The sequence below is a fragment of the Lentzea roselyniae genome, from assembly GCF_039537795.1.
GTDB classification, from domain to species: Bacteria; Actinomycetota; Actinomycetes; order Mycobacteriales; family Pseudonocardiaceae; genus Lentzea; species Lentzea atacamensis.
The window spans coordinates 1-56,818 of the sequence record NZ_BAABBE010000026.1 but is presented as its reverse complement, the minus strand read 5'-3'; the positions used below and the strand labels follow the sequence as shown (position 1 = coordinate 56,818).

General features: G+C 68.3%; 53 protein-coding genes and 1 pseudogene (1 of these 54 cut by a window edge). 19 read left to right on the top strand and 35 right to left on the bottom strand.

Going from position 1 to position 56,818, the window contains the following annotated elements:
- The 9 genes from ABFX45_RS34640 to ABFX45_RS34600 all read right to left on the bottom strand — a co-directional run.
- Positions 1-140, bottom strand: partial view of a P-loop NTPase family protein gene (locus ABFX45_RS34640; protein WP_346134646.1) — the 5' portion only. 433 nt of this gene lie to the left of the window's left edge; 140 of the gene's 573 nt are visible here — the first part of the coding sequence; it begins with the start codon at positions 138-140; the stop codon falls past the left edge of the window.
- 83 nt (positions 141-223) lie between these two features.
- Positions 224-427 carry a cold-shock protein gene (locus tag ABFX45_RS34635; protein ID WP_086665400.1) on the bottom strand — a complete coding sequence of 68 codons (204 nt, stop codon included), beginning with the start codon at positions 425-427 and terminating at the stop codon, positions 224-226.
- A gap of 173 nt (positions 428-600) precedes the next feature.
- Positions 601-1,116: a hypothetical protein gene (locus tag ABFX45_RS34630; RefSeq protein ID WP_109641016.1), complete on the bottom strand. Its 516-nt coding sequence runs from the start codon at positions 1,114-1,116 to the stop codon at positions 601-603.
- Positions 1,117-1,153: 37 nt separating this feature from the next.
- Positions 1,154-2,209 (bottom strand): Gfo/Idh/MocA family protein, encoded by a 1,056-nt coding sequence (locus ABFX45_RS34625; RefSeq protein WP_346134643.1) that lies wholly within the window; start codon positions 2,207-2,209, stop codon positions 1,154-1,156.
- Positions 2,210-2,214: 5 nt separating this feature from the next.
- Positions 2,215-2,691 (bottom strand): hypothetical protein, encoded by a 477-nt coding sequence (locus ABFX45_RS34620; protein WP_109641018.1) that lies wholly within the window; start codon positions 2,689-2,691, stop codon positions 2,215-2,217.
- Positions 2,688-3,515 carry a carbohydrate ABC transporter permease gene (locus ABFX45_RS34615; RefSeq protein ID WP_109641019.1) on the bottom strand — a complete coding sequence of 276 codons (828 nt, stop codon included), beginning with the start codon at positions 3,513-3,515 and terminating at the stop codon, positions 2,688-2,690. Before ABFX45_RS34615 ends, ABFX45_RS34620 begins: the two co-directional genes overlap by 4 nt.
- Positions 3,512-4,354 carry a carbohydrate ABC transporter permease gene (locus tag ABFX45_RS34610; RefSeq protein ID WP_233440153.1) on the bottom strand — a complete coding sequence of 281 codons (843 nt, stop codon included), beginning with the start codon at positions 4,352-4,354 and terminating at the stop codon, positions 3,512-3,514. The genes ABFX45_RS34615 and ABFX45_RS34610 overlap by 4 nt, the downstream gene beginning before the upstream one ends.
- Before the next feature lie 2 nt (positions 4,355-4,356).
- Complete coding sequence (locus tag ABFX45_RS34605; protein ID WP_170155274.1) at positions 4,357-5,622, bottom strand: ABC transporter substrate-binding protein; 1,266 nt, start codon at positions 5,620-5,622, stop codon at positions 4,357-4,359.
- Between the two features lie 11 nt (positions 5,623-5,633).
- Positions 5,634-6,899, bottom strand: a complete 1,266-nt coding sequence (locus tag ABFX45_RS34600; protein ID WP_346134639.1) for a Gfo/Idh/MocA family protein — start codon at positions 6,897-6,899, stop codon at positions 5,634-5,636.
- A gap of 114 nt (positions 6,900-7,013) precedes the next feature.
- Here ABFX45_RS34600 and ABFX45_RS34595 point away from each other — a divergent pair, with 114 nt between their 5' ends.
- Both ABFX45_RS34595 and ABFX45_RS34590 read left to right on the top strand, forming a co-directional pair.
- Positions 7,014-7,919 (top strand): nucleoside hydrolase, encoded by a 906-nt coding sequence (locus tag ABFX45_RS34595; protein WP_109641022.1) that lies wholly within the window; start codon positions 7,014-7,016, stop codon positions 7,917-7,919.
- Positions 7,920-7,974: 55 nt separating this feature from the next.
- Positions 7,975-8,424, top strand: coding sequence for a hypothetical protein (locus ABFX45_RS34590; RefSeq protein ID WP_109641023.1), 450 nt, complete (start codon positions 7,975-7,977; stop codon positions 8,422-8,424).
- Between the two features lie 58 nt (positions 8,425-8,482).
- Here ABFX45_RS34590 and ABFX45_RS34585 read toward each other — a convergent pair whose 3' ends face one another.
- The 4 genes from ABFX45_RS34585 to ABFX45_RS34570 all read right to left on the bottom strand — a co-directional run bounded on the left by ABFX45_RS34585 (position 8,483) and on the right by ABFX45_RS34570 (position 11,249).
- Positions 8,483-9,952 carry a DUF8189 domain-containing protein gene (locus ABFX45_RS34585; RefSeq protein ID WP_146231824.1) on the bottom strand — a complete coding sequence of 490 codons (1,470 nt, stop codon included), beginning with the start codon at positions 9,950-9,952 and terminating at the stop codon, positions 8,483-8,485.
- Positions 9,953-10,082: 130 nt separating this feature from the next.
- Positions 10,083-10,223 carry a hypothetical protein gene (locus ABFX45_RS34580; RefSeq protein WP_170155275.1) on the bottom strand — a complete coding sequence of 47 codons (141 nt, stop codon included), beginning with the start codon at positions 10,221-10,223 and terminating at the stop codon, positions 10,083-10,085.
- 24 nt (positions 10,224-10,247) lie between these two features.
- A complete protein-coding gene (locus tag ABFX45_RS34575; RefSeq protein WP_346134636.1) occupies positions 10,248-10,712 on the bottom strand; it encodes an NlpC/P60 family protein in 465 nt (154 codons plus the stop codon).
- Between the two features lie 24 nt (positions 10,713-10,736).
- Positions 10,737-11,249: a GNAT family N-acetyltransferase gene (locus ABFX45_RS34570; protein WP_170155276.1), complete on the bottom strand. Its 513-nt coding sequence runs from the start codon at positions 11,247-11,249 to the stop codon at positions 10,737-10,739.
- A gap of 76 nt (positions 11,250-11,325) precedes the next feature.
- On the opposite strand from ABFX45_RS34570, the gene ABFX45_RS34565 reads away from it, so the two are divergent.
- Positions 11,326-11,772 carry a winged helix-turn-helix transcriptional regulator gene (locus ABFX45_RS34565; RefSeq protein ID WP_109641027.1) on the top strand — a complete coding sequence of 149 codons (447 nt, stop codon included), beginning with the start codon at positions 11,326-11,328 and terminating at the stop codon, positions 11,770-11,772.
- A 221-nt stretch (positions 11,773-11,993) separates the two neighbouring features.
- On the opposite strand, the gene ABFX45_RS34560 is transcribed toward ABFX45_RS34565, so the two are convergent.
- Positions 11,994-14,990, bottom strand: a complete 2,997-nt coding sequence (locus ABFX45_RS34560; RefSeq protein ID WP_346134633.1) for an AfsR/SARP family transcriptional regulator — start codon at positions 14,988-14,990, stop codon at positions 11,994-11,996.
- 42 nt (positions 14,991-15,032) lie between these two features.
- Positions 15,033-15,362 (bottom strand): hypothetical protein, encoded by a 330-nt coding sequence (locus ABFX45_RS34555; RefSeq protein ID WP_346134631.1) that lies wholly within the window; start codon positions 15,360-15,362, stop codon positions 15,033-15,035.
- Here ABFX45_RS34555 and ABFX45_RS34550 point away from each other — a divergent pair.
- Positions 15,361-16,575 carry an aminotransferase class V-fold PLP-dependent enzyme gene (locus ABFX45_RS34550; protein ID WP_109641030.1) on the top strand — a complete coding sequence of 405 codons (1,215 nt, stop codon included), beginning with the start codon at positions 15,361-15,363 and terminating at the stop codon, positions 16,573-16,575. The two genes, ABFX45_RS34555 and ABFX45_RS34550, sit on opposite strands and share 2 nt — an antisense overlap.
- 7 nt (positions 16,576-16,582) lie before the next feature.
- On the opposite strand, the gene ABFX45_RS34545 is transcribed toward ABFX45_RS34550, so the two are convergent.
- The 4 genes from ABFX45_RS34545 to polA all read right to left on the bottom strand — a co-directional run bounded on the left by ABFX45_RS34545 (position 16,583) and on the right by polA (position 22,857).
- Entirely contained in the window at positions 16,583-18,136 is a 1,554-nt protein-coding gene (locus ABFX45_RS34545) for a DUF2716 domain-containing protein (protein WP_346134737.1), read from the bottom strand.
- Positions 18,137-18,196: 60 nt separating this feature from the next.
- Positions 18,197-18,655, bottom strand: coding sequence for a hypothetical protein (locus tag ABFX45_RS34540; RefSeq protein WP_346134629.1), 459 nt, complete (start codon positions 18,653-18,655; stop codon positions 18,197-18,199).
- A 90-nt stretch (positions 18,656-18,745) separates the two neighbouring features.
- Positions 18,746-19,909 (bottom strand): glycosyltransferase, encoded by a 1,164-nt coding sequence (locus ABFX45_RS34535; protein WP_346134627.1) that lies wholly within the window; start codon positions 19,907-19,909, stop codon positions 18,746-18,748.
- Positions 19,910-20,073: 164 nt separating this feature from the next.
- Positions 20,074-22,857, bottom strand: a complete 2,784-nt coding sequence (gene polA / locus ABFX45_RS34530; RefSeq protein ID WP_428834271.1) for a DNA polymerase I — start codon at positions 22,855-22,857, stop codon at positions 20,074-20,076.
- On the opposite strand from polA, the gene ABFX45_RS34525 reads away from it, so the two are divergent.
- Positions 22,856-23,215: a hotdog fold thioesterase gene (locus ABFX45_RS34525; RefSeq protein ID WP_109641080.1), complete on the top strand. Its 360-nt coding sequence runs from the start codon at positions 22,856-22,858 to the stop codon at positions 23,213-23,215. The genes polA and ABFX45_RS34525 overlap by 2 nt on opposite strands.
- A gap of 77 nt (positions 23,216-23,292) precedes the next feature.
- Positions 23,293-24,462: an alpha/beta hydrolase gene (locus ABFX45_RS34520; protein WP_346134625.1), complete on the top strand. Its 1,170-nt coding sequence runs from the start codon at positions 23,293-23,295 to the stop codon at positions 24,460-24,462.
- A gap of 52 nt (positions 24,463-24,514) precedes the next feature.
- Here ABFX45_RS34520 and ABFX45_RS34515 read toward each other — a convergent pair whose 3' ends face one another.
- The 5 genes from ABFX45_RS34515 to ABFX45_RS34495 all read right to left on the bottom strand — a co-directional run bounded on the left by ABFX45_RS34515 (position 24,515) and on the right by ABFX45_RS34495 (position 29,972).
- A complete protein-coding gene (locus tag ABFX45_RS34515) occupies positions 24,515-25,231 on the bottom strand; it encodes an ABC transporter ATP-binding protein (protein ID WP_109641037.1) in 717 nt (238 codons plus the stop codon).
- Positions 25,228-26,037 (bottom strand): ABC transporter ATP-binding protein, encoded by an 810-nt coding sequence (locus ABFX45_RS34510; RefSeq protein WP_170155279.1) that lies wholly within the window; start codon positions 26,035-26,037, stop codon positions 25,228-25,230. The genes ABFX45_RS34515 and ABFX45_RS34510 overlap by 4 nt, the downstream gene beginning before the upstream one ends.
- The gene (locus ABFX45_RS34505) at positions 26,034-27,761 is read right to left on the bottom strand and encodes a branched-chain amino acid ABC transporter permease (RefSeq protein ID WP_109641038.1); all 1,728 of its coding nucleotides are present in this window, start codon (positions 27,759-27,761) and stop codon (positions 26,034-26,036) included. The genes ABFX45_RS34510 and ABFX45_RS34505 overlap by 4 nt, the downstream gene beginning before the upstream one ends.
- Positions 27,758-28,672 (bottom strand): branched-chain amino acid ABC transporter permease, encoded by a 915-nt coding sequence (locus tag ABFX45_RS34500; protein ID WP_109641039.1) that lies wholly within the window; start codon positions 28,670-28,672, stop codon positions 27,758-27,760. The genes ABFX45_RS34505 and ABFX45_RS34500 overlap by 4 nt, the downstream gene beginning before the upstream one ends.
- A gap of 76 nt (positions 28,673-28,748) precedes the next feature.
- Positions 28,749-29,972 (bottom strand): branched-chain amino acid ABC transporter substrate-binding protein, encoded by a 1,224-nt coding sequence (locus tag ABFX45_RS34495; protein WP_233440154.1) that lies wholly within the window; start codon positions 29,970-29,972, stop codon positions 28,749-28,751.
- Positions 29,973-30,409: 437 nt separating this feature from the next.
- Between ABFX45_RS34495 and ABFX45_RS34490 the strand changes: the two genes are divergently transcribed.
- Positions 30,410-31,831: a hypothetical protein gene (locus ABFX45_RS34490; RefSeq protein WP_346134620.1), complete on the top strand. Its 1,422-nt coding sequence runs from the start codon at positions 30,410-30,412 to the stop codon at positions 31,829-31,831.
- Here the strand turns inward: ABFX45_RS34490 and ABFX45_RS34485 are convergent.
- The 4 genes from ABFX45_RS34485 to ABFX45_RS34470 all read right to left on the bottom strand — a co-directional run bounded on the left by ABFX45_RS34485 (position 31,812) and on the right by ABFX45_RS34470 (position 34,439).
- Positions 31,812-32,423 carry an ANTAR domain-containing response regulator gene (locus tag ABFX45_RS34485; RefSeq protein ID WP_109641042.1) on the bottom strand — a complete coding sequence of 204 codons (612 nt, stop codon included), beginning with the start codon at positions 32,421-32,423 and terminating at the stop codon, positions 31,812-31,814. The genes ABFX45_RS34490 and ABFX45_RS34485 overlap by 20 nt on opposite strands.
- Positions 32,424-32,465: 42 nt before the next feature.
- The gene (locus ABFX45_RS34480) at positions 32,466-33,284 is read right to left on the bottom strand and encodes a hypothetical protein (protein WP_346134619.1); all 819 of its coding nucleotides are present in this window, start codon (positions 33,282-33,284) and stop codon (positions 32,466-32,468) included.
- Positions 33,285-33,483: 199 nt separating this feature from the next.
- Entirely contained in the window at positions 33,484-34,086 is a 603-nt protein-coding gene (locus tag ABFX45_RS34475; protein WP_109641044.1) for a signal protein, read from the bottom strand.
- Complete coding sequence (locus ABFX45_RS34470) at positions 34,083-34,439, bottom strand: PLDc N-terminal domain-containing protein (protein ID WP_109641082.1); 357 nt, start codon at positions 34,437-34,439, stop codon at positions 34,083-34,085. Before ABFX45_RS34470 ends, ABFX45_RS34475 begins: the two co-directional genes overlap by 4 nt.
- 532 nt (positions 34,440-34,971) lie before the next feature.
- Here ABFX45_RS34470 and ABFX45_RS34465 point away from each other — a divergent pair.
- From ABFX45_RS34465 to ABFX45_RS34440, 6 genes and pseudogenes are all read left to right on the top strand, one after another.
- Entirely contained in the window at positions 34,972-36,558 is a 1,587-nt protein-coding gene (locus ABFX45_RS34465) for a thiamine pyrophosphate-binding protein (RefSeq protein ID WP_346134616.1), read from the top strand.
- Between the two features lie 28 nt (positions 36,559-36,586).
- Complete coding sequence (locus ABFX45_RS34460; protein ID WP_346134614.1) at positions 36,587-37,969, top strand: ArnT family glycosyltransferase; 1,383 nt, start codon at positions 36,587-36,589, stop codon at positions 37,967-37,969.
- Between the two features lie 99 nt (positions 37,970-38,068).
- Positions 38,069-38,377, top strand: coding sequence for a helix-turn-helix domain-containing protein (locus ABFX45_RS34455; protein WP_346134612.1), 309 nt, complete (start codon positions 38,069-38,071; stop codon positions 38,375-38,377).
- Positions 38,378-38,389: 12 nt separating this feature from the next.
- A pseudogene (locus ABFX45_RS34450) lies at positions 38,390-38,902 on the top strand (DUF5753 domain-containing protein); the annotation flags it as partial.
- A gap of 10 nt (positions 38,903-38,912) precedes the next feature.
- A complete protein-coding gene (locus ABFX45_RS34445) occupies positions 38,913-39,083 on the top strand; it encodes a DUF397 domain-containing protein (RefSeq protein ID WP_109641048.1) in 171 nt (56 codons plus the stop codon).
- A complete protein-coding gene (locus ABFX45_RS34440; protein WP_346134608.1) occupies positions 39,080-39,565 on the top strand; it encodes a DinB family protein in 486 nt (161 codons plus the stop codon). Before ABFX45_RS34445 ends, ABFX45_RS34440 begins: the two co-directional genes overlap by 4 nt.
- Before the next feature lie 3 nt (positions 39,566-39,568).
- Here ABFX45_RS34440 and ABFX45_RS34435 read toward each other — a convergent pair whose 3' ends face one another.
- The 6 genes from ABFX45_RS34435 to ABFX45_RS34410 all read right to left on the bottom strand — a co-directional run bounded on the left by ABFX45_RS34435 (position 39,569) and on the right by ABFX45_RS34410 (position 49,029).
- Positions 39,569-39,754, bottom strand: a complete 186-nt coding sequence (locus ABFX45_RS34435; protein ID WP_346134606.1) for a hypothetical protein — start codon at positions 39,752-39,754, stop codon at positions 39,569-39,571.
- Between the two features lie 112 nt (positions 39,755-39,866).
- Positions 39,867-40,199 (bottom strand): hypothetical protein, encoded by a 333-nt coding sequence (locus ABFX45_RS34430; protein WP_346134604.1) that lies wholly within the window; start codon positions 40,197-40,199, stop codon positions 39,867-39,869.
- 27 nt (positions 40,200-40,226) lie between these two features.
- Complete coding sequence (locus ABFX45_RS34425) at positions 40,227-40,982, bottom strand: hypothetical protein (protein WP_146231825.1); 756 nt, start codon at positions 40,980-40,982, stop codon at positions 40,227-40,229.
- A gap of 84 nt (positions 40,983-41,066) precedes the next feature.
- Positions 41,067-47,216 (bottom strand): PA14 domain-containing protein, encoded by a 6,150-nt coding sequence (locus ABFX45_RS34420; RefSeq protein ID WP_346134602.1) that lies wholly within the window; start codon positions 47,214-47,216, stop codon positions 41,067-41,069.
- A gap of 159 nt (positions 47,217-47,375) precedes the next feature.
- Positions 47,376-48,104: a HEAT repeat domain-containing protein gene (locus ABFX45_RS34415; RefSeq protein WP_346134600.1), complete on the bottom strand. Its 729-nt coding sequence runs from the start codon at positions 48,102-48,104 to the stop codon at positions 47,376-47,378.
- Positions 48,105-48,111: 7 nt separating this feature from the next.
- Entirely contained in the window at positions 48,112-49,029 is a 918-nt protein-coding gene (locus tag ABFX45_RS34410) for a LysR family transcriptional regulator (RefSeq protein ID WP_346134598.1), read from the bottom strand.
- Positions 49,030-49,110: 81 nt separating this feature from the next.
- Here ABFX45_RS34410 and ABFX45_RS34405 point away from each other — a divergent pair, with 81 nt between their 5' ends.
- Genes ABFX45_RS34405 through ABFX45_RS34380 form a run of 6 tightly spaced genes read left to right on the top strand, consistent with a single transcriptional unit; the run spans position 49,111 to position 55,767 of the window.
- Positions 49,111-50,595: an aldehyde dehydrogenase family protein gene (locus tag ABFX45_RS34405; RefSeq protein WP_109641054.1), complete on the top strand. Its 1,485-nt coding sequence runs from the start codon at positions 49,111-49,113 to the stop codon at positions 50,593-50,595.
- 43 nt (positions 50,596-50,638) lie between these two features.
- Positions 50,639-51,736, top strand: a complete 1,098-nt coding sequence (locus tag ABFX45_RS34400; protein WP_428834270.1) for an NAD(P)/FAD-dependent oxidoreductase — start codon at positions 50,639-50,641, stop codon at positions 51,734-51,736.
- A 10-nt stretch (positions 51,737-51,746) separates the two neighbouring features.
- Entirely contained in the window at positions 51,747-52,877 is a 1,131-nt protein-coding gene (locus ABFX45_RS34395) for a Glu/Leu/Phe/Val family dehydrogenase (RefSeq protein WP_346134594.1), read from the top strand.
- The gene (locus tag ABFX45_RS34390; protein WP_346134592.1) at positions 52,874-53,959 is read left to right on the top strand and encodes a CaiB/BaiF CoA transferase family protein; all 1,086 of its coding nucleotides are present in this window, start codon (positions 52,874-52,876) and stop codon (positions 53,957-53,959) included. Before ABFX45_RS34395 ends, ABFX45_RS34390 begins: the two co-directional genes overlap by 4 nt.
- Position 53,960: 1 nt before the next feature.
- Positions 53,961-55,121 carry an acyl-CoA dehydrogenase family protein gene (locus tag ABFX45_RS34385; protein WP_346134590.1) on the top strand — a complete coding sequence of 387 codons (1,161 nt, stop codon included), beginning with the start codon at positions 53,961-53,963 and terminating at the stop codon, positions 55,119-55,121.
- A gap of 34 nt (positions 55,122-55,155) precedes the next feature.
- Positions 55,156-55,767 carry a TetR/AcrR family transcriptional regulator gene (locus tag ABFX45_RS34380; RefSeq protein ID WP_346134588.1) on the top strand — a complete coding sequence of 204 codons (612 nt, stop codon included), beginning with the start codon at positions 55,156-55,158 and terminating at the stop codon, positions 55,765-55,767.
- Positions 55,768-55,926: 159 nt separating this feature from the next.
- On the opposite strand, the gene ABFX45_RS34375 is transcribed toward ABFX45_RS34380, so the two are convergent.
- Positions 55,927-56,619, bottom strand: a complete 693-nt coding sequence (locus tag ABFX45_RS34375; RefSeq protein WP_112230331.1) for a peptidylprolyl isomerase — start codon at positions 56,617-56,619, stop codon at positions 55,927-55,929.
- Positions 56,620-56,818 lie beyond the last annotated feature (199 nt).

Here is a 56,818-nt window from a genome sequence, read left to right as displayed (position 1 = left end):
CTGTCCAGCTCCACTCGCCGCAGGTCGCGCTTCTCGGCGATGCGCAGGCAGAGCGTCGACTTGCCGGATCCGGCGTTGCCGGCGACGAGGATGCGCCGGGGCACGTGCGGCAGCGGATCGGCTGGTCCGAGCAACGGCATCGGGCCAGGGTAGGGGAAATCGACTGATCACAACACGAACGCAGGGCCCCCGGAACACCGGAGGCCCTGCGTTGTGAACGACGTCAGAGAGCGGTGACGTTCGTCGCCTGCGGGCCCTTCTGGCCCTGCGTGACGTCGAACGAGACCTTCTGGTTCTCCTCGAGGCTGCGGTAGCCGCCGCCGTTGAGGGCCGAGTAGTGGACGAAGACGTCAGCGCCGCCGTCCTCGGGGGCGATGAAGCCGAAGCCCTTTTCGGCGTTGAACCACTTGACGGTGCCGTTTGCCATGTACTGCTGCTCCTTCAATGCTGAAGAACGAACCGCACTGTGCGGCCGCTCCGTGGTTGGTCGTGAGCCGACCCGCCCCAACCGCTAAGAAGGAGAAGCGCTCGCAACTGAAGTTTGGCGAGCGTGAAATGACACGAACACAAAACTGCAACCGAAGAGTCAGTATAGCGTACTCAGCGACGTTTGCGCTGAGGTACCGCGAACCGGAGCTGCATCAGCGTCACCCGCAAGATCAGGAAGCACGCGAGACCGGCCGCCGCCACCGCGCACAACGTGGACAAAGTCGAAAACACCACGTAGACCGGGGTGTCGAGCAACAACGACTCGATCACGTCACAGAGCACCATCGCGAGGAACGCGTACTGCCACGGCTTGATCAACGGGCTGGCCACCCGCTCCTCGAACGGCACGTCGCGCTGGCCGGGGTCGCTGGCCTTCCAGATCTCCCCCATCATCCGCACGCCGTGCAGGGCGATCGCCTCGGCGTTGTGCGTGGCGTTGCGGAACCAGAGGATGAACGCCACCGCCCCGGGCACGAGCAGCACGATGGCGAGGAAGCTCCACGAGGACGAGCCGCCCCGCCAGTCGACGACCGTGCCCCAGACGGACGCGACGGCGACCAGCGCGATCAGACCCTGGCTGACGTACCCGGTCACCCGGACGTCCTTCAAGTCGATGTAGGTGTCCAACGCACAACTCCCGAACACTGGCGGACCCGGCGGGAGACTACCGCCCGAAACCGCAGCCCAGCTCGGCGAAAGTCGCGATCTTCTCCGCGGCGCGCACGACGACCTCGTCGATGCCGTCCAGCACCACGCGGTCACCGGTGCGGCGGGCGGGCACCAGCGGCACGTCCGCCTTCCCGCAGGCCTCGACGACCGACGTGAACGCCCGCGCGGCCGCCAGGGGCGCGACGAGGGGTTCGCCGGTCTGCCGGTGCCGGATCAGGTTCTCCAGGAGGTCGACGGTGGGCGGCACGGCCATCCGGTGGTCGTTCACGGTCAGCCGGTCGTCGTCGTACCACCACACGGCCTGGCCCAGCGAGCCGTGCACGAGCATCACCGGTGGCAACGATGTCGACGCACAGAGCGTGGACGCGACTACGACCGGTGGCGCGCCATCAGCCGTGACGCGCACGCACGACGTGTCGTCGGCGGTGATCGTGTCGCGGCACCGGAACAGCTCCAGCTCCACACCGATGTCCGTGCGCTCTTCCACGTCGGCCAGCAACAGGGCGTTCTGCAGGGCGTGCGCGAACGGGTTCACCAGCGTCCCGTCCTCGCCGTGCCGCCCAGCCCACGTGGCCCGCTCGTAGTAGGAGTCCGTGCGCACCCAGCGGCCGGCGGCGCCGATGCCCGAGATGTCCCCGAGCGCGCCGGAGCCGATCAGCGAGCAGAGCCGCCGGTACGAGCCGGTGCCCTGGGACTGGAACCCGACCTGGCACACCAGCCCGCGGTCGGCTGCGGCCGAGGAGATCTCGTCGAAGTCCGCCACCGAGAGCAACGCAGGCTTCTCCACCATCACGTCGCAGCCCAGCGCGAAGGCCGACAGCACCAGGTCCCGGTGCGTCGACGGCGGCGAGGAGATCACCGCGACCTCGGGGTGCAGCTCGGCGGCCAGCGACGGCAGATCCGGGTAGGACGGCACCGGCACCTCGACGTCGGTGACATCCGCCACATCGACGACACCGACGAAGGTGGCGACCCCGTCGTGACCGAGCCGGAGCAGGTTCTCCACGTGCCGCGCCCCGTGCCCACGCGCCCCGACCAGCGCAACACGCATCGTCCTCACCCTTCTCGGGTGGACTCCGCAGCCAGCGCCAGGGGTCCGGCGATCACCAGCGCCAGCGGAGGCAGGGCCCACACCAGCACACCGGCGACCACCAACGCGGCCATCAGCATCGGCTCAGGTGCCTCAAATATCAATCCGCCGCGCCAACCAAGACATGCATGCGACAGCGACCAGGCCCCGATCGCGGCAGAACCGGCCACAACGGCGAGCCGGACGGGCAGCGGCGCCGGCAGCACCGTGACCACGAGGATCACGTCCACCACCAGCACCGCCCACAGCACCGCGAACACGACACCCGGCACCCACTGGACGCGCAGCAACGACCAGAACCGTCCCGCCGGAAGACCGCCCCGCAGGACGGCACACCCCGCTCCGAACGCCGAGAACGCGGTCACCAGCGGGAGCGAGGCCACGAAGACGAACAGCCCGACCAGCAGGGCGTCGGCGAGAACCTCCACCCGCTCGCGCGTCATCCCTTCAGCCCCGTCGTGGCCACGCCGGCTACCAGGAACCGCTGGAACGCCAGGAAGAACAGCCCGATCGGCACCAGCGACAGCACGGACATCGCGAACATCGGCCCATAGGAGGACGACGACGTCTGGTCGATGAACAGCCGCAAGCCCATCGGGATCGTGTAGTTCTCGGTCGACGACAGGTAGATCAGCTGCGAGAAGAAGTCGTTCCAGGTCCAGATGAACGTGAAGATCGCGGTCGTCACCATCGCCGGGCGGGACAGCGGCAGCACCACGTACCGGTAGTTGCGGATGGGCCCGCACCCGTCGATCTTCGCCGCCTCGTCCAGCTCGCGGGGGATGCCGCGCATGAACTGCACCATCAGGAACACGAAGAACGCGTCGGTCGCCAGCAGCTTCGGCAGGATCAGCGGCACGAACGTGTCGATCATCTCCAGCCTCTGGAACACCACGTACTGCGGGATCAGCGTCACGTGCGCGGGCAGCATGATCGTGACCAGCGCGAACGCGAACAGCGGGCCGGAGAGCCGGAACCGCAGCCGCGCGAACGCGTAGGCCGCGAGCGAGCACGACACGACGTTGCCGATCACCGCACCCGACGCGACGATCGTGGAGTTGCCGAGGAACGTCCAGAACGACTCGCCGCCCGCACCCTCCAGCGCGCCCGCGTACCCGTCGATGGTCACGCGGCCGGGAAAGAGCGAGCGCAGGTTCGCGACGAGGTCCTCGACCGGCGTGAGCGACGCCGAGATCAACCACACGATCGGGTACAACACCAGCGCCAGCGCGGCCAGGCACAACAGGAAGACGGCGACCCGCTTCAACGTTCGTCTCCGTAGAACACCCAGTACCGCGAGGTCCGGAACAACACCGCGGTGATCACCGCGACCGCCACCAGCAGCACCCACGCCATCGCCGACGCGTAGCCCATGCGGAACTCCGTGAACCCGCGCTCGTACAGGTAGAGCGTGTAGAACAACGTCGAGTCGGCGGGCCCGCCGCGCCCTCCGCTCACCACGAAGGCCTGCGTGAACGCCTGGAACGCGTGGATCGTCTCCAGCACCAGGTTGAAGAACAGCACCGGCGACAGCATCGGCAGCGTGATCGACCACAGCCGCCGCCACCAGCCCGCGCCGTCGACCGCGGCCGCGTCGAACAGGTCGCGCGGGATCTGCTGCAGCCCGGCCAGGAAGATCACCATGGGCGCGCCGAACTGCCACGCGGACAGCAGCACGATGGTGATCAGCGCGTGGTCCGGCGTGTCGACCCAGGTGTCGAAGATCGCCCGCCACGCCAGTGCCAGCCCGACCGAGGCACCGAGCAGCGACGGCGCGTAGAAGGCCGAGCGGAAGAACGCCTGCCCCTTGCCGCGCAACGAGTTCAGCAGCAGCGCGACGGCCAGCGCCAGCACGAGCTTCAACGGCACCGACCACGCGACGTACCGCAGGGTCACGCCGACCGAGTGCAGGTAGCGCGGGTCGTCGCCGAACAGCTTGGCGTAGTTGCCGAAGCCGACCCACCGCGGCTCGTTGAACAGGTCGTAGTCGGTGAACGACAGGTACAGCGACACGACCATCGGCGCGACCGTGAGGCCGATCGCGCCGAGCAGCCACGGACCGAGGAACAGGTACGCGACGCTCTGCGAGCGCCGTTGAGCGAGCACCACTACTTCAGTGCTTCTTCTGCGTCGCGCCAGAACTCGTCCAGCGCCTGGTCGATCGTCTTCTTGCCGAAGACGACCTCCTCGTGCTTGCGCTGCATCAGCTTGTAGATCGTGCCGTCGCCCTTGGGCGGTGCGGCCGGGGCGTCGCCGAGCTTGGCGTCGACCGACTTCTGGTACTCGAAGATGACCTTGTTGGCGCCGCTGAGGTTCTGCGCCACGGCTTCGCGGATCTTCAGGTTCGCCGGCAGGCCGCGGTTCGCGCCGAGGATCTTGCCCGCGTCGGGGTCGTTGAGCAGGAAGTCGATCAGCTTGACCGCCGCGTCCTTGTGCCTCGTGCGGGCGGACGCGCTGATCAGCTGCGACGGCTTGCGGTAGGAGCCGAGGGTTTCCTTGCTGTCACTGGGGTACGGGCCCAGCTTGAGCTCGTCCGGGCGGACCGTGTTGTAGCCGCCGTAGAGGCTGTCGTAGCTGTGCTCGGACGCCGAGAGCCTCTTGCCCATCGGCGTCTGCTCGGCACCGGCGTTCAGCGTGGTCACCAGTTCCGCCGGGGTGGTGGCCCCCGCGTCGCGGAAGTCCTTGGACAGCTGCCAGAACGCCTTCAGGTCGTCCTTCGCGTAACCGAGCTTGCCCTCGTCGGTGTACAACGCCTTGCCGCGCTGCCGCAGCCAGGTCTCGAAGACGTCCTCGGTGCCGCCGAAGTCCGTGGAGCCCGCGACCTTGCCGCCGGTGCTCGCCTGGATCTTGGCCGCGACCTCCTTGTAGTCGGCCCAGGTCCAGCCGATCTCCGGCGGCTTGACGCCGGCCGCCCCGAACAGCTTCGGGTCGTACACGATCGTGGTGGAGTTCTGCGCCAGCGGCATCGCGACCTGCTTGCCCTTGAGCTTGCCGCTGCCGATGAAACCCTGGTCCCAGTCCGCGGTGCGGATCTCCTTGCCCACGTACGGGGTGAGGTCGAGCAGCACGTTGCGGCCCGCGTACTCGTTGAGGTAGCGGTAGTCCATCTGGATCACGTCCGGCGCGTTGCCGCCCGCGATCTCGGTGGAGAGCTTCTCGAAGTAGTTCTGGAAGTTCTGGAACGACGTCGAGACCTTGATGTTCGCGTTGCGGCTCTCGAAGAGCCGTACCGCCTCGTTGGTCACCTTGGCGCGGTCGTCGTTGCCCCACCAGATGAACCGGATCTCGGTCTGGCCGTTGCTCGCGCCGCCGCCACAGCCGGAAGCCACCAGTAATGCGCCCAGCGTCAAGCCCACAACCTTGTGCGCTTTCACGGATCTCCCTTTCAGCGGAGGTCGATGACGTCGACGACGTGCACCGGTTCCCCGGTCTCGAAGCTGCGGTTGGCGGCGAAACCAGTCAGCAGCGAGAGAGTGCCGTCGTAGTGCGTTGCCTTGCGTCCCAACGGGTCTTCCTGCCCGTCCGGCCCGTACAGCGCGTCGACCATGCGTTGGTCGGCGCCGCCGTGACCGTCCCGGTCGTACTCCAGCGGGATTTCCTCCCGCTGCTCGAACAGTCGTTGCACGGAGAGCTTCGCCCACCCCTCCTCCGGGTTGGCGTTCACGCCGTGCACGGCCGGGTTCTGGCTCGACACCCAGGAGTTCTCGACGACTTCGAGTTCGAGACGCCCCTTGCTGCCGTTGACCATCAGCCGGTAGCCCTCCCACGGCGAGTAGGCCGTGAGGTGGTAGGTCAGGTTCGCACCGCCGGCGTAGCGGACGATCACCGACATGTCGTCCTCAATGGACACACCGGGGTCGAACGGGTTCTGGTCGCGGCGGTAGCCGTCCTCGTGCCGTGCGTCGACGTAGAGCTTCTTCAGCCAGGCGTTCTGCTCCAGCTCGAGAGCGAACCGGTCGTCATGGGAGTAGCCGTGCCGCTTGCCGTTTTCCTCGCCGTAGAAGAACAACCGGCCGTGCGCGTACACGGTTTCCGGCACCGAGCCGACCCACCAGTTGAGCAGGTCGAAGTGATGCGTCGCCTTGTGCACCATCAGGCCGCCGGAGTTGGCCTTGTCACGGTGCCAGCGGCGGAAGTAGTCGGCACCGTGCCGGGTGTCGAGCAACCACTCGAAGTGGACCGACCCGATCTCGCCGACGGCGTCGCCCGCGAGCAGCTCGCGGACCTTCTCGTGGATCGGGTTGTAGCGGTAGTTGAACGTGACGGTGACGTTGCCGGCGTTGCGGTGCACCGCGTCCAGGATCTTTCGCGCCGACGGCACGTCCGTCGTCATCGGCTTCTCCGTCACGACATCGCGGCCGGCGTCCAACGCCTCCACGATGTACGTGACGTGGTGCCGGTCGACTGTGGTCACGACGACCACGTCGACCTGCTGTTCGTCGAGCATCTTCAGGAACTCGTCCGCGCCGTACGCAGGGACCGGCTCGACCCCCAGATCAGCGAGCCGGTCGTTGTGGACGTTCATCCGGGTGCGGTTCACGTCGGCGAACGCGACGAGCTGACAGGTGTCCGCGTGCTCGACCGCGATGGCGTGCACGTGCCGCTCGGCCCGCGCCCCCGTGCCGACCACCGCGTAACGCCTGCGGACCATGCAAACCTCCCCGGTAAACGGTTTCCCCACGCTAGCCGGACCGGCCCTGACCTCGTCAAGAGTTCGCGAAAACCTTTTCGGTTGTTTCATGGACGTGAAAGGCAGGATGGGGTCATGCCGACCCCTGTGGTGCTCGACTGCGACCCCGGCCACGACGACGCGATCGCGATCCTGCTCGCCGCAGGAGCGCCTGGGATCGACCTGCGCGCGATCACGACCGTCGCAGCCAACCAGACGCTGGACAAGGTCACCCTGAACGCTCAGCGGATCTGTTCGGCCGCCGGAATTTCGGTGCCGATCGCGCGTGGCTGCGCGCGGCCGTTGGTGCGCCCGTTGTACGTGGCGGAGGACATCCACGGCGAGTCCGGGATGGACGGTCCGGCGTTCGGCGCGGTGTCCGTTGGCGTGGTCGAGGATCACGCGATCGACGTGATGCACGCGAACATGCCGGCGACGCTGGTCGCGACCGGGGCGCTGACGAACGTGGCCGCCTACCTGACCCGACACGGCACTTCCGCCGTGCGCGAGATCGTGTTGATGGGCGGGTCGACCGAGCGCGGCAACACCACCCCGTACGCGGAGTTCAACATCTTCGTCGACCCGGAGGCCGCGCAGATCGTCTTCACGAGCGGGGTGCCGGTCACGATGATCGGGTTGAACGTGACCCACCAGGCGCTGGTGACACCGGAGGTTGTCGCGCGGCTGAACGGTTTGGGCCCGCTGGGGCGGATCTGCGGTGACCTGATGACGTTCTTCGCCGCGACCTACCGCGAGGTGTTCGGGTTCGAGGCGCCGCCGTTGCACGACCCGGTGGCGGTGGCGCGGGTGATCGATCCAACGCTGGTGACGTGCGTCGAGGCGTTCGTGGGCATCGAGACGACGGGGACGTTCACGCGCGGCGCGACCGTCGTCGACCTGCACGGGCGGCTGGGGACGGAACCGAACGCCCGCGTGGCCGTCGGGCTCGACGTGGACCGGTTCTTCGACGTGGTCGTCGACGCTGTGGGACGGCTCACGTAACAGCTTTGACGACGTAGCGATGACACGTACAAGTGCACAAACCTGGGGGATTTTCATGACTGACTCTGTTCAGCCTGCGCAGCCGCAGTTCGAGGCGCACACGCCTGCCTTCCCGCAGCAGCCCGAGGCGGCGCTCCCGGCCCCGGTCCCGCCGGCCGCGCCGAAGCCGAAGAAGACCGGCGTCGTGGTGCTCGCGATCGCCGCGGTGCTCCTGCTCGGTGCCGCGGGCACGTTCGGCGCGCTCTACTTCACGGAGAAGGGCCGCTCGACCGACCTGTCCAAGCAGGTCGAGGGCAAGGACCGCGAGATCACGGACCTCACGAAGAAGGCGAAGAGCGCCGACGACCTGGCGACCGCCGCCACCGACGAGCGGCGCAAGCTCGAGAACGAGATGAACTCGATGAAGGCGTGCCGCGACGCCGCGCGCGCGGTGACCGAGGCGGGTATCGCCCAGGACGAGCAGAAGATCACGCAGGCGATGCTGGGCATGATGACGAAGTGCTGAGCTGAGAACGATGAAGGGCCGCGACTCACCGGAGTCGCGGCCCTTCCTGCGTTTCAGGTCAGCTGATGCCGCGGTCGCTCAGCAGCGCCCACTGGCTCCAGCCCGCCTTCTCCTTGTAGAAGCGGCGGATCAGCTTGCCGTCGTCGGTGCGCGCGAAGACCTCGACGGTCTTGGTCTGCGCGTGGTACATCGCGCTCGGCGCCTCGGCGACCTTCGTGTTGCCGAGCCTGGCCCACGTCGTGAAGCCGTTGGCGGTGGCGCGGGAGTGCTCGACGATGCCGCCCTCACCGAGCTGCACGACGTCGATCGAGCCGGTGGTCGTGTTGAACACCGCCGACGGAGCGCCGGTGCCCTTGCCGCCCAGCGACTTCCAGACACCCGCCGCGTACTGCTCGACGCTGCCGGACGCGGTGCGCACGAAGACCTGGTCGACCGCGACGCTCGGGTCGCTCACGATCTTCGTCTCGCCCTGGTCCTGCCAGGTGGTGCCATCCCACTTGACGAGCTTGTCGTCGGCGGAACGCGCGTAGACGTCCTTGTCGGCGACGGCCGGGTTGCCCTGGATCCTGCGGTCGCCCAGCGGCGCCCACTTGTCCGTGAAGCGCAGCAGCACACCGTCCGCGCCGCGCGCGAGCACCTCGACGGCCTTGCTCTTGTCGTTCCACACCAGCACGGGCTCGCCGGCCACGGCCGTGTCGCCGAGCGCGACCCACTTGCCGTCGACGCGGCGGTAGACCTTGCCGTCGGTGCCGCGCGCGAACACCTCGACGATCTTCGTCTGCGGGTTCATCAGCGCGACCGGGTCACCGGCGAAGAGCTCTGGCCCGAGCTGCTGCCAGCCGTTCCAGCGGCTCGTCTTGTGGAAGTTCGTGATGATCGTGCCGTCGGCGGCGCGGGCGAAGACCTCCAGCTGCTGCTGCCCGGTGTTGGAGATCTGCGGGCCGGCGTTGACGACCGGCTTGTCCGTCACCGGGGTCTCGCTGGTGGTCTTGTCGCCACCGGCCTCGACGAGGCCGTTGTAGCGCAGCGGCACGTACTGGCGCGCGGTGGCGGCGCTCCAGACCCGCTGCACCGGGCGAGAGCCGTCCGGACCCGCCTGCTCGCGCACGATGGGACGCGTCTTGGCCGCGTCGGCCCAGCCGATGAACAGCGCGACGTGGTTCTCGCGGTCGTTGAGCGCGTCGCCGGGACGGAGGTCCTCCCAGTCGATGCGGTGCGCGACCTGCTCGAGGATGTGAGTCGTGTAGGAGATGCGCAGGCCCCAGGCCATCGACACGAAGCCCGAGCAGTCCGTCCGGTAGGCGCCGTACCTGTTGCCGAAGCAGTCGCTCTGGCTGTAGGGCACACGGGCGCTGATCCACGTGCGCGAGCGCGCCAGGATCTCGGCCCGCGTGATCTTGGAGTTCGCCGCGTACGTCCCGCAGCTGACCCCGCCCTCGGCAGCGGCGACCGCGACGTCTGGCATCGCCAGCGTCGAGCCGAACGTGATGGCCGCCGCGGCGGCCGCCAACATCCCCCACGATCTCATGCCGGTCACCGTAGCAAGGTGATGTGAAGTTTTGGTCCAGTCGAACGTCCCTAGTTCGGTCCCTCCGCCCGGTCGGGTGACGATCCTGAGCTGCGGGTCGCCGCCTGGTCGCACGAGGTGAGCGGGCAGGTCAGGACCTCTCGGCGCCTTTCAGCCGGTCAACGGTGAAAGGCCGCCCGAACCCGCGGGCGGCGAACTCCGCCCGTGCGGGCGCCGCGATGCCGCCCGCACGGGCGAGGTCGCCTTCCTCCACGGCCAGGAGCGCGGTCACCGGTTGCACAGTCGGCTGGACCGTTCACGCTTCGAGAACGCTGACGTAGCGGCGTGGCGTGTACAGCCTCGCCCCGGTCTCGTAGGGGTAGGTGACGGAACGCAGGCGGGTGCGGTGACCACCCGCCTGTTCGTACGCCCAGTACCGGCCGGATTCCTCCGCCCACGCCGCGAAGATCACGACGTGCCGGGTCTCCCTGGTGCCTTCCGAGCGGATGATCACATCCCCCGCCCTGAGCTCCTCCGGCGTGATCAGGCTGCTCACGAGAACCAGGCCGCGCGTGTCCAGCCCACCGTGCCGGGCTTCCGGTTTGCCGGGCAGTCCCCACGCCATCGACACGAACCCGGAGCAGTCGGCGCGGTAGATGCCGTGCTCGTTCTGGTGAAACCTCGTCTGGCTGTACGGAACCGAGTCGCGCAGCCACGAACAGGCGCGCTCCACGATCTCGGAGCGGCTGATCAGGCGGCCGGCGGCTCGTGCGGTGGTCACGCGCCCATCGTCGGCGCGCGACCTCTAAAACTCCTGCAAGCTGTCTATAAGATCGGCATCGGTGATCTCGGCGGTCACCCAGGCGAGTGGGTAGCTCAGCCCGATCGTGTCAATTTCCCTGGTCAGACGCACACCGGGCAGGACCTTGCGGGCGAGGGCGAGCATTCCCTCGTTGTCCGGCAGCACGTCACCGCGGAGCTCGGCGACACCCATCCTGGCCGCGATCGCGGTCAGCTCCTCCAGCAGACGCCTGCCGACACCCCGGCGTTGCCACAGGTCGACGACGGCGACCGCGATCTCCGCACGGCACTCGCCGGTCTTGATCACCCTGGCGATGCCGACGGGGTCGCCACCGATGAGGGCGCACACGGCCGCGTGCCGCTCGCCGTCCACGTCGACCAGCACCCGCCGGGCGGACGCGGTCAGTCGTGGCGTCGGGGCGTGAAACCGCAGGTAGCGGCTTCGCGCGGACAGTCCTTCGAACACCGCGTCGACAGCTTCCGGCGCGGTGTCGCGGTTGAGCTCGGTGACGCGCATGAGGATCGACCCCCTGAGTTCGGAATCCGAACTGTATCTGAGTTCGAAAAACGAACGCAAGGGATATCCTGTGTTCATGCCGTACGCGAGTTTCGCCAGCATGCCCTGCGCCCTGGGCCGTCCCGCGGCGCTGCTGGGCGAGCGCTGGACGCTGTTGCTGCTCCGCCAGGTCTTCCTGGGCACCCGCCGCTTCGAGGACTTCCAGACGGCGATGGAGATCTCTCGCAGCGTGCTGACAGACCGCCTCAACGTGCTGCTGCAGGAGGGCGTGCTCAAGCGCGTGCCCTATCAGGAAGACGGCCGCACACGGCACGAGTACCGCCTCACCGAGAAGGGCAGGGACCTCTACCCGGTGCTCATGGCGCTGCGCACGTGGGGCGAGAAGTGGATGGCTCCCGAGGAAGAGGAGTCGTTCCACCTGCACCACCGCGACTGCGGCGGCGGTGTGCGCGCGAAGGTCGAGTGCACGGACTGCGGTGCCGAGCTGACCGCGCGCGATGTGCAGGTCACGGCCAGACAGTGAGCTTGTACTGACAACCGTCGAAGCACAGACATCGCCGGCCACGACCACGGCGCCGACTTCTTCCCAATACGCCACGGCGATGCGCATGCAGGCGACGGTCTCCGTGTCGTTCGACGGCGGCCCCGAGCAGGTCGTCCGCACCCGCGGACGGCCTCGCCCAGCAGGTCTCGCGGAACGTGGCCGTCCCGCCGGGTGCCGGCAGCGCCGAGGTGTCGTGGCGGCTAGAGGGCTGAGCGCCACCGAGCGGCGCTCAGCCCTTCCAGCTCCTTCGCCTCACGCGCGCCGAGCTGGGTGAACAACTCCTTGGCCCGCAACCACATCTCGTCGTCCCGCGCGGCGGCCGCGAGATCGCGCATGGTGCGCGCCTGCCAGAGCGGCAACCCCAGTTCCCGCCACTGACCCAGCGCGTCCTCGAGGAGCGCGACGGCGTCCTCGTCCTTTCCTCGCGCCAGCGCGGCTTCGCCGAGCGTCCTCGTCACCAGCGCGACACCGAACCGGTCGTGCTGCCGCGTGCACACCTCCAGGCACTCGGACAGGAGGTCGTCGACGCCGTCCAGTTCGCCCGCCCGCAGCGACGCCTTCGCCAGCGACTGAGCCGCATACGTGGCACCGAGCTCGTCCCCCGCCTCACGCAGGATCTGCTCGGCCTCCCGGCTCAGGGCGACGGCCTCCGCGAACGCTCCCGCCGCCCGGTGGCACAGGCTGAGTCCGCGCAACGCCAGCGCTTCTCCGCGCTGGTCGTCCTGCGCCCGGTAGAGCTCCACGCACCGCTCGAACGCCGTGGTCGCCTCGTCCAGGTCGCCGTGGTCGCGGTGGATCGCCCCGACGCCGTAGCTCGCCGCGGCGACGACTCCGTCGTCGCCCAACGCGATCGCCTTGTCGAGCAGCTCACGGGCGCGCTCGAACTCGGCCAGGTCGCGGTACACCGTGCCCATGCCGACGTGCGCGACGGCGAGCGTCTCGGGTTCGCCGATCTCGGCCGCGATCTCCGCCGCCTGCTGGAAGTTCGTCAGCGCCGCCGCGAAGTCGTCCTGCTCGTACCGCAGCTGCCCGAGTCCGGCCAGCAGCACCGCCTCCGCCCGCCGGTTGCCGCGTTCCCTGGCCGACCGCAGCGCCACCTCGTGCGTGCGCTGCCAGTTTCCGAACTCGTTGCGTGCCGCGAAAGGCGACGACAGCAGCGACGTGATCACCGTCGTCGTCAGCTCGTCGACGCCGAGGTCGTGGGCCCGTTCGACGGCGCGCACCACAGCGGCCGTCTCGGAGTGCAGCCAGCCGGTGGGGTCCTCCTCGACGTCCTCCGCCAGCCGCGGGTCCACCTCGATCGTGGTGTGCAGCTGAGGCCGCAGCCCCAGCGTCACGCGCGGCAGCTTCTGCACACCGGTCTCCACCAGCGCGAGCCACGTCGCGAGCGTGCGCGTGACCGCCTCGGTGACCTCCTCCGCGGGCTCCTTCGCGGCCTGCTCGGCACCGAAGAGCTGCACCAGGTCGTGGAACCGGTAGCGCACCCTGCCGATCTGGTCGACGCCCGCGACGTCCACCAGCCGCAGGTCCACCAGGTGCTCGACGACGTCTTCCGCGTCGTACGGCGAGATGTCCAGCAACGGAGCCGCGATCCACGCGCCGAAGTCCGGCAGGTCGAGCAACGACAGCAGGTGGAACGCCTTGCGGTGCCGCACGTCAAGCTCGGAGTAGTTGAGCTTCAACGACGACCGGATCGCGAGGTCACCGGTCTCCAGCTCGTCCAGGCGCCTGCGCTCGTCAGACAACCGTTTGGCGAGCGTCTTCAACGGCCAGTGCGGCCGCGCCAGCAGCTTCGCACCGGCCGCTCTGAGCGCGAGCGGCACCCCGCCGCACAGTTTCGCGATCCGTTGCGCCGCTTCTGGTTCCGCACCGATCCGCTCGGCACCGACGATCCGGCTGAGCATCTCCTCGCTGACCGTGTCGTCGAAGAAGCCCAGCTCGATCGGCTCGGCCCCCTCCAGCCCGGTCAGCCTGCTGCGGCTGGTGATGATCACGAAGCAGTTCGCGTTGCCCGGCAGCAGCGGCCGGACCTGGGCCTCGCTGCGGGCGTTGTCGAGCACGATCACCAGCCGGCGGTCGGAGACCGTGCGCCGGTACAGCTCGACACGCTCGTCCGGTGCGACCGGCTGGTCCTGGCCGGAGATGCCGAGCAGCCCGAGGAACCGCCCGATCACCTCCTGCGGCTCCAGGTCCCTGCCCGCGCCGCGCAGGTCCGCGAACAGCTGCCCGTCCGGATACGACTTCCGCAACAGGTGGGCCGCGTGCACGGCCAGCGCCGACTTGCCGGCGCCACCGAACCCGGACACGACCACGGTCGGCGTCGCGGTGCGGTCGTCCTGTCCCCCGGTGAGGGCCAGCACGCGCTTCAACGTCTCCTCGCGTCCGGTGAAGTCGCTGATGTCAGGCGGCAGGTGGTGCGGGACGACCTGCTGCACAGGCGCGACCGGCACCGTCGCCACCACCGTGCGCTGCGGGGCGGTCTCGATCGTGCCGTTGAGGATCGCCGTCTGCAGGTCCCGCAGCTTCTCGCCCGGTTCGATGCCGAGCTCGTCGAGCAGGTACTCGCGGGCCTCGCGGTAGACGTTGAGCGCGTCCGCCTGCCGTCCCGCGCGGTGGAAGGCCCGCATGAGCAGCTCACGCGTGTCCTCACGGGCCGGGTGCGCGTTGGCCAGCGACGACAGCCGCGCGATGGCGTCCTCGACCCGGTTCTGCGCGAGCTCACACCGGCCGAGCCCTTCCTCGGCGCTGAGCCTGGACTCCTCGAGCGTCATCGCGTGCCCGCGGGCGAACTGCGCGTCGACACCGTGCAACGCCGGACCGCGCCACAACGAGAGCCCGTGCTGGTAGTGCGTGATGGCCGTGGCCGGGTCGTCGGCCCGTTCCGCCTGCCGTGCCGTGGTCAGGTGCCTGTTCAACTCCTCGACGTCGCTGTCGACGTCGAGGAGGTACCCCGGAGCCCTGGTGACCAGCGCCTTGCCGACCGCACGCCGCAGCGACGACACGTAGGTGTGCACCAGCGCAGCCGCTGTCTGCGGTGGTGACTCGTCCCAGATCAGGTCGATCAGCCGCTCCACCGGCACCACCTGCCGCGGCTGCAGCAGCAAGGCGGCGAGCAACGTCCGCGGTTTCGGCCCGCCGAGACTCACCTGCCTGTCGCCGACCCACACCTCGATCGGCCCAAGTACGAGCGCTCGCACGCTCACACCCCCCATCCCCCATCCCCCAGTCAACCCCAGGCGCTACGAGGATGCCTCATCCTCGCTCATGGCGACACGTTTCAGCGTGCGGAGGATCGGCGCGGTCTCCGACTCGCGCACACCGTCAAGGCTGCCGATGCGCTCGGTCAGGTACCGGTAGAGGTCTCCATCGAGGCCGAGCTGCGGACCGCGCTGGAGGACGCGGGCTGGGAGATCACCCGCTTCGAGCCCGGCACCATCGCCGTGGCCGGCGTCGACGCCCTGCCCGCGCTGCCGGTGTGGGTCGTGGAAGCCACCGCGACGAGTCGAGATGCCTTCGCTCCCGGCAAAACGCTGCGCAATCCGGTGCGGGAGCGGTTCTATGGGAGGCATGGATCGCCGTGACTTCCTCGTGGGGACCGGGCTTCTCGCCGTCACGCCGTCCGCGGCGTCGGCCGCGCAGGGTGCGATGGACTGGGGCGCGGTGCGCCGGGAGTTCCGCGTGGACCCCGCGCTGATCAACCTGGGGCTGTTCTACCTGGCCTCGAACCCGCGCGAGGTGCGCACCGCGGTCGAGAAGATCAAACGCGAGCTGGACGCCAACTCGCACGACTGGACCGCGGCGAGGTTCGGTGAGGTGGCCGCCTCGCTCGGGCAGTACGTCGGCGGCAGTCCCGAGGACATCGCACTCGTCCCGAACACCACGACCGGGCTCTCCATCGTCTACGGGGGCCTGCGGCTCCGCGCGGACCAGGAACTCCTGCTCAACGACCAGGACCACTTCTGGCACCGGCAGGCGGCCGAGCTGGCCGCGCACCGCGCCGGCGCGCGGATCCGGGTCGGCACGCTCTACGAGAACTCGGCGAAGGCCACCGAGGACGAGATCGCGACCCGGCTGAGGAGCTCGATCACGCCGCAGACCCGTGCCGTCGGCATCACGTGGGTCCAGTCCAGCACCGGCCTGCGCATGCCGGTGCGGGCCTGCGCGCAGGTCGTGGCCGAGGCGAACCGCGGACGCGCGGAGGCCGACCGCTGCTTGCTGGTCGTCGACGGCGTGCACGGTCTGGCCGCAGTCGACGACGACGCAGCGCGCATGGGCGCCGACGTGTTCGTCGCGGGCACGCACAAGTGGCTGTTCGGGCCGCGCGGCACCGGCATGGTCTGGGTGAACCCGGCGGTCGCGAACCAGATCGACCCGTTGCTGCCCGGCCTCGACGGCCGCAGCCCCACGTCGTTGCTCGGGCCCGGCGGGTTCCACGCGTTCGAGCACCAGTGGGCGGTGCCGGCGGCAGTGCGGTTCCACCAGCGTCTCGGCCGAAACCGCGTCGCGGCGCGCATCACCGAGCTCTCGACCCGGTTCAAGGACGGCCTCGCCGAGATACCCGGCGCCGTCATCCACACGCCACGCGACCCGAAGATGTCCGCGGGCATGGTGTGCTTCGACGTCGCAGGGCAGAGCGGTCAGCAGGTCGTGGATCGCCTGGCGCAGAAGCGGATCCAGATCACCACGGCGTCGTACCGGATCCCGTACGCCCGGATCGGCACGGCCATCCTCAACACACCGCAGGAGATCGACCGCACGCTGAAGGAGATCCGCGCCCTCTAGTGCGGCACTAGAACCGGGGCAGCACCGCCGTTCCCGGTGGCGCCAGCTCCACGCTGGTCGTCTCCATCATGACCTTCGGCTGGTTCATGGCCTCGTGCGCGGCCCACCCGCCCATGACGGCGACCGCGAGCAATCCGGCGGCGATGAACGGCGTCGTCGGAATCCGCCGCTCCAGCTTGGCTTCCTCGCGCGGTGCCGGCACCCACACCGTCGGCTCGTCGGCCGGTTCGGGTTCCAGCTGCCGGGCTTCGAGGAAGGCACCCGTCGCGGCGGCGCCGTCGGGAGCACGCAGCACCGGGATGCCCAGCCGTTCCGTGATCTCCTTGACCACCAACGGAATCCGCGCCGATCCACCGACGAGCAGGATGACGTCGGGCTCGCACAGCCCCGCGGCTCTGACGACTCGTTCGAGTGCCGCGACGGCCAGCTCGACGGACGGCCGGATGATCGCCTCGAACTCCAGCCGGCTGAGCCTGACCTCACGCACCTCGGCGCCGACCACGACCGGAATCCGCACCTCGGGGTAACTGCCGAGCAGTTCCTTCGCCTCGACGCAGCTCCGCACGAGCTCGGGGCTGTGCGTCCCGATCTTCGCGGTGACGTGCTCGACCACCAGGTCGTCGAGGTCGAACCCGCCGATGTCGACCCGCTCCGGCCGCCCTGCCAGCAGGAACACCCCTTGCTTGCGCAGCATGGTGACGTCCGCCGCGGTGGCACCGAAGTCGAACACGGCGACCGCGCTGTGCTCGGGCATCCCGGCGCAGGCGTCGAACGCGATCGCCGCGGCGTGCGGCGCCGGCACGAACAACACGTCCGCGCGCCCCTCGTCGATCAGGTCCTGCCTGAGCTGTTCGAGGTGCTCGTGCGGCCAGCTCAACGGGTGCGTCATCGCGACCCGGCTCGACGCCTCCCCGTAGCGGGCGGTGAGATCGTCGAGGAGCTGCGCGATCTCCTTGGCCGGGGCGTGCGGGTGCCGCCGGGTGGCGGTCGTGACGCCCCGTTCGGTGGCGACGGTGGTACCTGCGGATCCGAGATCGAGCCCAACCTGGTACGACATGTGCGGGTCACCCCTTACGCGCGGACACCCACAACACGTACGTCTCAGTTGGCCCGGTTCACCCGGCCTCCGGTGCGCAGCCGCGGCAGCACGGCGTCCAGCGCTCCCCTGCGTTTCCTGGAGGAGATCGGCACCCCACACGCACAGCGAGTCCTCCCACGGATGCGCGAACGTGCCGAACCGCAGGTCGAACGTGGTGTTGATGGCGTGGTCACCGTCGCCGGCAACGGGCTCGCGCCACCTCGGCTGACCTGGCCCGTCCACGCGGTGCGGGTCGGCCGCACTCCCGAGGTGGTACGGGTCGGCCGAGAAGATCAGCTCGCCGGGTGCGGTGCACGCGGCGATCGCCTGGATCTCGGCCGCGGCGTCGAGGTGCTCCGCCCAGGTCACCGAGTCCTCCGGCTCGGCGAGGGCGGGGAAGGTGTGCGTGCTCGGCCGGAACGTGAACTTCCGCCTGAAGCGGTCCAGCAGATCCGCGTATTCGACCTCGCCGACCGGCCTGATCGGCCGGGTGTGGGGTGCGCTCCGCCAAGCGCCCAGCGGAACGTGCGGATCGTGGTCAGCTCACGAAATCGGTGCTCCGCCACGAGAGCGCGCACCGCACTCGTGCATTCGATGAGGAGGTACCGCTGCCGCCGGGGCCGGGCTGGCACGACGGAGTGCAGGAACGGACTCGTCCTGACCTTCGAGCCTCCACAGCACACCGGCGAGCTTTTGCTCGTGCCGCAACACGTACCACGTCGGGATGGCGAGGTGGTACGCCCAGATCCGGCGCGTGGCCGGACTCGCCTGCCGGGCCTCGTCGATCTCCGCCTCGCTCTGGGCGACGCGCACCCGGCCCGGCAACCGCGTGGCGGACAGGGCCTCGCTCGGCGTGGTGATCATGACGCTGACCGGCTCGTCCTCGGTGAAGCCCGCCCGCGTCAGCTGCCCGGCGAGGCCCGGCGCCGCGTGGTGCCGGTGGATCCGCCACTCGACGGGCTGACTCCGTTGTGCGGCAAGGGCCTTCTGACTTTCGACCAACGCGTCGAGGTCGGCGGACGAGGACGCCGTCCTGCTCCCGGACCGCGCCGAGGGGCGTCCGGCTGAGTCTGCGCTCGTTGTTCGCCCGAATCATGCGTTGAGGCCCATCAGGCGTTCGGCGGCCACCCGCGCACCGTCCGTGCGGATCTGCGTGCCCACCTTGGCGGCTTCCTCCGCCAGCTCGAGGGCTTCGGCGAGGACCTCGGCCGTCACGGCTTCCGCCGAGCGGCCGATGTTCAGCCGCTCGACCTGGTTGCCCCAGTAGTACTGGTCGTACATGTGGGGCAGCACGATCTGCGGTGTGCCGGCCGCCGCGGCCGTCGTGGTGGTGCCCGCGCCGCCGTGGTGCGCGATCGCGGCGACGCGGCGGAACAGCGCCTGCTGGTTCACCTCGCCGATCGCGAGGCAGTCCGGGGCGTCGTCGGTGAGCCGCAGGTCGGCCCAGCCGTGCTGGAGGACCACCCGCTTGCCGAGTTCGCGGGCGGATTCGATGGCGTGACGGGCCGTCTCCTGGGCGCCGCGCATGCTGCCGAGGCCGAAGTAGATCGGCGGTTCGCCGTCGGCCAGGAAGGCTTCGAGCTCTGGTTCGAGCGGACGTCGGTCGTCGGTCAGCCACGCACCGGTCTGCACGAGCTCGCCGGGACCTGGCCACGGGCCGAGCACCGGGTCCGCGGCGAGCCACGGGGCGTCGCCGAAGATGTGGTCGCGGACGTCGTCGATCGGGCCGAGCCCGAGCTCGGCGCGCTCGGTGTTGAGGACATCGCGCGCGAACGCGAAGAGGTGGCGTTGCTGCTCCCACTGCGCGAGGTTCTCCTCGGGAGTTCCGTTCACCGGAACACGGCCCAGCATCGCGGGCGGCGCGTGGTGCGGCGAGGGCAGCGTGTTCGCGCAGAAGCTCGTGTACACGTAGTGCGCACCGAGGCTTTCCGCCACCGAACGCGTGGCGTGCTGCAACGCGCCGCCCGCCACCAGGACGTTCGCTCCCCGCGCCGCCTGGCCGATGACCCGGAACTGTTCCCTCACCGACTCCTCGGCCAGCCTGCGCAGCTCGTCCGGCGTGCGCTGCACGGCCGTGGCGGTGCGCAGGACCGGACCGACCGGCGTGAAGTCGATTCCGCTGCCGGTGACGAGCTCCTCGAAGTCCGGCGGCGCGACGACCCGCACGTCGTTGCCCAGCTCCTTCAGCTGCACGGCCAGCGCGGTGACCGGCTGCGCCTCTCCCCGCGAACCGATCGTGGACACCAGAAACCGCATGGTGAAACCCCCTCAATCCCCTGGTCAGGGCACGAATTGTGCGGGTTGCACGGGGTCTTGCGGCAAGTCCCCCAGTGCGTTATACGTTCCAATGGGGGGAATTCCACGACAGCGCACAGCCCGCCACCCGAGCCGGAGCTCAGGCGACGGGCTGCTTCAGTCGGCTAGTGGGCGGCGTCGTCCCAGGAGCGGCCCACGCCCACCGAGACTTCCAGCGGCACCCGGAGCGGGTAGGCGTTGCCCATCTCGTTGCGGACCAGGGCCTCCACGGCCTCGCGCTCGCCGTCGGCGATCTCCAGCACCAGTTCGTCGTGGACCTGCAGGAGCATGCGCGACCGCAGGCCGGACGACTCCAGCGCGCGGAACACGCCCAGCATGGCCACCTTGATGATGTCCGCGGCGCTGCCCTGGATCGGCGCGTTGAGGGCCATGCGTTCGGCCATCTCCCGACGCTGGCGGTTGTCCGAGGTCAGGTCCGGCAGGTAGCGGCGGCGGCCGAGGACGGTCTCGGTGTAGCCGTCCTTGCGGGCCTTCTCGACGATCTCGTTGAGGTAGTCGCGAACGCCGCCGAAGCGGGAGAAGTAGGCCTCCATCTGCTCGCGGGCCTCTTCGGTCGGGATGCGGAGCTGCTGCGAGAGACCGAAGACGCTCAGGCCGTAGGCGAGACCGTAGGACATGGCCTTGATGCGACGGCGCATCTCGCCCGTCACCTCGGAGGTGGGGATCGAGAACGCCTGCGACGCCACGTAGGTGTGCAGGTCCTCACCGCTGTTGAACGCCGCGATCAGGCCCTCGTCGCCGGACAGCGTGGCCATGATGCGCATCTCGATCTGGCTGTAGTCCGCGGTCATCAGCTCCGCGTAGCCGTCGCCGACGACGAAGGCCTGGCGGATGCGGCGGCCCTCGTCCGTGCGGATCGGGATGTTCTGCAGGTTCGGGTCCGTCGAGGACAGCCGGCCCGTGGCGGCGATCGTCTGGTGGAACGTCGTGTGGATGCGGCCGTCGTCGGCGACGGACTTGAGCAGTCCGTCCACAGTGGACTTCAGTCGCGTGACGTCGCGGTGCGCGAGCAGGTGCTGCAGGAACGGGTGCCCGGTCTGCTCGAAGAGGTTCTGCAGCGCGTCGGCGTCGGTGGTGTAACCGGTCTTGGTCTTCTTCGTCTTCGGCATGTTCAGCTCGTCGAAGAGGACCGCCTGCAGCTGCTTCGGGCTGCCGAGGTTGATCTCCTTGCCGATGACCGCGTACGCCTCCTGGGCCGCGTCCTTCACGCCAGCCGCGAAGTGCGCTTCCAGCTCCGACAGGTGCTCGACGTCGATCGCGATGCCGACGGCCTCGACCTCGTCCAGCACGTTCATCAGCGGCAGTTCGAGATCGGCCAGCAGGCCGGCGCCGCCGATGGTCACGAGCTCGGCGTCCAGGCGGTCGGCGAGCTCGGCCACCGCACGCGCGCGCAGGATCGCGCCGGTCGCGACCTTCTGCGCTTCCTCGGACTCGTCGGTCAGCAGCGACAGCTGGCCGTCGCCCGACTCCTCCGCGCGCAGCTCGCGCTTGAGGTAGCGCAGCGCCAGGTCGTCCAGGGCGAACGAACGCTGACCGGGACGCACCAGGTAGGCGGCCAGTGCCGTGTCCGAGGTGAGCCCGCGCAGCTTCCACCCGCGGGCGCGCACCTGCCGCAACGGCAGCTTCAGGTCGTGGCCCGCCTTGGCCACGCTCTCGTCGGCCAGCCACTCGGCGAGCGCCTTGTCATCGGCCTCGTTCAGCTGCGTGACGTCGACGTAGCCGCCCTCACCGGAGGCCGTGCACAGCGCGACGCCCTCGATGTCGTTGCCCACGACCCGCAACGCGAAGCCGACGCGCTGCTTGCGGGCGTGCTGGTCGAGCCACTTGGCCAGCGTGCCTGCCGGGATCGCGCCGCCGGAGACCTCGAAGCCCTCCTCGGCCTCGGGCTCCGCGGTCGTGAGGGTCTGGAAGAGACGGTCGCGCAGGACGCGGAACTCCAGCTCGTCGAACAGCCGGTGCACGGCGTCGCGGTCCCACTGCCGCACCTCGAGGCCGTCGATCTGGTACGGCAGCTCCAGGTCCTTCACCAGCTCGGTCAGCTGGCGATTCATGATGATGTTCGCCAGGTTGCCGCGCAGCGCCTCTCCGACCTTGCCCGGCACCTCGTCGATGCGGTCGACCAGCTCGTTCAGGCCGCCGAACTGGTTGAGCAGCTTGATGATCGTCTTCGGGCCCACGCCCGGCGTGTTCGGCAGGTTGTCCGACGAGTCGCCGCGCACCGCCGCGTAGTCGGCGTACTGCTCGGGCCGCACGCCGTGCTTCTCCTCGACGTACGCCGGGGTGAACCGGCCCATCTCGGACACGCCCTTGACCGGGTACAGCACCGTCACCTTGTCGTTGACCAGCTGGAACGCATCCCGGTCTCCGGTGACGATCTCGACCTCGAAGCCCTGCTCCACTGCCTGCGTGGTCAGCGTGGCGATGATGTCGTCGGCCTCGTAGCCCTCCTTCTCCATCTTGCAGATCTGGAGCGCGTCGAGGACCTCGCCGATCAGGGAGACCTGGCTGCGGAACTCGTCCGGCGTCTTGGAGCGACCGGCCTTGTACTCGGGGTACTGCTCGGAGCGGAAGGTCTTGCGCGACACGTCGAACGCCACGGCGACGTGCGTGGGCTTCTCGTCCCGCAGGATGTTGATCAGCATGGACGTGAACCCGTACACGGCGTTCGTGACCTGCCCCGTCGCCGTCTGGAAGTTCTCGGCGGGCAGGGCGTAGAACGCGCGGTAGGCCATCGAGTGACCGTCGATGAGCAGGAGCCGCTTCACGTCTGAGGGAGTCACGAGCCCGAGTCTAGGGTGGGGGTCTGACACTTTCGCGTGAGCCCTTGGAGCCCGTGTGATCCCCGACCTGCCCTCCGACCTCGAAGCCGAACAGCTGGCCTCCCGCATGGGCATCGAAATCACCCGATGGGATGTCCAGGAGATGATCGGGACGATGCCGGTGAAGGGCAACCGCCAGCCGTTCGGCCTGTTGCACGGCGGCGCGAACGCGGTCCTCGCCGAACAGCTGGGCTCCGTCGCGTCGGCGATGCACGCGGCGCAGTTCGGCTCCGTCGCGGTGGGACTGGAGCTGTCCTGCACCCATCACCGGGCCGCGACCGACGGCGTCGTCACGGGCGTCGCCCGTCCCATCCACCTCGGCCGCAGCACGACGACGTACGAGATCGTCGTGACCGACGAAGAGGGCAAGCGCACCTGCACCGCGCGCCTCACGTGCCTCCTGCGCCCCAAGGCGCCCGGAGCCTGAGCACGGGGGTGGGCCCCACCCCCGACTCTGCGGTCAGCACCACTGACTCCTCCTGATCCGAACGAGATCGTGGTGCCATGACCTTCCCGACTCGATTGACAGCAGCAGCCCTGTGCGGCGCGGTGGTCGCTTTCGTCCCGGCCACCGCGTCCGCTCACGCGGGCCGCGGCGCACTCCTCAACGTCGTCCCGGTGTCCACGATGGACACCAGCCAGCTGGTCAGCTACCTGGGGGACTACGACCTGGACGCCTCCCGCGTCCGCTTCGGTGTGGACGCGAAGCGCATCGTGTACCGCACCATCGACCCGGCCGGAAAACCGACCACGGCAAGCGCTCTCGTCGCCTCGCCGCGCAACAACGACAGATCACCGCGCCAGGTCACCTGGTTGCACGGCACCACCGGCTACCGGGGCTCGGTGGCGTCGGTCGCGGACGGCAACGACCGCGCGGCCGCGCTGCTCTTCGCCTCGGCCGGCTACCTGACCACCGCACCGGACTACCTGGGCCTGGGCACCGGCCCCGGCTTCCACCCCTACGCCGACGCGCCGTCGACCGTCACGGCGTCGGTGGACGCCTTGCGGGCGACCAGGAAGCTGGCCGCGCGGCTGGACCTCCGTCCCGACCCCCGCGTCATGATCACCGGCCACTCGCAGGGCGGCCACGCGACCATGGCGCTGGGCCAGGCCCTGCACCGCGGCGCCGATCCAGGGCTGAAGCTCGGCGGCCTGGCACCGATCAGCGGCCCGATGAGGCCGAGCCGGCTCGTCGCCCAGGGCGCCAACGACGAGATCGCGAACGGCGTCGCGTACCTGGCGTACTGGACGGTGGCGGGGAACCGGCTGCACCACCTGTACGACCACCCGGCCGAGGCGTTCAAGGACCCTTCGATCGAGGGTCTCTTCGACGGTGAGCACCGCAACGAGGAGATCTTCTCGAAGCTGCCTGGCACGATCTCCGAGCTGTTCACCGAGTCCTACCTGGCGCGCGTCAAACACCCGACCGGCGTGCTGCGCGCGAAACTGCGCGAGGCGGACGGCTACTGCGACTGGCGCCCGCGGGTGCCGGTGTCGATCTACTCGTCCACCGGCGACGAGGACGTGACGATCGAGACCTCCGCCCACTGCGACCAGCGTCTCGAGCAGCACCACGCCCAGAGCACGCTCATCGACCTCGGCGCGGACGTGAACCACGGCAGGGCCGCCAAGCTCGCCCTGCCGCGCATCCTCGCCGAGTTCGACCGCGGGTGAACGAAAGCGGGGCGGAGGACAAGCCTCCGCCCCGCTCCCGCAACACAGAACTTCAGTGCGCCTCACCGAGGTACGCGTCACGCACCCGCTGGTCGGCCAGCAGCTGGTGACCCGGACCGTCCAAAGTGGTGCGTCCGAGGTCGATCACGTAACCGTGGTCCGACAACGCCAGCGCCGCCAGGGCGTTCTGCTCCACCAGGAGAATGGTGGTGCCCAGCGACTGCAGCTCCTTGATGGTGTCGAAGATCTTCTGCGTCATGATCGGCGACAGACCCATCGAGGGCTCGTCGAGCATCAGCAGACGGGGCTTCGACATCATCGCGCGACCGATGGCCAGCATCTGCTGCTCACCACCGGAGAAGAGCCCTGCCTTGTTGTGGCGCCGCTCCCCGAGGACGGGGAACAGCTCGTAGACCCGCTCCATGTCGGCCTGCACGCCGTCGTCCTTGCGGACGTACGCGCCGAGCTGGAGGTTCTCCTCCACGGTCATCCGCGGGAAGAGCCGCCTGCCCTCCGGACAGTGGGCGATGCCCTCGCCGAGGATCGCGTGCGCCGGGTCGTTGTGGATCGGCTTGCCCTGGAACAGGATCTCGCCGGACGCCGGACGCAGCAGACCGGAGATGGTCCGCAGGGTCGTGGTCTTGCCCGCACCGTTCGCGCCGATCAGCGACACGATCTGGCCGGCCTCGACGGTGAACGAGATGTCGCGGACGGCCTCGATCGCGCCGTAGGCGACCGAGAGGTTGCGGACTTCGAGCAGCGCGGTCATGCCTGCTCCCCCTTCGCTGCCTCGATGTCGAGCTCGACTTCCTCCGGGGGCTTGCCGAGGTAGGCCTCGACCACCCGCGGGTCCGCCCGCACGACCTCGGGGCTGCCCTCGACGAGCAGCTCGCCCTGCACGAGCACGGAAACCGAGTCGCACAGCCCGAAGATGAACTTGATGTCGTGTTCGATGACGACGACGGACACACCCGTCTCGCGGATGCGGAAGATCAGCTGCTGCGTCGCTTCCGTCTCCTGCGGGTTCATACCCGCCGTGGGCTCGTCCAGCAGCAGCACCGCCGGGTCCGTCGCCAACGCGCGCGCGATCTCCAGACGGCGCTGGTCGCCATAGGGGAGGTTGCGAGAGAGCTCGTCGTCCGGTCCGCGAAGACCGACGAACTCCAGCAGCTCCCGCGAACGCTCGCGCGCCGCCTTCTCCCCGCGGTGGTAGGCGGGGCCGTGGAACAGCGACGCCAGCGGGCCCTGCTTCATCCGGACGTGCCGGCCGACGAGCACGTTCTCCAGCACGGTCATGCTGGGGAACAGGCGGATGTTCTGGAACGTGCGTGCGACGCCCGCGTCCGTCACCTTCGCCGGGTCGCCGGGCAGGGTGTTGCCCTTGAGGAGCACCTGGCCCGTGGTCGGCGTGTACAGACCCGTCAGGCAGTTGAAGAACGTCGTCTTCCCCGCGCCGTTCGGGCCGATCAGGCCGACGATCTTGCCTTCTTCGAGCGTCAGGGTGACGCCCTTCAACGCCTTGAGGCCACCGAAGACCATCGAGACGTCACGCGCTTCCAAAACCGGCGTGGTCACGCCTTCGCCTCCTTCGACGCCGCGTGCACCTCGTCGACCGGCGCACCACCAACATCCTCATCAGCCAGCTCCGCCCGGCGGTGCCGGTCGGGGATCAGGCCCTGCGGACGGAACCGCATGATCAGGATCAGCGCGAGGCCGAAGATCATCAGGCGGAACTCCTCGAAGTCACGCAGCTTCTCCGGCAGCACGAACAGCAGCGACGCACCGAGCACGGCGCCCGGGATGGAGCCCATGCCGCCGAGGATGACCGCCGCAAGCAGCGTGATCGACTCGAGGAACTTGAACGACTCGTAGGACACCGTGGCGTTCTTGTGCGCGAACACCGCACCCGCGAGGCCCGCGAGCGTGGCGCCGATGAGGAACGCCAGGATCTTCGCCTGTCCGGTCCGGATGCCCATCGCACGGGCAGCGTCCTCGTCCTCGCGGATCGCGATCCAGGCCCGGCCGATGCGGCTGAACTTGAGGTTCGCGAACACCGCCATGGTGGCGGCCACGAGAAGGACGATCAGGATGTAGTAGAGCACGCCGGCGGGCAGCTTCACCGCGCCGATCGACAGCTCCCGGTTGAACTCCTTGCCGAACAACGACAGCGCCGGAATGCCCGGGATGGCGTTGGAGCCGTTGGTCATGCCACCGATGTCGTTCTGCGCGGAGCGGGTGAAGATCTCACCGAACGCCAGCGTCACGATCGCCAGGTAGTCACCGCGGACCCGCAGCGTCGGCGAACCGACGATCGCGCCGAAGATGCCGGCGACGACGGCGGCGATCACCGCGGCGACCGGGAACGGCAGCTCGATGCCGAAGTTCGCGGCGGCCGCTCCGGAGAAGTTCGCCGCGACGAGCGCGCCGATGCCCATGAACGCCACGTACCCGAGGTCGAGCAGACCCGCGAGACCGACGACGATGTTCAGGCCGATCGCGGTGGCGGCGTAGATGCCGATGTTCGCCGCGACCGTCATCCAGTACTCGTTGCCGGCGTCGGTGAACGGCAGCAGCAACGCGCACGCCGCCAGCACGATCACGCTGAACACGCGGTGCTCTTCGGACAGCACCGAGAGCCAGCGGATGAACCCGACACCGCTCAGCGCACCGAGCACACCACCGGCGAACCCGAGGAACGACAGGAAGATCGCGCCCGCGTACGGGTTCGACGTGCCGACACCACCGGTGGTCAGCATCGCGGCGACGGCCAGGAGCACGCCCGCGAACGACACCAGCAGCACCAGGTACGCGACCGGTGTGGGGGGCTTGAACTTCCACTCGCCGACCGGCGTGATGCCGTAGCCGTAGCCCGCCAGGATCGTCAGCACACCGGCGACCAGGCCGGCGACGCTGCCGAACGCGGTCGCGCCGTCGAGGGCCGTGATGGCACCGAGGCCACCGCCCTTGGCCGTGATGTACGCGCCGTTGATGAACGAGACGACCGCGACGCCCCAGCCGAGCGCCCGCACGACGCGACCCCTGGACGGGATCGGCGCGAAGGCCGCGACCAGGATGAGCACGCCGAGCAGCAGCAGGTGCCAGCGGAACCCGGTGACGGCGAACGGAGCGTCGAAGAACTGCAGCGTCGACTTGTCCGGCCAGTTGCCGTCGTTGAGGGTGAAGGTGACCCACGGCAGCAGCGCCGCGACGATCGCGAGCACACCGCCGACCGCCGCGAGCGGCTTGGCGAAGGGTGCGAGCGCGGAACGCTTGCCAGAAGTAGTGTCGACCGTGCTCATGCGCGCACCCTTTCCGGCTCACCGAACAGACCCTGCGGGCGGAAGACGAGCACGAGGATCAGCACGATGAAGATCCACACGTAGTCGTACTGGGTGCCGCCCGGCATGTACTGACCGGCCAGGGTCTTGATCAGACCGATGATGAACGCGCCGATGACCGCACCGCGGATGCTGCCGACGCCGCCCAGGACGGCCGCCGTGAAGGCGAAGATGCCGTTCTGGAAGCCCATGTCGATGTTGATGTTGCTCAGGTACCCGCCGAACATGACGCCCGCGACGCCCGCGAGCACGGCGCCGAAGACGAACGTCAGCACGATCACGCGGTCGGGGTTGACACCCATCAGCTTCGCGGTGTCGGGGTCCTGCGCGGTGGCGCGCATCGCCCGGCCCATGCGAGACCGGTTGATGTAGGTCTGCAGGAGGATCGAGAGGCCGACCGACAGCACGACGAGCAGCACGCCGGTCCACGGCACGCTGATGGTGCCGAGGGAGAGGTTGCCCTCCGGGAAGACCTTCGGGTAAGGCAGGTTCGACGTGGCGTTCGGGTACCAGACGCGCACGGCTTCCTGCAGGAACACGGACACGCCGAGCGCTGTGATCAGCGGTGCCAGCCGGGGCGCGTTGCGCAGCGGCCGGTAGGCGAACCGTTCCATGATCACGGCGACGACGACCGCGACCACGATGCCGCCGACGAACATGAGCGGCAGAGCCACGGCAGGCGACTTCTTGAGGTCGTCAGGAAGAAGCGTGAACGTGGCGAGGCCCCCGTACGAGGCCACCATGAAAACCTCGCCGTGGGCGAAGTTGATCAGCTGGATGATGCCGTACACCATCGTGTAACCGAGAGCGATCAGGGCGATCAACGACCCCTGAACGATCCCGTTCACCAGCTGTTGGAGCAGGACTGACACGACTACCTCCGTAGACGGCGGGGGCGAGCAAACAACGCCCGCCCCCGCCGTAGCTTCAATCGTTTATCAGTAGTCGTCAGCCGGTGAACTCGCCGGTCTGAACGTCCTTCCACTTGCCAGAGGTGACCTGGTAGACGGTGAGCACCTTGTTCGTGCTGTCGCCGTACTGGTCGAACTTGATCTCACCGGTGGCACCGGAGGCGCTGTACTTGCCGACGTTGGTCAGCATGTCCTCGCGCTTCGACTCGGCCCAGTCACCGCTCGAGAGGGTCGCGCCGAGGGCACCGATGATCGCGTTCGCGGCGTCGTAGGAGAACGCACCGTAGGCGGCGTAGTCCTCCTTGCCGAACTTCGCCTTGTACGCGTCGACGAACGCCTTGGCGGTCGCGAGCGACTCGACCGGCGCGCCGACGGAGGTGGCGAGGTCGCCTTCCTTGCCGCCGAGCTCGATGAACTTGCCGTCGTAGATGCCGTCGCCGCCCATCAGCGGGACGTTCAGACCGGCGCTCGCCATCTGCTTGGACAGCGGACCCGCGGCCGGGTACTCGCCGCCGTAGTAGACGGCGTCGGGCGCGAGGCCCTTGATCTTGGCGATGACGCCGGAGAAGTCGGTGTCCTTCTCGCCGACGGTCTCCTGGCCGACGATCGTGCCGCCCTTCTTGGCGACCTGCTTCGACAGCTCGGCGGCGAGGCCCGCACCGTAGGTCTTGCCGTCGGTGACGATGGCGATCTTCTTCTTGCCGGCCTTCTCGACGAGGTAGTTGGCCGCGTACGGGCCCTGCAGGTCGTCGGTGGCGCAGACGCGGAAGTAGTTGTCGAACTGACGCTTCGGAGCGGTCAGGAAGTCGTTGCCCCTGGTCAGCGACGGGTTGGTGTTCGCGGGCGACACCTGGGGGATCTTCTTGTCCCGCAGGATCGGCTGAACGGTCTGGGCGACAGACGAGTTCAGGGTGCCGACGACACCGACGACGTTCGGGTCGGTCGCCAGCTTGGTGGCGGCCTGCGCGCCCTTGGCGGGGTTCGCCTCGTCGTCCTGCGCGGAGACGGCCAGCTTGTAGCCCTTCACCGTGCACTTCTTGTTGGCCTCGTCCACGGCGAGTTCGGCAGACTGCTTGATGCCGATGCCGAGAGCGGACAGGTTGCCGGACAGCGGGGCGACAACACCGATGGTCAGAGTGCCCTTCGACGTGTCGCAGCTGCCCCCCGCGTTGCCGCCTTCTTGCTTGTTCGACCCACAAGCTGCGAGAACGAGCAGCGTCGAGCCGACAATGGCTGCGGACTTCACAAGGTGCTTACGCACGTGAGTCCCTCCTCTATCCCTGCTCCCGGCGGGCGCGAGTTCTCCGCGCACCGCTCCACGACCCCTCCTCCTGAGGGATGGCCGGAACCTAGGCGATGATTGTGACCCCAGTCATCAAACCCAATGGGCTCGTGACCATAACGCAACGCGGCGTTATGTTTTCCTTAAGCAATCTCACATACCGTAACCTTCGTTCACTCTTTGGACCCCTGCCATAACGTGTGCATATGACTCCGCGTCGTCGGGTGATCGCTGCAGTGGGAGCCGCCGTAGTGCTCGTCGCGGCGGTGCTCGTGCTTCGCCAGACCGATGACCCGACGAAAAAGCGCAGCTCGGAGCCTGTTCGGCTGACGGAGTACGCGGCGGATTTCGTCAAGTTGCCGTCTCGATCGGCGCGTCCCGAGCCGCCGTCCTCCGTATGGAGTAACCACGGCAGGGTGCAATGGACGCCCGTGCCCGGCGTGTCGGGCTACGAGGTCTTCGGCAGGCTCGTCGCGTCACCCGAGATCGCGGGGCGCGGCCGGCCCGACGTGCAGGCGGTGGACGCGTTCGGCCAGCGATCGCTGCCGGTCAGGGCCGAGGAACGCGCTGACGACGACTCGTGGCGCCGGGCGGTCATGGAGTGGCTGGACGACTTCGACGACTCGCACCTGGCCCGCCGCTACCACCTGAGCGGCCGCGAGGGCTGCGTGAACCCCAGCCACGGCTCCAGCCGTCTCGTGCTCGACATGCCGTGCGGGAACGACACGGCGGTGTTGCGCGCGCGGACGCTGTTGCAGCTGAACGAGTCTGACGAGCTGGGCCGCGTCGCCGTGGTGACGGACGCGGCCGGACCGCGCGGGAAGCTGGTGCTGGACCTGGTTCCCGGCACGCCGGACCGCGTCGGACCGGTTCCTCCCGCCGACGCGGTTCGCGTGGTGGTGGACGACTCCGTTTCACCCGGCACGCGTGGCGCGGGCGTTCTCCATCGGTTCGAAGTCGTGCTGACGCGCGGCGGCCTGCTCGTTCTGCAGGACGGCGTGCAGATCGCCGGCTCCCCGGTCGTGCCCAAGTGGCGCGAAGCGAGCGTCCTGATCGGTGTCACGCCGCCGCCAGCCCGTCCAGGCCGCGTGGAGATCGACGCCGTCGGCATCACCGGGCGAACGCCGATACCCGAGGTGAGCGAGACATCGATCGTGGCGGGGACGTTGCGCGTGCTGGAGTCCGACGAGGAGGCGCCAGGCATAGGCGTGGCGCGCGCACCGTTGCACAGGGCTGAGTCAGCGCGGTTGCAGGCAACGGTGCGGCTCGGCGACGGCGGTGATCCGAACGGCCTGGTCGCCCAGCTCGGCTCGGCCCGGTTTCCGCTGCGACCGGTCGTGAGCGGCTGGTCCGGGGCGCAGGACAGCGAGCTGACGGTGGCCGGGGACGTGCCGGCCGAACTGCTCGGTCCTGCCGGTCCGGACGCGCTGACACCGTTCGTGCTGCGCATGCCCGGCGCCTCGCAGGCCCAGGTGCTGGAGAGCTACCTGGAGGTGCCGGGGCTGTCGCCGGTGAAGCTGCCCAACGCACCGGACGAGCCCGCGCCCGTGCTGCCCGTCATGACCGCTGAGTTCGCGTCTGTGACACCGGACGAGGCGACGCTGGTGGTCACCCTCGACGCGGCCCCCGCGCGATCAGTGGCGCCGATAGCGGGGTTCGAGGTGTACGTCGACAGCGGTCACGTGGCGACCATGCCGATGCCGGGCGGGATCGGCGGCAGGCACGAGCTCCAGCTCTCGCTGAAAGGCAGCCACAACGTCGAAGTCCGCCTGCGCCCCGAGAACCCCGAGGCGCAGACGGACTCCGTGTGGCTGGAACTCAGCCGAAGTTCTCGATGACGGCTTCCGCGACGGCCTTCATCGTCGTGCGGCGGTCCATGGCGGTGCGCTGCACCCACCGGAACGCCTCCGGCTCGCTCAGTCCCTGCTTGGTCATGAGGATGCCCTTGGCCCGCTCCACGATCTTGCGGGTCTCCAGGCGTTCGGTGAGCCCTGCGACCTCCTGCTCGAGGGCGGCGAGCTCGCTGAACCGGCTCATGGCCAGCTCGATCGCGGGCACGAGGTCCCGCTTGGCGAACGGCTTGACCAGGTAGGCCATGGCACCGGCGTCACGGGCGCGTTCGACCAGGTCGCGCTGGCTGAACGCGGTGAGGATCACGACCGGCGCGATCCGGTTGCCCGCGATGTGCTGCGCCGCCTCGATCCCGTCGACCTTGGGCATCTTGACGTCCAGGATGACCAGATCCGGGTTGAGCTCGGTTGCGAGCTTGATGGCCTCTTCACCATCAGCGGCCTCGCCCGCCACGTCGTAACCCTCTTCGCGCAGCATCTCCACGAGGTCGAGGCGAATCAGCGCCTCGTCCTCGGCGACGAGCACTCGGGGAGCCTTGCGCGTGGCTTCGGCTTGGGCCTCGGCAGCCTGCTGGGTCACCGGGGTCCTCCTGACGATCGTTCCTGCGGGCGAAAGCGCAGTCTACCGGCGTGCAGCCCCCTGATCAGGCTCGCCAGCCGTGACGGCAGACACGAACTCCTCAGGCCACGGGTAGGTCCGCATGTTCTCCTCGACGTCCTGAGCGGGCACCTCGGTGCGGCGGAGCGTGATCTCGCGTGCGGTGCCGAACTCCGGATGGGCGAGCCTCGCCCTGATCTCGTCCTCGGCAGGCCCGCCCGGCCACTCGACGAACCACCCCGTTCCCATGGGAAGTGCTCGCAACCAGCTCGCGTCATGCCACAGGTGTACCCGGCGCAGTAGTGCGCTCCCAGTGGCCGCTTCCGGCGTCTCCTCGTCGTTGCCGCCGCCGTCGGTGTACTCGACGCCGCGGAACTCGTGCATCCAGCGCACGTACCGCATGCCCAGGTCCCAGGCGCTTTCGTCGACGCCGGCGAGCACGACGCCCGCGTCACCGGTGGTCAGTTCGGCCGATCGCCGGTACTGCCGGTGCGTGAGCCGCGCGACGCCCATGCCGTAACCGGCCTCGGTCCTCGGCAGCAACTCGAACAGCAACGGGCCCAGTGCGCGTTCGCTCAGGTGCAGCTTCGGGGTCTCCCCCGGTTCCACCGTCCGGAACGCGTGGGAGGGCCTGATGATGCTCGCAGGCGGCATCAGCTGGAGCATGCTCGCCGCGGTGCAGCCCGCGAGGAGCACTTTGGCCTCCAGCTGCCGCTGGGCCTCCGTGGTCGCGTCGGGCAGCAGCTCTCCGCCGCGCACGGCGGGCACCGCCTGGGACAGGTTCTCGCCCGTGTAGGCGCGCCGCAGATCGGCGAGCTGGTCCGTGATGGACAGACGTGCCATGACAGCAGTCCTCGTTTCCGCCGCCCGGCTCGGCACGACAAGGACGCATGTGCACGCGTCTACGTGGTCGGTTCGCTTCGGTGAGCAGGAGTTGCTGAACACTGCGGCGGAGTACGCCGCTCGCTGCCGGGGAGCGGCTCCAGCCTCACGTCTGCTCGGACGCCGCTGACCACGTTACCGGACCAACGCACGCGGTTTTCTAGTCAGCACCCACGATCAGCTTGTACTTGACGTCCACCTCTTTGCCGCCGGCCGAACCGCGGATGATCAGCTCGTGCTCGCCCGACGCGGGCGGGTTGATCCACGCGTACAGGCCGCAGCCGACCGAGTTGATCCGGCCCGCCTGGGTGCCGAACGGGTTGCCCGCGCGCGCCTCGTAGGTGAACGGGGTGGCGGACACCCTCGTCAACGCCTGCGTGGAGCCGTCCATCAGCACCTCGCCCTGGGCGTTCTTCATGAACCGCTCGCACTCGGCGACATCGCTCGCGAGGTTCACGACCGGCGCGAGCAGCGGTTTGTCGGCCGGCACCCGGCACTGCCGCTCGGCGGGGCCCCCGCCGAGCGACCCGGCGAGCAGCCAGACCTCGACGGGCTGGTCGCGCATGCAGAACCGCCCGGAGGTGTCGGACACGGGGTTGCTGTTGGAGGGCTGGGAAGCCCAGGTCCACCAGAGCGCCTGGAACTCACCGGGCGCCAGTTTGTCCGAAGTGGACGTTTGAGGTGCTGTGGGTGGGGCCGCCATCTGCGCGTTGCCGCCGCAACCGGCGAGCAGAACAACTAAGAACAGCAGGACTTTCCTCACTGGTTCTCGCGTCCCTTGCGTCGTTGTTCCTCCGCGCGCTCACGGCAGCGGCGCAGGAACTCCTCGTCGTCGTCAGCATCGGTGGCCGCGAACCGCCCCGGCCGGTTGTACTCGGGAAAAGCAGAAGCATCGCGCTCGTACGCACCGAAGCGCGCGCGTCCGGTCCCCACCACCGGACGGCCCGCCACGAGCCATGCGATCGAGCCCACCAACGGGAACAGCAGGACCAGGAGAAGCCAGAGCATCTTCGGCAGATTGCGAACCGAGCCTTCGTCGGTCGTGATGACATCCACGACGGCGAAGATCGTCAGCAGCAACGTCACCACTCCGAACAGCCCACCGAAGTACAGCATCTCCCACCCCCAGGTCGTGCGGTCGCGCACATCGTGGCACAAGGGGCCACTCCCTGAACATGGTTCACCCTTCAATCACCCCGCCCAATTCGCACAGCTGTGAAGTTCACCGAAACAAGGGCCGCAACCCCGCCTTAACACGCGCATTTCATTCCGCTATTTCCGCCCCCGCACCACCTGCGACGTCGCAGCTGGCCGCGGTGCTACCCGAGGTGGAATTCGCCTAGCCACACGGGGCGGGCGGGGACCGGCGCACTCAGCTGAACAGATCTGCGCTCATGGGCCGACCCGAGCAACCAATTCACCCCAGAGGGTGAAATGACGCGGCGGCAGGTGCCAATTCCGAGGGCACCGTCACACCGGTCCGGATTCCGCTTGCTCGATTCCGCACGGCTCGATCCAACACTTTCGCGGAGCCGATCCCCCCGCGAGTACCGGAACGTTCACACGAGCCGTGCCGTGCGTGAGGCTGAGCACCAGACCTGCTGCACGGCCGTTGCCCCAGCCGTAAGCGCGCCTTAGCGTCGAGTGCATGCCAAGGGGTGCCGAGAGTCTGCTGGAAGTGCTGGCCGCGCACGACGTCGAGGTCGTGTTCGGCCTGCCCGGCGTGCACAACCTCGCCATCTGGGAGGCGCTGCGGCGGTTTCCCGGCATCCGCATGATCGGGGTGCGGCACGAGCAGACGGCGGTCTACGCGGCGGACGGCTACGCAAGGTCCACGGGCAAGCTCGGCGTGGCGGTCGTGACGACCGGTCCGGGTGCCGCCAACACGCTCGGCGCCACCGGCGAGGCGTGGTCGTCGGGCAGTCCGGTGCTGGTGATCGCCACGGACATCCCGTCCACGCTCCGGCAGCCGGGGGTCCACCGGGGCGTGCTGCACGAGACCCGGGACCAGAAGGCGATGTTCGGGCCGGTCACCAAGGCCGCGTTCGACGTGCCCGCCGCGCAGGAGCTGGGCGCGTGCACCGACAAGGCGGTCCAGCAGGCACTGCAAAGCCCGCACGGACCCGTTTATCTCGGCGTGCCAACGGATTTCCTGTCCGCCGAGGTGCCGCACCACACGCCGGTGAAGACCGAGCAGGCCGACCTCGTCCCGGACCTCGCGGAGGCCGCGGAGCTGATCGCCGGGGCGCGGCGGCCGCTGATCTGGGCCGGTGGCGGCGCCGCGTGGTCCGGCGCCGGGACCGCGATCGCAGCGCTGGCGGCGAAGTTGCAGGCGCCGATCATCACCACATACGGCGCGCGTGGGCTGACCGACAGCCGTTGGGTCGTGCGGGGGCCGGTGCACGCGCCGCCCGTCGGGAGGTTGTGGGACGAGGCCGATCTCGTGATCGCGATCGGCACGGACTTCGACGGCATGATGACGCAGAACTGGTTGCAGCCAAAGCCGCGCAACCTCGTCGCGATCAACATCGACAAGGCGGAGGCGAACAAGAACTACCCGGCGGACGTCACGGTCGAAGGCGACGCGGCCGCGGTCACCGCGGCACTGGCGGCCGCAGTGGCCGGCAAAGAAGCCGTCGTCGACGTCGATGCCGTCAACGCCGAAGTGCGCACGTTGGTGGAAACCGACTCTCCCGAAGCCGCGAAGCTGTTGCGGGCGCTCGAAGGCGAGACGGCCACGATCGTCGCGGACATGTGCATCCCCGGTTACTGGATCGGCGGCTTCCACCACGTCACCAGGCCGCGCGGGCTGGCCTACCCGGTCGGCTGGGGCACGCTCGGGTTCGGTTTCCCCGCGGCGATCGGCGCGGCCGTCGGGCAGCGCACGATCGCGGTGGTCGGTGACGGCGGATTCCTGTTCGCGTGCGGGGATCTCGCGACGTTGAAGCAGGAGAACCTGCCGCTCACGATCGTGCTCGTCGACGACGGTGGCTACGGGATGCTCCGGTACGACCAGCAGATCGCCGGCCACGCCATCAGCGGGGTGGAACTGACCAGACCCGACTTCGCGAAGCTCGCGGAGAGCTTCGGGATTCCCGCGGTCACGCTCGACGGCTTCGACGGCTTGCGGGAGGAGCTGGCCGCCGCCGCGGGTCCCACCATGATCGTGGTCAACGCCGGCCTGCGGCCCCCGATCAACACTTCTCCCCGCTGGTACCGCAAAAAGGCCACTTGATCAGCTGCCCGCTCGGTAGCGTCCAGCCATGAGACGTGGGCTGGGGATCGTGCTCGCTGTGCAGGCAGTGGTGCTGACCGCGTTGTCGGGACGGTACGGCTTCCACCGGGACGAGCTGTACTTCATCGCGGCGGGCAAGCGGCCGGACTGGGGCTATGTGGACCAGCCGCCGATCACACCGATCCTCGCTCGCGCCGCCACCGAGGTGTTCGGCGAGACGCCGGTCGGGCTGCGCGTGATCGCCACACTGCTCGCGCTCGCCATCACGGTGGTGGTCGCACTGATCGCGAAGGAACTGGGCGGTGGCGCGGTCTTCGCGGCCGCCGCGTCGGCGACGTCGACGTTCGTGCTCGCGGTGAGCCACATGCTGTCCACGGCCACCGTCGACCTGTTGATCTGGGTGCTCCTCGGTTACTTCGCGATCAGGCTGCTGAAGACGAAGGACGGACGCTGGTGGCTGGCACTCGGCGCGACCGCAGGCGTCGGCCTGGCCAACAAGTGGCTCGTGCTCCTGCTGCTGGCCGCGCTGGCGATCGCGCTGCTCGCGGCCGGACCTCGCGACGTCCTCCGCACCTGGTGGCTGGCCGCCGGACTGGCGGTGTGCGCGGTGATCGCCGCCCCGGTCGTGGTGTGGCAGGCGTTGCACGACTTCCCGTTGCTCACGGTCGCACGCGGCATCAGCGAGGACGACGGCGCCGAGAACCGCATCATGTTCGTCCCCATGCAGCTGCTGATGCTGTCCCCGTTCCTCGTGCCGGTGTGGGTGGTCGGGTTCCGGAACCTGTGGCGTGACAGGACTTTCCGGTCGCTCGCCCTGGCCTACCCGATCCTGTGCGTGCTGTGCCTCATCACGGGCGGCAAGCCGTACTACGCGGTGCCGTTGTTGTTGGTGCTCATGGCGGCAGGCGCACGCCAGGCGCAGGAGTGGTTGCTGCGCCGCAAGGTGATCGGCGGCGTGCTCGTGACGCTGAGCGTCGTGCCCGCCGTGATCGGTTCCCTGCCGGTCCTGCCGCCCGGTGCACTCGGCCCGGTCCTCGCCGTCAACCCGGAACAGGGCGAGCAGGTCGGCTGGCGCGAGTTCGCCATCACCGTCCAGGACGCGTTCTTCGAGAATGATCGTCCGGTCGTGATCACCCGCAACTACGGCCAGGCCGGCGCGATAGAGGCCTACACCCAGGTTCATGCGTATTCCGGGCACATGTCCTTCTACGACTGGGGACCGCCCAGATACCCCAACATCAACAAGGTGATGCTGGTCGGATTCAACGACCCTCCGCTCACGGGCTGCAAGCGCGTTGCCCAGCACCACAACGTCGTCGAGAACGAAGAAGACGGCACGGTCATATGGGTGTGCAACGCACCATCAGAACCATGGGACGCCTTCTGGCCAAAGCTGCGCCACTACTACTGACCACATAGGACATTGGAGCACTTCCAACACCGACCCCTCTTCGGCTGAATATGGCCGAACCTGTTGGAATCGGCCAACGTTTGGCCCTAGCTTTCTTTCATGCCAAAGAGAGACTCCACGGTGCGCGGACGGGAGTTCGGCGCGGGCGTGCGCGAAGCCCTGCGCAAAGCAGGCCTCACCGGACGCGCCGCCGCAGAACTCGCCGGCTGGGATCCGGCCAAGCTGTCCGACATGCTCAACGGCAAGGGCGGCGTGACCGAGGGCGACCTCCACCGTCTGCTCGGCCTGTGCCGCACACCGCTGGACGAAACCGAGCACCTGGTCGCCCTGTACCGCGAGACCAGCCAGCCCGGCTGGCTCCAGGTCCACGGCGAGAAGATGCCCGTCGAACTGCGCACGCTCCACTAACACGAAGCAACGGCCACCGAGATCACCTACTGGTGCATGAACGTCGTCCCCGCGGTGCTCCAGCTTCCGGATTACATGCGCGCGCTGTTCCTCGGCGCTCCCAACGTGCCGAACAAGGAGATCGACAAGCGCGTGGCGGCACGCACGGCACGACAGCAACAGCTGTTCCAACGACGCTGCCCGATGACCTTCTACATTCACGAGTACGCGCTGCGTCTCCCCGCCGGAGATGGCGAGCTGATGTCGGATCAGCTCCACCACCTCAACCACATGAGCAACCGCACCTACATCACGAACCGGGTCGTGCCCGTGAGCGCCGGTGTCCATGCCGGATTGGCAGGGGTCTTCACGTTCATGAAGTTCGCGAAGCTGGAGCCGATCGTCTACGTCGATGCCGAGAACCACGGCGTCTTCCTCGACGACAAGGAATCAGCGAAGGCCTACCTGAACATCTTGGCGTCACTCGATCGGACCGCGTTGGATGTGGAACAATCCCGGGAGTTGATCACCTCTATCGCCTCGTGAGGAGTCTCAGATGACCGAGTGGCGAAAGAGCAGCTACAGCGGCAACAGCTCGGAGTGCGTCGAGGTTGGTCGCGGCGTCGGCATCAGGGACAGCAAGGCCCCTGTCACCCACCTCGCGATCGGAACGTCCGCGTGGTCGGCGTTCCTGGAGGCCACGAAGGCTGACAAACTCGTCCGGTGACCCGTACCTGGCCCTCAAAGCTCGCGGCGGACGAAGGCGCACTCGCCTGGGAGTTCCTGGACTTCCTGCGCAAGACCGCCGTGCTGAAGGTCGAGGGCCTCACCCGCGACCAGGCCGTGGCCGCCCCGATCGCCACCTCTGAGAAGCTGACCGCGCTGGGCGTGCTCAAGCATCTCGTGGCCGTCGAGCGCTACTGGCTGTGCATCGCGGGCGCAGGTCTGGACCTGCCGTCGTTGTGGGAGGGCACCCCGGACCCGTCCTGGGACCTCACCGACGACGACACCCCGGAATCGCTCATCCAGGCCTACCAAGAGGAATGGGCCAACGCCGAGGCCCTCAAGCAGCGCCGGCCCGACGACAACGCCGCAGACGGCGAACGCACCGTGCGGTGGATCCTGGCCCACGTGGCGCAGGAAACCGCGCGCCACGTGGGCCATCTGGATCTGCTCCGCGAGCTGGCGGACGGTCAGACCGGCGAATGACGCCTAGATCCGCACCGGGTACCGCCCGGTGATGTCCCTGGCGGCCACGACCCACCGAGGCGGCGGATCGGAGTCGGGCGAACCCACGCACTGCAGCGCGAACACCACGACCACGCTGCCGTCGTCGAGCACGAACCCCGTGCCGTACGAGCCCTGCCGTGCGCTCGTCACCGCCGAACGCAAGAACATCCGGCTCTGCCACGGGTTGGTGACGCGTCCAGTTGCCGTCGAGGTCGAGCCGGGACCGGAACGCCGCCCACGCCACGAACCGCGAGGGCCAGGTAGAGGAACATCACCACGGTCAGCTCCACCACGGGCCGACCGTCGGCCCACTCCGGGTCGAGCAACTGTGGCTGGAACGCGAACGGCAGCCCGTCAGTGGCACGGCCGGGGCGATCAGCCGGACCCACAGACGGACGCGCCCGACCCCGCATTCCACGGCAAATTCCTCGGCCGCAGCGCTGTCAACGGGCTTCTGCTCGACCGGCCGGTCCTTGCGCCCCGAGCCCTGCCACAGCAGCTGTCCGCCGAACACCGCAACGACCACCATCACCGAGCGTTCCGGCGCTGGTAGCGCGTCGTACGCCTGCACGCAGCCGATCATGAAGGCCGCGAGGACGAGCAGTCGCAGCACCGTCATCCTCGGCAGGCCCCGCCAAGCTCAGCAGGCGACCTCACCCGGCCACAGCGGAGTCAGCGCGACGACCGCGCCTGCCAGCGCGTCGTCGACCGCAGCTTCAGCTGCCGGAGAAAGACCGCCCTTCCGTCGCGTGTGGACCAGGCGCTCGCGCAACGCCGGCACGGACAGGGCCGCGGCGGCATTGCGCACCACCGCTTCATCCCCGTGCGACAAGCACCGAACGAGTCCATCACCGACCAGGTCCTCTGCCTCACGAGCCAGAGCGCCGTCCCTGGCCAGCCGTCGGACCGCCGCAGCTGCCGCCACGCGAATCTTCGGATTCCGGTCCGTCAGCCTGGTGGCGACCAGCTGCGCGGCCGCCGGATCGGCCGTGTCACCGAGCCCGGCCACCGCTACGCCCCGACGGTGCGACCACAGGTGCTTCACGTCGCGGGCCAGGTGTTCAACCGGTTTCAGCTGCCTGAGCCGGGGAATTCCGTAGGCGCACAGCACCGAGCTCCGATAGGGATTACCTCGGATCGCCCAGTCCGCGGAATCCCCTTTGCGCCCCTTGCCGAAGAACTCCAGCACGTACGACGGATCGCGATCCGGGCGACGCTCCGCGAGGATGCGGCACAGGACCGAAGCCAAACCCATCGACCGGCTGTGAGCCTCCAGCAGAGCCTCGATCCGGGCGTCGACACTCATGTCGTCGGACTCGACCAGAGCACGGATGCTCTTTCCGAGGTCCGGTGAACTCTGCACCAGCACTTCGGAAAGAGCGGCATCGATGTTCATCAGGTCCCACCACTCCACAACATGCCGAAACGACCGGGCGGGACACCTCACAGCGCCCCGCCCGGTCTGCCTATTCCTGGCCGATCATCGTCCGAAGAACCCCATCGCACATCCGATGCCCGATATGGCCATCCTGACATAAGGGGAGTTGACGGTCCCCAGCGTGCGTTCCTTGATCAGTGTCATGTTCGCTTTACATCTCTGCACGCGCGGGTGGTACTTGATGTTGTTGTACAGCCTCCCCGCCTTGCTGGCCTGGAAGCGTTCCTTTCCGCTCTTGAAGACGCCTTTGGCCCGGGTCACCACCTTCGGTGCCGTGGTCCGGATCCAGCTGCCGGCCGCGACGACCTTGCGACCGGTCCACTTCATGCCGCCCCAGATCCGGGGAGCCCACTTGACTCCCCACTTCACGCCCTGCCGGACAGCGAAGCGGGCGAGGATGGGCAGGCCGATGCGAAGCCCTGCCACGGCGAGGAAGAGACACGGCGGACACCTGCCGTCGAGGTCGTTGGCGTTGACCGGGTCGCCGTTGACGTAGTCGTAGTCGTTGGCGGACCCGCCCTCGACCGGGTCGACGGACAGGAACCGGCCGAGCAGCGGGCTGTACGGACGGGCACCCATCTGCACGAGCGACAACGCTCCGGCGTGTTCGTAGGGACGCTGGTGCTGTCCCAGCCAGCCGTAGTCCATCTGACCGGGCTGGTTGTCCGGCACGGCATCCGTGTCGACCTTGCCGTCACTGGAGATCGGCTCACCGAACGGCGTGTAGTGCCGCAGCTGGCCGACCTGGCCGCCCGCACCGTCCGTGGTGAGGATGATGTCGCCGCGCACCGACGGGTGGTCGTACGTGCGGCTGTCACCGCTGATCGTCAGCAGTACGCCACCGGCCAGCGTGATCGAGCGGGTCAACAGCTTCTTGTCCTCACCGAGCACGAGGTCTGCGGTGTCACCGTCCGCGGTGTGGGCGTACAGCACGACCTTCTGGTCATCGCCCTGTTCCACGCCGCGGCGCACGATCCGATCGCCGGCGTCGCGCTGGTACGCGACGGCGGCGGGGTCCGCGCCGACCGAACGAGCGCTGATGTTGCGGCCCGCCGTGTCCCACGACAGGTGCGTGGTGGAACCGTTGGTCGTGTACTCGGTCGTGTTGCCGCTGTCGTCGTACTTGATGCCGGACACCGCGTTCGCACCGGTGGTGGCCAGCAGCCGGTCAGCGCCGTCGTAGCAGTAGTTCGTCGTCTGCGTACCGGCGGCCGTCTCGTCGATCAGCTTGACACGGTTGGTGTTCAGACCGGCGTTGCCGACCGAACCGGCGGGACACCCTTCCACCGCGGACGTGAAGTCGTAGGTGTATTTGTGCCCGTTGACCACCGCCTTGGTGAGCCTTCCAGCCGTGTCGTAGATGTAGTTGTGGCCGCCGGGTCCGGCGTCGTAGCCGTTGAGCGTCTCGTCGACGATCGTGCCCGCACGGGTGCGCGTCACGGTCGTCGGAATCTCGGCGCCCTGTTTGGTCTTCCATGTGAGCGACGTGATCTGACCAGGACCGTCCTTGCCGATCGCGGCCAACGAGGCACCGTTGGCGTAGGCCACCGACTTCAGATCACCCGCCGCGTCGTAGGTCGACGTGGCCAGCAGGGAGCCGTCGAGCGACACGGTCAGGAGCCTGTCCGCGTCGTCGTAGGTGTTGACGACGGTCTGCGCCGGGTTGAGCGGCAGGTTGACCTTCTGCGACGCCAAGCGGCCCGCACGGTCGTACTTGCTCTCCGTGCGAACGCCGTGGACGTCGGTGTACTCGACCGTGCGACCGATCATGTCGACCTTGGTGGTGACGGTGCCGTTGTGGTCCGTCACGCTCGACACGAGCGGATCGCCGTTCACCGCGTGGTTCGTGGTCACGACACGCTCGCCCGCTGCGGCGCTCGCGGGGTGCTTGACCTGGACGACCCGGTCGCATTCGTCGTACGTGGTGCACGTCCACTTGCCTGCGGTGCCCTGAGCCACCACGCGACCCGACGCGTCGAAGATCTGCTCGTCCTCACGCGCCGCACCGGTCGCCGGAGCGGGAGACTTGGTGAGCTTGGCGAGCCCACCCTGGTTGATCGCCTCCACCTCGGGGGTGCAGGGGTTGTCCCGCGTCTCCCGGTCGCCGTAGTAGACGAAGGTCGTCTGAGCGCCCGTGGGCGAGGTCTCAGCGATCTTGCGGAGGTAACCGGTGCCCACGGCCTCGTACGTGGTCTTGACCGACTGACCCTTCTGAGTCGTGGTGGTGACCAGACCGTAGGCGGCGTCGAGCCCGTTCTCGCCGAACTTGCTGGACGAGACCTGCGGCTGCAGACCGAGGGACTCTCCCTTGGTGGTGGACGTGGTGTGGCCGTACTTCGGCTTCATCCCCGCCGCGGGCACGACCTGCTGGGTACCGCCTGGCGTGGTCCAGTGCAGTTCGAGTTGCGCGAGAGATCCGAGGTCGTAGTACTCAACGCGGATCTTCTTGGCAGCGCCGGCCGACGGGCTGTTGACCGTCGCCTCCCGCCACTTGGCACCAGTGTCGATCCAGTCGTCGATGACGATCGCATCGTCGACCCACACGCGGACACCGTCGTCGGCCACGACGCGGAGCTTGTAGTTGCCCGCCTCGGGGAACACGATGTCGCCGGTCGCCCGCAGCGAGAAGCCGTCCGCAGGGATGCCCGTGACCGGCACGGCTTCGCCCCAGTTGCGGGCGAACGTTCCGTCAGCGGCCAGGCCGGTCTGGAACACCTTCGGTGTCCCGACCATGTCCTTGTTGTCGTAGAACGACACCGCCAGACCGTTGAGTCCCTCGTCGAAGGCGGTCTTCGAGTGCGGAACGGTGGCGGCGCACTCCGCCTTGAGCTCCTGGCCGTTGAAGCACGACGCCGGACCCGGACCGAAGTTGTCGGTCGGGCGGTCCTGCGCGTCGTACAACGTGGTCGACACCCGTCCGGCGGCGTCCGTCGAGGTCAGCAGCTGATCCTTGACGCTCCACGTCTGCGACGTCGTCTTGCCGGTGGCGTCCGTGCTGGACAACAACCGGAAGGCGTCGTCGTAGACCACCTTGCGCGAGAACCCGATGACCGGGTTGATCCCCGCGATGTCCACGAACGACGTCTTTGCGGCGGCGTCGTACCGGTACGAGTGGTAGCCGCGTTCCTCGCCATGCGTCGTGTACGGCTGGTAGATCGTCCGGGCCACTGGCTTGGTCGCCGTGTGGTCGTAGTAGTGAACGATGTAGTTCGCCGCGTCGGTGTTCCGGTTCGCGTGGTCCTGCGAGACCCAGTCGGCGGCGCGGCTGTCCCGCATGCCGTCGAGCAGGCCGTTGGACGTGAAGCTGAACTGGGTCATCTCACGACCCGGGTCCTCCACCGCAACGAGATGTCCGCGGTAGTAGAACAGCTTCGTCTGGGTGCCGTCCCAGTAGACGATGCGGCAGAGCATCTGCGACGGCGGCAGGCGTTCCGCGTCCGGCGGAGGCGTGGCGCCCGCGTAGCAGTCGTCACCCGGCCGGTTGTAGTACAGCTTGTGCGAACGACCCGAGACCGGGTCCTTGATCTCCTTCAACCGCGACGGCGAGCCGTCGTAGATGTACTGCAACGCGGCTGGCTTGCGGGTGTCGACGGCGCTCGACTGCGACTCCAGCTTGCCCGCCGAGTTGAACACGTACACGTCGGTGCCGTAGGTCAGCGTGATGCGCCCTGCCGTGTCCATCGCCAGGGTGCCCACCTCGCCGTCCGGCGGGGTGTAGCCACCGGTCGACTTCTTCGTCCAGGTGTGCTTGGCACCGGACGCGTCGGTCAGCACGACGTTCTGGTCGGTGACCTTCGCCTCCGTGAACGTCGAGCCCGTGCCGTCGAGGTCGGCGCTCAGCATCCAGCCCTTCGGCAGTGCGGGCAGGTCCGAGGAGTGCAACCAGTCAGCGGGAATGATCTGCGCGGGCACGGTGGTGCCGTCGGTCGTGCGGGTGAACAGGCGCAGGTACGCCCAGCCACCGACCTCGGCCAGCTCGACCTTGATCGGCACGCGCTGGCCGGCGGTGAGCTGCACCTCCTTCGCGACACCCCAGTTGACGTCGCTGCAGCAGCCCTGGTCGTAGACCGAGTTGCCGTTGATCCACACGCGCAGCCGGTCGTCGTGCACACCGGCGAATTGGTAGGTGCCGGTCGCCGGTGCCTGGAAGTAGCCCTCCCACCGTGCGACGAACCAGTCCTTCGGCAGCGCGGGCGCGAACGGTGAGGTGTCACCCCAGTCCACGTTCACCTGCGGCTCGGTGCGCACGAGGACCGGCTCCTGCTGCGGGCTGATCTCACCGTTGTGCGACAGGTCCGGGAAGTACGACGCCCGCAGGCCCTTCTGCTCCTGCTGCTGCGAGTTGTAGGTCATCGACAGACCCGCTTCGCCACCGACCGTGTTGAACGTCGGTGACTTGATGGACGTGGTCACGTTGCCGTTGGCCAAGTTCACCGAGATCGGCCCCATGGTGTCGTCCGGAGCCGGTCCCCTGTTGCCGATGCGCTGATCGACCTTCAGGTGGAACACCGCACTCGGGATCCTCGACGTGGCACCGCTGACAGCCTTCGCCTGCCACGTGTAGGCGACACCGTCCTGCAGCACGCCGGACGGAATCGTCCACTTCGGAGTGTCGAGGCAGCCGGAGTCCACCACGACACCGGACTTCGCGTCCGCGCCGGTCGCGACGGTAAAGCAGTACCTCACCTGCTCGCCGTCCGGGTCGCTGACGGGGCTGACCTCGAGGGTCGGCGTCGTGTTGGTGATCACGCTGTGGTCGGCGGGGCCGACCAGGGTCGGTGCGGGTGGCGCGGAACCAGTGTCGACGGTCAGCGTCGCCGTGGCGTACTTGTACGTCCAGACACCGGGAGCCTCGTGGCCGGTGACCATGAAGGTCGCCATGTGCTTGATGTCGGCGATGTGCTGCAGGAAGCTGACGAGGCTGTCGCCGGTCAGCGTGCCGACCTGCCCCACCAAGCCGCTCGCCAGATGCCCACCGAGACCGTTGAAGTCCATGGCAGACGCGTGGTACAGGTTCGCCGGCCAGGTCTTGTCCGGGCTTCCCGGTGTCCGCTGGTTCGCCAGGTCCAGCTTCGCACCGACGATCCGCTTGCCGTACAGGTTCTCGTAGTTGAACCGGATCGCGGAACGCCAGTACTTGTCGCCGTTGTCCTGGACGTTGCCGAACTGGACGTTGCAGTTGCTGCACCAGTAGCCGTCGGACTTGTACGACTCCGAGTACGCGACGCCGTAGGTGAACGTCGGGTCGACGCTGACCGGGTAGACGCGCTTGGGGTCCTTCAGCCACGCCTCGTCCACCGCGACGGTGAGCACCCAGTCCTTGCCGGACTTCTCGACGGTGTAGGTGCCGCCGGTCATGGCCGGTGGCTTCGTCTCACCGTCACCGGCCGAGTCCCACGTGACGATCGGCGGCATGACGATCTTCGGGGCACCGCTCGCGTCCCGCAGCTCGACCGTCTGCTGCCCGGTCACCACCGGGGTGAGAGCGCCGGTCTTGAGGGTGAACCGCCACTTGTTGGTGGACGGCGCCTTCTTGAGCTTGATCGTCTCTTTGAGAGAGCCGGGAGTGACCTCGTAGGTGAGGTCGGTGTCCGGAGTGACGTCGGAGTACTCCGCCATCTTCTCGGTCACCTTGACCTTGCGGTCCTTGGCCGGCTTCTGCTCCGGCGCCAGCGTGACCTTGTGGCCGTCGACCTCGACGGTGACCAGCGACGGATCGTCCGCGGCGCCACCGAGCGTGGGCTTGAGCGGGTGCGCCTTCGCCTTCACGCGGCGGGTCGGGGTGTCGGCGACGAGGGTGGTGTCCACCGGGCGCCAGTTGCCGAGCGCGTCTTTGACGTTGCGCGGCTCGGTCGACTGCTTGATCGTCCGCGTGCCGTCCGGGTTCTCGTACTCGTCGACGAACGTCGAGCTGGAGACCACTTTGGACTTCTGCGGGTCGAAGCTGCTCTTGCCGGTGCCCATCAGCGGCGTGAAGTCCGCCTTCGGGTCGGCGGGCTGGATCGGTGGTTGCTTGACCTCGGCGCCCTTGAGCACCGGGAGTGCGGTCGGATCGATCGCCGTGGACTTGGGCGGAGGCGCCGCGAACGCGGGTGCCTGCGCCAGTGAGAAGGTCAGAGATGCTACGAGGGCAGCCGCGATCCCCCGTGCTCTTCGAGCACGGGAAGATCGCGCCGCATCGCGACGCGTCATCAGGTGTATCCCCCAGGCTTATGGGGAGAGACGTGAGCTTCCGCCGCCCACACGCCCCCCAGCGTTGACGCGCCGTAGCATGCCGAACCCGGACATATGTGAGCAATGGGCCGTTCAGGCTAACTTAAGCTCCGTGGGCGGGGAATCACACTCTGTGTATCACTCTTCGCCCGGCCAGAGCAGCAACAGCGGTGCGAGCACGCCGTCGAGGGCGTTGTCGACGACGGCGCCGGCCAGAGGCATCAACGTTGCCCGCGCGTACAGCAGGTCTTCGCGCAAGGCCGGGAGCGCCAGTGCGGCAGCCGCCTGTTCGATCACCTCTTGGCGGTCGTGGTGCAGGCAACCCACCAACGCCTCCGCTGCCGACCCGACCTGGACGCCCGCTTTCGCGAGCCGGCGGATCGCTGCCGCGGCCTCGAAGCGAACCCACCACTTCGGGTCGCGCAGGCGGCCGATGATCGGCGGCAGGGCAGCCGGGTCGGCGGTGTCACCGAGCGCGGTGACGGCTATCTGCCGACGAGTCGCCAGCCAGTGCGTCGCGTCGGGCGTGATGCGTTCGACCGGATTCGCCTTGCGCAGCCTCGTGATCCCGTGGAGCCACACCCACGGGCTGCGGTAGACCTCGTGCCCGAGCAGACGGCGGACCGGGCCGTCGGTCTCGGCGTAGAAATGACGGAGCGCGTATTCCGGGTCCCGGAAAGGATCACGTTCCGCAAGGACGCGGCAGAGCAGCGGGCGTGCCGGGCCCGCGTCGTCGAGACTGCCGAGGATGATTTCCTCGACACCCGGTTCGTTGCTGTCGATCAAAATTCTGATGTGCGCACGAAGATCCGGCGAACCCCACTCCCGGATCCCAGCCAGCGCCCCATCGCTGCTGAGTTCCCCCATTTCTCTATCATGGCGGATTTATGTAGCCGCCCACAGCGTTTTCACAGACTTCACGGAGAGCGTTTACCGCGTCACGCAGCAACGGGTTGGTATTCGCCGTGCGGTGGACAACGTGCACGTGCCTGCGCAACGGCTTGTGCCGCAACGGCATCGCGTGCGTGCCGGGTAGCGCTTTGTACCCGAGCGCGGGCACCAGCGCGACACCGACACCGGCCGCCACGAGCGACTGCACGACCTCGTAGTCGTTGCTGCGGAAAGCAATTTTCGGCGCGAAACCCGACGCCGCGCACAGCCGCGTGAGACACGTGGCGCCGGACGTGCCGTCGCGCGACGCGATCCAGCGTTCGTCTTTGAGATCTTCGAGTTTGACGTTGTTTTTCGCTGCCGAATGATCGGTCGGAACCATGACCAGCAGTGATTCCTCCAGCAACGGCACCACCGTCAGTTCTTCCGGCCACGTGCGCGGGACGAGGTCGTAGGCGTACACCAGCGCGAGATCCAGTTCGCCGGTCAGCACGAGCGGCAGCACGTCCTCCGGCTCGGCCTCGTCCAGAAGGATCTCGGCATCCGGCAGGTCGGCCGACAGCTTCGCCAGAGCCTTGGGCACGACCCGCGAGCTCGCCGTGGGGAACGTGCCGATGCGCAGGCGCCCGCGCAGACCCTGCACCATCGCCTTGACCTCGTGCTCGAACCCGTCGAACGCGGCCAGCAGCTCACCACCCCGGTCCGCGATCAGCAGCGCCGCACTGGCCGGCCTGATCGAGTGCGCCTCCCGTTCGAAGAGCGTCACGCCGACAGCGCGTTCGAACGCCGAGATCTGCTGTGACACGGCCGACGACGTGTAGCCGAGACGGCGGGCCGCCTCGGCGAACGAACCCGTCTTCACGACCTCGACGAGCGTGCGGAGATGCACCGGGTTGAGCATCAGGTCAGCTTATGCTCGACCTCGCGAGGTTTCATTCTGCAACCCCTGGCGGAACCACCGGGTAACTACCAGGGTGGGTGCATGCCCTATGTCTCCACGAACCCGTCGAACACCTCCGACGTGGTCACCGAGATCGAGCTCGGGACCAGCCGCACCTTCGTCGACGCAGCACAGCGGGCCAAGGCGGCACAACGCGCGTGGGCTCGCGTGCCCGCACCCGTGCGCGGACAGGTCATCGGCAACATCGGCCGGCTCGTCGAGGCGAACTTCGAGCCGCTCGCCCAGCTGGTGACCCGCGAGATCGGCAAGCCGATCGCGGAGGCACGCGGCGAGGTGCAGGAGATCGTGGACACCTGCAACTTCTTCCTCGGCGAGGGCAGGCGCCTCTACGGGCACACCGTGCCGTCGGAGATGGCGGACAAGCAGCTCTTCACCTTCCGCAACCCGGTCGGCGTCGCGGCGATCATCACCGCCGGCAACTTCCCCGTCGCCGTGCCGTCCTGGTACATCGTGCCCGCGCTGCTGTGCGGCAACTCGGTCGTGTGGAAGCCCGCCGAGTACTCCGCCGCGTCCGCCCAGGCGTTCTACGACGTGTTCCAGGCAGCCGGCATCCCCGGCGGGGTGTTCGAGATCGTCTTCGCCGAGGGGACGGAGACGTTCGACGGCCTGGAGCAGGCGCTGCAGCAGGGCCTCGTCGACAAGGTCGGGTTCACCGGGTCCAGCGAGGTCGGTGTGCGGATCGGTGAGCTCTGCGGACGCCACCTCCAGACGCCGTGCCTGGAGCTGGGCGGCAAGAACCCGATGGTCGTCACCGAGGACGCCGACCTGGACCTGGCCGTGCAGGGCGCGCTGTTCGCCGGCTTCGGTTCCGCGGGCCAGCGGTGCACCTCGCTCGGCACGGCGATCGTGCACGAGTCGGTGTACGCCGAGTTCCTGTCCCGGTTCACCGAGGCAGTCTCCGGCGCCACCGTGGGCGACCCGACCGGCGATGTCCTCTATGGACCGTTGCTGGACGAGAAGTTCGCCCTGGCGTACGAGAAGTACCTCGGCTGGATCGGCGAGCACCACACGGTGCACGGCCCGACCGGCCGCATCACGGCTTCGAACCCCCGCAAGGGCTTCACCGGGGAGAACGGTCTCTTCTACCACCCCGCAATCGTTTCCGGTGTGCGTGCCGACGACGAGCTGTTCCTCCAGGAGACGTTCGGGCCGATCGTCGGCGTCATGAAGTACTCGGACCTGGACGAGGCGATCGAGCTCGGCAACAAGCCGGGCTACGGCCTGTCGTGTTCGATCTACACCACGGACCCGAACAAGGCCTTCCGGTTCCGAGCCGGCATCTCCGCCGGCATGGTGAGCGTCAACAACTCGACGTCCGGGGCCGAAGCGCACCTGCCGTTCGGCGGCAACGGCAAGAGCGGCAACGGCTCCCGGCAGTCGGGCGTGTGGGTGCTCGACCAGTTCACCCGCTGGCAGTCCATGAACTGGGACTACTCCGGGAAACTGCAGAAGGCGCAGATGGACACGCTCGCGATCGAGGCGAACCTTGACTACCGGCTCGGCTGAGCTGCCAAGTCAGGCCGAGGTCGTCGTCATCGGCGGCGGGGTGATGGGCACATCCATCGCCTTTCACCTCGCCGAGGCAGGCGTCCGGGATGTCGTTGTCGTGGAGCGGGATGAGCTGGGTTCCGGCTCCACCTGCAAAGCAGCGGGTGGAGTGCGCGCCCAGTTCTCCGACGAACTGAACATCAGGCTCGGCGCCCGATCACTCGAAGCGTTCCAGCGCTTTCCGCAGCGTCCCGGGCAGGAGATCGATCTGCACCAGGCCGGCTACCTGTTCCTCCTTTCCACTCGGGAACACGTCACGGCGTTCGAGCGCAACGTCGACCTCCAGAACTCCCTCGGCGTACGCAGTCGCATGCTGACTGTCGAGGAAGCTCAGCGGATGTCGCCGCTGATCGAAACGGACGGCCTGCTCGCGGCGACCTTCTCGCCGGACGACGGACACTGCACTCCTGAGTCCGTGGTCCTCGGCTATGCCACCGCGGCCCGCCGGTTCGGTGTCCGTTTCCACACCAGAACCACCGTGAAAGCGATCGTAGGGACGGGGTCCGACACTTTTCGCGTCCAGACCGACCGCGGCGAGGTTTCGACGGGGACTTTGATCTGCGCGGCGGGTGCCTGGTCGCGTTCGATCGGCGAGATGGTGGGCGTTGACCTGCCGGTTTCTCCCTTGCGGCGACAGGTCATGTTCACCGAGCCCATGCCGGAGCTACACGATCGGGTGACGCCCTTCACCATCGACTTCGGCAGCACCTTCTACTTCCACCGCGAGGGCCCCGGCCTCCTGTTCGGCATGTCCGACCCGGACGAGACGCCGGGCTTCAAGCTGGACATGTCCGACGCGTGGCTGCCGCGCCTCACCGAGGCGATCGGACGGCGGGCGCCGCGGCTGCTGGACGTGGGCGTGCGCAACGGGTGGGCCGGGCTGTACGAGGTGACGCCCGACCACAACGCGTTGATCGGCTCCGTCGGCAGGTTCTTCTACGCCACCGGTTTCTCCGGGCACGGCTTCCTGCAAGGGCCCGCGGTGGGCGAGGTCGTGCGCGACCTCGTGCTGGATCGCGAGCCCTTCGTCGACGTGTCCAGTTTGGACGCCTCCCGGTTCGCCGCCGACCAGGCGCGGCCCGAACTCAACTGCGTGTGAGGGAATGCTGATGGACGTTCTTCAGCTCATGGACGAATGGGGCCCAGAGAAGGTCGTCTGCGTGTCCGACCGGCGCACCGGCATGAAGGGTGTGCTCGTCATCGACAACACCGCACGCGGCATGGGCAAGGGCGGTACGCGGATGAGCGCCGGCGTGACCGTCACCGAGATCGCCCGTCTCGCGCGCGTGATGACGTGGAAGTGGGCCGGGGTCGACCTGTTCTTCGGCGGGGCGAAGGCCGGGATCGTCTTCGATCCTTCCTCTCCCGACAAGGAAGCGGCGCTGCGGGCATTCGCTCGCAAGCTCTCCAACGAGGTGCCGCGCGAGTACGTGCTCGGGCTCGACATGGGCCTCACCGAACGGGACGCCGCGATCGTCCAGGACGAACTGTCGGACCGCGGCGCTATGATGGGCGCACCGGCTCAACTCGGCGGTCTTCCGTACGACGAGCTGGGCGTCACCGGGTTCGGCGTGGCCGAGGTGGCGGACGAACTGATGGCGGTGAACGGCTCGCTGCGCGGCAAGCGCGTAGCCGTTCAGGGTTTCGGCGCGGTTGGTGCCGCGGCAGCCCGACGCTTCGCCGAACTCGGCGCTGTCGTCGTCGCCGTGTCGTCGGTGCACGGCGCGTTGGTCGATCCCGACGGCCTGGATGTGGCGCGGCTGCTGGATCTGCGGGCTTCGTCCGGTGATCTCGCGGTCAAGGAGTACGGGCCGGTGCAGGCGCTGGGTGCCGAGCTCCGGGTGCCGTGCGACGTGCTGGTGCCGGCCGCGATGCAGGACGTGATCGACGCGGATCTCGCGGGCGAGCTCGACACCACCCTGGTGGTCGAGGGCGCGAACCTGCCGACTTCCGTTGCGGCGCAGGAGGTGCTGGCCGCTCGCGGCATCACGGTGGTGCCGGACTTCATCGCGAACGCGGGCGGCGTGGTCGCGGCGGCGTTCGGGATGGACGCGCGGTACTCACCCTTCCCGGTGAACCCCGCGACCGTGCTGGACGCGGTGTCGGAGAAGCTGAGGGCGAACGCGGTGCGGATCGTCGCGGAAGCCCGGGATCGTGGCACCACGACACACGTGGCCGCGCGCGAGCTGGCGCAGGAACGCGTGCTGACCGCGATGAAGCTGCGGGGGCGGGTCGCATGAGCTCGCTCCACGGTGTCGTGATCGCGGACTTCAGCCGCGTGCTGGCCGCGCCGTACGCGACGATGATGCTGGGCGACCTCGGCGCCGAGGTGATCAAGGTTGAGCAGCCCGGTCGTGGCGACGAGACCCGCACGTGGGGTCCGCCGCACTTCGAGGGCGAGGCGACGTACTTCCTGTCCGTCAACAGGAACAAGACGTCCGTGCAGATCGACCTGTCGACGCGGGCAGGCCGGGAGCAGGCGCGCGAGCTCATCGCGCGGGCGGACGTGGTGGTCGAGAACTTCAAACCGGGCACCATGAAGAAGTTCGGGCTGGACTACGAGTCGTTGGGGCGTGACGACCTCGTCTACTGCTCGATCTCGGGGTTCGGTTCGGGCAAGGGCGCGGACCTGCCCGGCTACGACCTGCTCGTGCAGGCCGTGGGCGGGTTGATGAGCGTGACCGGGCCCGGTCCGCAGGAGCCGGTGAAGACCGGGGTGGCGCTGGTGGACGTCCTGACGGGGTTGCACGCCTGCGTCGGCATCCTGGCGGCGTTGCGGCATCGGGAGGCGACCGGGCAGGGGCAGCTGGTCGAGCTGGACCTGCTGTCGGTGTTGTTGTCCAGCATGGTGAACCAGAGCGCGGGCTTCACGCTGGCCGGTTCGATCCCGCAGCCGATGGGCAACCGGCATCCCTCGATCGCGCCCTACGAGGTGTTCCCGACGATCGACCAGCCGATCGTGCTCGCGGTCGGCAACGACAGGCAGTTCCGCCGGCTGTGCTCGGTGCTCGACGTGCCGGAGCTGGCCACGGATTCGCGGTTCCTCACGAACCCGGACCGGGTCGAGCACGTCGGCGAGCTGTTCGAGGCGCTGTCGGCGCGGCTGCGGACGCGTCCGGCACAGCACTGGTTCGAAACCCTGACGCCCCTTGGTGTTCCGTGTGGTCCGGTGAACGACATCGCGCACGCGTTCGCACTGGCGGAGTCGCTGGACCTCAAGCCCACCGCGACGATCGGCGACATGACGCTCGTCGCGAACCCCATCCGCCTCTCGCGCACGCCGGTCACCTACCGGCTGCGCCCGCCGAAGCTGGAGCAGTGAAGTGCAGGACCCGTTGCAGTTGCTGGACATCCCGTCGTTGCTGAGCGACGAGGAGCGCGACATCCAGGCCACCGTCGCGGCGTACCTGTCCGATCACGTGCGGCCGCACATCGCCTCCTGGTTCGAGGAAGGCGTGCTCCCGCGCGAGCTCGCGCGGGAGCTCGGCAAGCTCGGGGTGCTCGGCATGCACCTCGAGGGGTACGGGTGCGCGGGGACCTCGGCGCTGGCGTACGGCCTCGCGTGCCTGGAGCTGGAGGCAGTGGACAGCGGCATCCGGAGTTTCGTGTCGGTGCAGGGTTCGCTGTCGATGTTCTCGATCTGGAAGTACGGGTCGGAGGAGCAGAAGCAGGAGTGGCTGCCGCGGCTGGCCGCGGGTGAGGCGATCGGCTGCTTCGGGCTGACCGAGCCGGACTTCGGCTCGAACCCGTCCGGAATGCGCACGCGAGCCGTGCGCGACGGGTCGGACTGGGTGCTCAACGGCACCAAGATGTGGATTACCAACGGCGGCCTCGCGGACGTCGCGACCGTGTGGGCGCAGACCGAGGAGGGAGTTCGAGGATTCCTCGTCCCCCGCGGCACGCCGGGATTCTCGACCCAGGACATCAAGCACAAGTTGTCGATGCGAGCATCGGTCACCTCCGAGTTGGTCCTGGAGGACGTGCGGCTGCCGGACAGCGCGCGCCTGCCACTCGCGACTTCCTTGCGCGCTCCCCTTTCCTGCCTGAACGAGGCCAGGTTCGGAATCGTGTTCGGTGCTGTCGGCGCGGCGCGGGACTCGTTGCAGGCGGCGCTCAGCTACTCGGGCACGCGCATCCAGTTCGACAAGCCGATCGCCGCGTTCCAGCTGACGCAGCGCAAGCTCGTCGGCATGTCCGTGCAGGTCAACAACGCGATGCTGCTCGCGCTGCACCTCGCGAGGCTCAAGGAGGCCGGCACGCTGAAGCCGGAGCAGATCAGCGTCGGCAAGTACAACAACGTCGAGGCGGCCATCGCGATCGCAAGGGAAAGCCGGACGATCCTCGGCGCGAACGGCATCTCGCTGGAGTACTCGCCATTGCGTCACGCCAACAATCTGGAATCCGTTCTCACCTACGAGGGCACTTCGGACATCCACCTGCTATCCATCGGCCACGCGTTGACCGGAATCGCCTCATTCCGATGATCCTTCGTCCTATCCTGCAGGCCGCAACGGGTTCGTGGGGTGGGAGGACGTTCTGCCGGAAGAGACAAGCAGCCGCAGCGATGCGCGCCGCAACCGCAAACGTTTGCTGGATGCCGCGACGCACGTTCTGCGGGCTGAACCAGAAACGGCGACGATGCAGTCCATCGCGCGCAAAGCGGCGCTTTCGCAAGCGACGGCCTATCGCCACTTCCCGTCCGTGGAAGCGCTCGTGGTGGCTTATCACGAGGATGTCATCGCGTCGTTGATCGAGCACGGCGAACGGTGTCGCAAGACCGGCAAGGAGTTGTTCGAACACCAGGTCGCGCGCTGGGTGAAGCTGCAGAACGTGCACGGCCCGGTGATCGTGCGGTTCTGGTCCCGGCGCGGGTTTCTGGAACGGCTGCAGTCCGCTGACGCACTGACCACGCTGTCGTGCAAGGCGTGGGACCGGGCCCTGCACGGCGTGTTGATCGACCTGGCGTTGCCGGACGCTTTGCTTTCTGTGGCGCGGTTTCTGCACAACGCGTTGTTCGACCCGCGGGAGATCATCGACCTGACGAAAGCCGCCGGACTACCTGACGAACAGGTGGTCCGGCGGCTCTCGGACGCGTTCTACGGCGCGTTGTCGGGCTGGGCGGCGCACTAGTGGCTTGACCCGGAACGTCGGCTGGGTGATTCACGCTCAGCAGGGCACCTCGCGGCACCGCCCCCGCGCCCCCGTACATCCAGTATGAGGACGCGGGGGCGGCACCACGATGCACCCGTCTGACCGCGAATTCGCCCGGCAACGTTCCGGGCCACGCCACTAGACACCCAGCGGGAACACCCACTTCAGCTCGGACTTGAGGTTCGGCCGGCCGTCCAGCGGGTTCTCCCCCGCGATGCCACCGGCCGCGATCTTGTCCAGCGTCTTGAGGCCCTCGGGCAGGATCTGGCCGAACACCGCGTAGTTCGGGCGCAGGATGCTGTCGGTCTGCACCAGGAAGAACTGCGAGCCGTTCGTGTCCGGGCCGGCGTTGGCCATGGCGAGCGTGCCGCGCGGGTAGATGCGGCGCAGGCCGGTCGGGTCGTTCGGCGCGGGCTTGAGGTCGGTCGGCAGCTCGTCGGCGTACTTGTAGCCGGGACCGCCCTCACCGGTGTTGGACGGGTCGCCGCACTGCAGCACCTTCAGCGTCGGGTACGCGGTGAGGCGATGGCACTCGGTCTGGTTGTAGAAGCCACGATGTGCCAGGTGGATGAAGCTGTGCACGGTGCACGGCGCCTTGGTGCGGTCGAGCAGCAGCGGGATGTCGCCCTGGTTCGTCTTGACCTTCACGAGGACCTTGCCCTTGGTGAACCACGGGTCGTGCGGCATGGACACCGGACGGGCAGGAGGTTCCTCCGGCGTCGCGGTGTAACCGCAGTCGGGCCGTGCTTCTGGCTGCGCGGACGCTGTTCCGGTCGTCATGAGTCCGGCGGCCACTGCCACCACTGCCAGACCAGCTGCGATTCGCCTCATGCGCGTTTCCTAGTGGAGCTGGTGGCAGTCCGGCAAGGTTTAACGGATCACTGAGGTGATCTCACCAACGGGGATTCTCGCGCTGAACGCCTGACGTGCGCGGGAGCGCGTGGCCGTGCGTCGCGACGGGTTGCAGGGCCTGGAAGAAGAAGGACGGGGAGTCCTGGTAGGACTGGATTTGCGAAGATCAAGTCCGAAC

Bases quoted from the DNA above. Each gene is read 5' to 3' on its own strand.
- ABFX45_RS34390 (WP_346134592.1), top strand. From the start codon at position 52,874: ATGAGCTCGCTCCACGGTGTCGTGATCGCGGACTTCAGCCGCGTGCTG.
- ABFX45_RS34375 (WP_112230331.1), bottom strand. From the start codon at position 56,619: ATGAGGCGAATCGCAGCTGGTCTGGCAGTGGTGGCAGTGGCCGCCGGA.
- ABFX45_RS34435 (WP_346134606.1), bottom strand. From the start codon at position 39,754: ATGTTCTTGCGTTCGGCGGTGACGAGCGCACGGCAGGGCTCGTACGGC.
- polA (WP_428834271.1), bottom strand. From the start codon at position 22,857: ATGCGGGAGGCCAGCTGTTCGGCTTCGAGGTCGGAGGGCAGGTCGGGG.
- ABFX45_RS34405 (WP_109641054.1), top strand. From the start codon at position 49,111: ATGCCCTATGTCTCCACGAACCCGTCGAACACCTCCGACGTGGTCACC.
- ABFX45_RS34470 (WP_109641082.1), bottom strand. From the start codon at position 34,439: ATGCTGTACTTCGGTGGGCTGTTCGGAGTGGTGACGTTGCTGCTGACG.
- ABFX45_RS34595 (WP_109641022.1), top strand. From the start codon at position 7,014: ATGCCGACCCCTGTGGTGCTCGACTGCGACCCCGGCCACGACGACGCG.
- ABFX45_RS34520 (WP_346134625.1), top strand. From the start codon at position 23,293: ATGACCTTCCCGACTCGATTGACAGCAGCAGCCCTGTGCGGCGCGGTG.
- ABFX45_RS34445 (WP_109641048.1), top strand. From the start codon at position 38,913: ATGACCGAGTGGCGAAAGAGCAGCTACAGCGGCAACAGCTCGGAGTGC.
- ABFX45_RS34460 (WP_346134614.1), top strand. From the start codon at position 36,587: ATGAGACGTGGGCTGGGGATCGTGCTCGCTGTGCAGGCAGTGGTGCTG.
- ABFX45_RS34465 (WP_346134616.1), top strand. From the start codon at position 34,972: ATGCCAAGGGGTGCCGAGAGTCTGCTGGAAGTGCTGGCCGCGCACGAC.
- ABFX45_RS34550 (WP_109641030.1), top strand. From the start codon at position 15,361: ATGGATCGCCGTGACTTCCTCGTGGGGACCGGGCTTCTCGCCGTCACG.
- ABFX45_RS34515 (WP_109641037.1), bottom strand. From the start codon at position 25,231: ATGACCGCGCTGCTCGAAGTCCGCAACCTCTCGGTCGCCTACGGCGCG.
- ABFX45_RS34555 (WP_346134631.1), bottom strand. From the start codon at position 15,362: ATGCCTCCCATAGAACCGCTCCCGCACCGGATTGCGCAGCGTTTTGCC.
- ABFX45_RS34395 (WP_346134594.1), top strand. From the start codon at position 51,747: ATGGACGTTCTTCAGCTCATGGACGAATGGGGCCCAGAGAAGGTCGTC.
- ABFX45_RS34420 (WP_346134602.1), bottom strand. From the start codon at position 47,216: ATGACGCGTCGCGATGCGGCGCGATCTTCCCGTGCTCGAAGAGCACGG.
- ABFX45_RS34625 (WP_346134643.1), bottom strand. From the start codon at position 2,209: ATGCGTGTTGCGCTGGTCGGGGCGCGTGGGCACGGGGCGCGGCACGTG.
- ABFX45_RS34505 (WP_109641038.1), bottom strand. From the start codon at position 27,761: ATGAGCACGGTCGACACTACTTCTGGCAAGCGTTCCGCGCTCGCACCC.
- ABFX45_RS34565 (WP_109641027.1), top strand. From the start codon at position 11,326: ATGCCGTACGCGAGTTTCGCCAGCATGCCCTGCGCCCTGGGCCGTCCC.
- ABFX45_RS34585 (WP_146231824.1), bottom strand. From the start codon at position 9,952: ATGAGATCGTGGGGGATGTTGGCGGCCGCCGCGGCGGCCATCACGTTC.
- ABFX45_RS34480 (WP_346134619.1), bottom strand. From the start codon at position 33,284: ATGGCACGTCTGTCCATCACGGACCAGCTCGCCGATCTGCGGCGCGCC.
- ABFX45_RS34635 (WP_086665400.1), bottom strand. From the start codon at position 427: ATGGCAAACGGCACCGTCAAGTGGTTCAACGCCGAAAAGGGCTTCGGC.
- ABFX45_RS34400 (WP_428834270.1), top strand. From the start codon at position 50,639: ATGGGCACATCCATCGCCTTTCACCTCGCCGAGGCAGGCGTCCGGGAT.
- ABFX45_RS34535 (WP_346134627.1), bottom strand. From the start codon at position 19,909: ATGCGGTTTCTGGTGTCCACGATCGGTTCGCGGGGAGAGGCGCAGCCG.
- ABFX45_RS34620 (WP_109641018.1), bottom strand. From the start codon at position 2,691: ATGACGCGCGAGCGGGTGGAGGTTCTCGCCGACGCCCTGCTGGTCGGG.
- ABFX45_RS34525 (WP_109641080.1), top strand. From the start codon at position 22,856: ATGGGCATCGAAATCACCCGATGGGATGTCCAGGAGATGATCGGGACG.
- ABFX45_RS34415 (WP_346134600.1), bottom strand. From the start codon at position 48,104: ATGGGGGAACTCAGCAGCGATGGGGCGCTGGCTGGGATCCGGGAGTGG.
- ABFX45_RS34600 (WP_346134639.1), bottom strand. From the start codon at position 6,899: ATGGTCCGCAGGCGTTACGCGGTGGTCGGCACGGGGGCGCGGGCCGAG.
- ABFX45_RS34570 (WP_170155276.1), bottom strand. From the start codon at position 11,249: ATGCGCGTCACCGAGCTCAACCGCGACACCGCGCCGGAAGCTGTCGAC.
- ABFX45_RS34590 (WP_109641023.1), top strand. From the start codon at position 7,975: ATGACTGACTCTGTTCAGCCTGCGCAGCCGCAGTTCGAGGCGCACACG.
- ABFX45_RS34410 (WP_346134598.1), bottom strand. From the start codon at position 49,029: ATGCTCAACCCGGTGCATCTCCGCACGCTCGTCGAGGTCGTGAAGACG.
- ABFX45_RS34455 (WP_346134612.1), top strand. From the start codon at position 38,069: ATGCCAAAGAGAGACTCCACGGTGCGCGGACGGGAGTTCGGCGCGGGC.
- ABFX45_RS34425 (WP_146231825.1), bottom strand. From the start codon at position 40,982: ATGAACATCGATGCCGCTCTTTCCGAAGTGCTGGTGCAGAGTTCACCG.